This is a genomic window from Variovorax sp. RCC_210 (assembly GCF_041355175.1).
Lineage (GTDB): Bacteria > Pseudomonadota > Gammaproteobacteria > Burkholderiales > Burkholderiaceae_C > Variovorax.
Genome location: NZ_JBFUPJ010000027.1, coordinates 1 through 54224, shown reverse-complemented (window position 1 = coordinate 54224; position 54224 = coordinate 1). Strand labels below are relative to the sequence as shown.

Sequence of the window (54224 nt, the reverse complement as noted above, 5' to 3'; positions counted from 1 at the left end):
TCGCGGGCGCCGTGCTGGTGTGGCTCTTCAACTCGCTGTCGGCCATCATCCGCGGCACCGGCAACATGTCGGTGCCGGCCAACGTGACGGTGGTGGGCGTGGTGTTCCTCATCCCCGCGTCGCCGCTGCTGATCTTCGGCATCGGCCCGCTGCCGGGCATGGGCATCGCGGGCGGCGCGATGGCGCTGCTGCTGTACTACCTGCTGGGCTCAATGGCGCTGATCGTCTACCTGCGCTCGCCGCGCAGCCTGCTGCGGCCCACGCTGGCCGCGCTGAAGCTGCGCTGGCCGATGTTCCGCGACATCCTGCGCATCGGGCTCATCGGCGCGGTGTCGACGGTGGCCACCAACCTGTCGATCGGCATCGCCACCGCGCTCACGGGCCACTTCGGTTCCGGCGCGCTGGCGGGCTACGGCACGGCGTCGCGGCTCGAGTACCTGCTGGTGCCGCTGGTGTTCGGCCTGGGCGCGCCGCTGGTGGCCATGGTCGGCACCTGCATGGGCGCGGGCCAGCGCGAGCGCGCGCTGCGCGCCACCTGGGCCGGCGCGGCGCTGGCCTTTGCGCTCACCGAGACCATCGGCCTGGCCGCGGCGCTGTTCCCGCGGCCCTGGCTGATGCTGTTCGGCCATGACGCTGCCATGCTCGAAACGGGCGCGCACTACCTGCGCGTGGTCGGGCCGCTGTATGGCTTCTTCGGCGTCGGGCTGGTGCTGTACTTCGCGTCGCAGGGCGCGGGCCGGCTGATGTGGCCGGTGCTGGGCAACATCGCGCGCCTGGTGGTGGCGGGCACCGGCGGCTGGCTGGCGCTGCGCTGGGGCGGCGGGCTGGGCGGCGTGTTTGCCGCGCAGGGCGTGGCGCTGGTGGTGTACGGTGTGGTGAGCGCGTCGGCCATCGCGGGCGGCGCCTGGTTCGGTCGCGTGGGCTGGCCGCGCACCACCAGCGGTCTGCTGCGCCGGGTGGCGCAGGCCTGAAGCAATTTTCAACAACCTCGTTCAACGAAAAGGCTCGTCATGAAAATCAAGGACTCCGTGGTCTTCATCACCGGTGCGAACCGGGGGCTCGGCCTGGCGTTCGCCAAGGCCGCGCTCGCCGCCGGCGCGCGCAAGGTCTATGGCGCGGCGCGCGACCCGAACAGCATCACGCTGGCCGGCGTGACGCCGGTGGCGCTCGACGTGACGCAGCCCGCGCAGATCGAGGCGGCCGCGCGCGCCTGCGGCGACGTCACGCTGCTGGTCAACAACGCGGGCATCTCGCGCGGCTCCAGCTTCCTGGGTTCGCCCGATGCCGTGGCCGCCGCGCGGGCCGAGCTGGAAACCAACTTCTTCGGCCCCTGGGCGGTCACGCAGGCCTTCGCGCCGGTGCTCGCTGCCAACGGCGGCGGCGCGGTGCTCAATGCGCTGTCGGTGCTGAGCTGGGCGACCTTCCCGAGCGTGGCGACCTACTGCGCGAGCAAGTCGGCGGCCTGGTCGCTGAGCAACGGCCTGCGCAACGAGCTCGCGGGGCAGGGCACGCAGGTCACGAGCCTGCACATGGCGCTGATGGACACCGACATGGCGCGCAACGTGCCCGGCGACAAGGTCTCGCCCGACGATGTGGCGCGCCAGGCACTCGAAGGCGTGGAGGCCGGCCAGATCGAGGTGCTGGCGGACGACACCTCGCGCCACGTGAAGCAGGGCCTGTCGAGCGCCACGCCGCCTTACGCGTCGGCGCCGGGCTGAGCGCGGCAAGTGCAGCACACGCGGGCTGCACCCCAAACGACAACCCGGGCCTGGCCCGGGTTTTTTTGTATCAGTAGCGGTACGGATTGTTCGGCCGGCGGTCGTAGCGGTTGGGCACGCCGTCGCGGTCGTTGTCGCGGCGGCCGTAGTGACGGCGGTCGTCCCAGCGGCGGTCGCGGTAATGGCGATCGGGTCCGTAGTGGCGCGGGCCGTAGTACCGCGGCGGAGGCGGCGGTGCGTAGTAACGGCGCGGCGGCGGCGGTGGCACGACGTACACCTGCGCCTGGATGATGGGGCCGCCTCGCTGGGCCTGTGCCGGTGCGCTGAGCGCGGCCAGCGACAGCAGGACTGCGGCGCCGAATGCGAAAGTAAGCTTTTTCATGTGATCCCCCGGTTTGTGGTTGGAAGCCTCATCCTCGCGGCCTTGTGTGAAGCGCTTGTAAGGCTGGAGCGAAATCGGATGAAGAGCTGTAAGCCCGTGCGCGCCGCTTTTCTTGTGCGTTGCGGCATCACGACCGAGGCTCGATGCTAAAGGCGCACGGCGGCCGGCGCGCCTCATGAGGCGCGCCATTGGTTGTAGGCCGTTGGCTCAGGCGCGCAGGGCTGCCGCAGCCGTCCTGGCCGTCGGATCGGGCAGCATGCGCCGCAGCGCCTCGAAGAACAGGTCCGACTGTTCGCGCTCGCCCTGGATCTGCGCGGCCACGTGCGCGGCCAGCTTCGCATCCACCGGCACCAGCGGGCGCCCGGTCGACTGCGCGATCACCTGGTGCAGGCAGGCGCGCTCCAGGTAGTACAGGTCGTCGTAGGCGTGCGCGATGGTGCCGCCCGCCACGATCACGCCGTGGTTCGCCAGGAAGGCCACGTCCTTGCCGGCCATGGCGCGCGCGATGCGCTCGCCTTCGGCATCGTCGAGCGCCAGTCCGTTGTACTGGGCGTCGATGGCGATGCGGTTCATGTAGCGCATCGCGTTCTGGCTCGCGGTCGGGTCCAGCGCGCGGTCGACCGTGAGCGTGAGCGCGGTGGCGTAGGGCATGTGGCAGTGCAGCACCACCGCGTGGCCGGTGAGCCGGTGCACCGCGCCGTGGATGAACAGCGCCGTGGGCTCCACGCGGTGGCGGCCCGCGAGTACCTCGCCATGCACGTCGATCAGCACGATGTCGTCCGCGCCGATCTCGCTCCAGTGCAGCCCGCGCGGGTTGATGAGGTAGCGGTCTTGCGCGCCCGGCAGCATCACGCTGAAGTGGTTGCACACGCCTTCGGACAGCCCGTGGTGGGCGGCCGCGCGCAGGGCGAGGGCGAGGTCTTCGCGCAGCTTGCGCACGGTGGGGCTGGCGTAGTCGGAATCGGCGGACATGGTGGGGTTCTCCGTTGTTCTTGTGAGGAAAAAAGCGAAAGGCCGGGGCCTTGTCAGGCAAGCTTCGTGCCGGTCCACGCGGCAATGAACTGCTTCGCGTCCTCGCGCACGGCCGAGGCCTGCTTGCCGGGCTTGTAGAGCGCGGAGCCGATGCCGAAGCCGGTCGCGCCCGCGGCGCGCCATTCGTCCATGTTCGACGGCGTGATGCCGCCCACGGGCATCACCGGCGTGCCCTTGGGCAGCACGGCCAGCAGCGCCTTCACCACGGCGGGCGAGGCCAGTTCGGCCGGGAACAGCTTGAGTCCGGTGGCGCCCGATGCGAGCGCGCCGAAGGCCTCGGTCGGCGTCATCACGCCGGGCAGGCAGACCAGGCCCAGGCGCGCGGCTTCGCTCACCACCTCGGCGTTGTAGTTGGGCGAGACGATCAGCTCGCCGCCGGCCGCGTGCACGTCGCGCACCTGCTGCGCCGACAGCACTGTGCCCGCGCCCACCAGCGCCTGCGGAAAGCGCTGGCGCATCAGCGCGATGCTCTCCAGCGGCTGCGGCGAATTGAGCGGCACCTCGAGCAGCCGGAAGCCGGGCTCGACGATGGCGTCGCCCACGTCGGCGGCTTCCGCCGGCGTGAGCCCGCGCAGGATGGCCACCAGCGGCAGCGTGCGCACGGCGGCGTTGAATTTGTCGAGGGGCGTGGTCATGCGGGAATTCGTTCGGTGCGGTCGGTGTCGAGAAAGCCGGACAGCGCGTGCAATCCGGCCCAGGTGGCTTCGGCGCCCAGGGTGCGCGTGGCGACGCCGGTGGCGCGCAGGGCCAGTGTGTAGCGCTGGGTGAGGGCGGAGGAGCCGATGAGCACCACCTCGCCCACGGCCTGCAGCGACTGCGTGCGCAGTTCTTCGCCAATCAGCAGGCCCGAGAGGTAGCTGGCCAGCTCCTGCTTCGGCATGCGCTCGAACAGCGCGAGCGTGCGCGTGCCGAAGGCGTTGTGCAGCAGGCCGTGGCCGTTCTCGGAGCGCGTGACGCCCTCGAGAAACGATGCCTCGTCGAGCGGCGCCGACGCATCGAGCGTGCGCGCGAGGATCGAGTGCTGGCTCAGCAGGGCGTAGAACTCGCCCGTCATGTAGGTGCGAAAGCCCGCCACGCGGCCCTTCTTCACCGTGACCCATTTGTTGTGCGTGCCGGGCAGCACGAACACGCCGTCGTCCAGCCCGATGATCGACATGGCGCCGAAGATCTGCACTTCTTCGCCGCGCATCACGTCGGGCACGCCGGCATGCTCGTCGCTCAGCCCCGGCACGATCGCGATGCGCGAGCCCGGAACGGCGTCGATGTCGATGATCTTGCGGCCCACTTCCACGCGGCCCGCGGGGCAGGCGCAGTAGGGCGCCTCGACCCAGCCCTGCTTGCTGCCGGCCATGCCGGAGATGAGGCACCGCGCGCCGTCGAGGCGCATCCAGTCGCCGAACAGCGCCTCGAAGACGGCGGGGAAACCACCTTCAGGCACGGTGAGGATGCCGCGCGCGTCGCTGCGTTCTTCGAGCACCTTGCCGGCTTCGTCCAGCAGGGCGCCTCGCAGGGAGCTTGTGCCCCAGTCGATTGCTACCAGTCTTGTCATTTCAATGGTCGGATTTGTTCGAGGCTTGGTTGTTCGTTGCGCCCTTGTTCAGGGCGTGATCGCACCCCGAACACGACACCCCTCGCCACAAACCCTGAACCCTAGTGATTGTCGCGCGGCACGAAAGACCCGCGACGACCACGCAGGAAGTTCAGGTCGGCCCCCTGGTCGGCCTGCAGCACCGTGTCGACATACAGCTTCCAGTACCCCGAGTCGAGCGGCGCAACCGGCGCGACCCACTTCGAACGGCGTTCGGCAAGCTCCTCGTCGCTCACATGCAGGTGCAGCCTGCGGTTGGGCACGTCGAGTTCCACGATGTCGCCGTTCTGCACCAATGCCAGCGGTCCGCCGGCAGCAGCCTCGGGCGACGTGTGCAGCACCACCGTGCCGTAGGCCGTGCCGCTCATGCGGGCGTCGCTGATGCGGACCATGTCGGTGATGCCCTTGCGCAGCACCTTCGGCGGCAGCGGCATGTTGCCTGCCTCGGCCATGCCGGGGTAGCCCTTGGGGCCGCAGTTCTTCAGCACCATGATGCAGTGCTCGTCGATGTCCAGGCTCTCGTCGTCGATGCGCTTGTGCAGGTCTTCGGCGCTCTCGAACACCACCGCGCGGCCCTTGTGCACCAGCAGTTCCGGCGTGGCCGCGCTGGGCTTGATGATGGCGCCGTTGGGCGCGAGGTTGCCGCGCAGCACGCAGATGCCGGCCTTTTCCTTGAAGGGCTCGGCCACCGTGCGGATGACCTGCGGGCCGTAGTTTTCGGCGTCCTTCACGTTGTTCCACAGGCTGTCGCCGGTGACCGTGAGCACATCCTTGTGCAGGTGCTCGGCGATTTCCTTGATGACCACCGGCAGGCCGCCCGCGTAGCAGAAGTCTTCCATCAGGTACTGGCCCGAGGGCTGCAGGTTGACCAGGCAGGGCAGCTCGGAGGCCAGGCGGTCGAAGTCGTCGAGCGTCAGGTCGACGCCGATGCGCCCGGCAATCGCCAGCAGGTGGATCACCAGGTTGGTCGAGCCGCCGATGGCCGCATTGACCTTGATGGCGTTCTCGATGGCCTCGCGCGTGAGGATCTTCGACATGTTCATGTCTTCATGCACCATGCCGACGATGCGCCGGCCCGCCTGGCGCGCCAGCACGTTGCGCCGGCCGTCGACCGCGGGGTAGGCCGCGTTGCCCGGCAGGCCGATGCCCAGCGACTCGACCATGCAGGCCATGGTGCTGGCGGTGCCCATCGTCATGCAGTGCCCGTGGCTGCGGTGCATGCAGCTCTCGGCCTCGAAAAATTCCTGCAGCTTCAGCGTGCCGGCGCGCACCTGCTCGCTCATCTGCCACACGCCGGTGCCCGAGCCCAGCTCCTGGCCGCGCCACTTGCCCGAGAGCATCGGGCCACCGGACACGCCGATGGTGGGGAGGTCGACGCTGGCCGCGCCCATCATCAATGCGGGGGTCGTCTTGTCGCAGCCCATGAGCAGCACCACGCCGTCGAGCGGGTTGCCGCGAATGCTTTCCTCCACGTCCATGCTCGCGAGGTTGCGGTACAGCATGGCGGTGGGGCGCAGCAGCGTTTCGCCGAGCGACATCACCGGGAACTCGAGCGGAAAACCGCCGGCCTCGTACACGCCGATCTTCACCTGCTCGGCCAGCGTGCGGAAATGCGAGTTGCAGGGCGTGAGCTCGCTGAAGGTGTTGCAGATGCCGATGACCGGACGACCGTCGAACTGGTCGTGCGGCACGCCCTTGCCCTTCATCCAGCTGCGGTAGATGAAACCGTCGCGGTCGTTGCGGCCGAACCATTGCTGGCTGCGCAGCTCTCCGGGTTTTTTCTTCGGGGGAATGCTCATGGGGTGTCTCCGTTTTATTGGCTCCAGCAGCCCCAAGGCTCAGGGTTTGTCCTGCCGAAGGTCGATTTCAATCATCATATGATAAGCGCGAACGACTCGCCGAGCACCCCCATTTTCAGAGCGCAGAGATAGCAAATTTCGCATCGCACATGATCAAGAACATCCACGGTCGAACGCTCGAACTGCTCGGTGAAGCAGTGGTGGCGGGACGCTATGCGATCGGTGCGTCGATACCCGCGGAGCCCATCCTCGGCGAAGAGCTGGGCGTGAGCCGCACCGTGGTGCGCGAGGCCATCAAGTCGCTCGCGGCCAAGGGCCTGATCGTGACCGGCCCGAAGGTCGGCACGCGCGTGCTGCCCAAGGACAAATGGAACTGGTTCGACCCCGACGTCATCACCTGGCAGGCCCGCGCCGGGCTCACGCCCGAGTTCTTGCGCGACCTGCAGGACCTGCGCCGCGTGGTGGAGCCCGCGGCCGTGCGCCTCGCGGCCGAACGCGCCACCGAAACAGACATCGCCGAGATCGAAAGCGCCTTCGCCGGCATGAAGGAAGCCGTGGAAAACGGCGGCGACTACGTCACCTTCGACCTGCGCTTTCACAACGGCCTGCTGAGCGCCGCGGGCAACCGCATGCTGTCGCAGATGAGCAAGGTGCTCAACGCGCTGCTGCGCACCAGCTTCGAGATTTCGACCACCAAGCCCGACGGCCCCGCGCTCTCGCTGCCGCTGCACCGCGCGGTGCTCGACGCGGTGATTGCGCACGACCCGGCCAAGGCCGAGCTCGCGATCATCCGGCTCATCGACGGCGCGCGCCAGGACATCGAGGACGTGCTGGGTTCCCGCCGGCGCCTGCCGCGCCTGAGCAGGCCGCCGCCACGGCTGAAGGCGAGCTAGCCGCACAGGCCGCCCGCGCCCGCCTTCGCGTTTGTCCGCAGTTCGCATCCGGTTCTTTCACCCTACGCTCGCCCCCCGAGCCAATTCCACCAGAGAAGAGAAGGAGACAAACCCATGAAACTCGTCAAATCGCTCATTGCGCCGACGCTCGTCGCGCTGGGCCTGATCGCGTCAGGCAACGCCGCCGCACAAGAAAAGCTCACCGTCTGGTGGGTCAAGGGCTTCTACAAGGCGGAGGACGACGCGCTGTTCGCCGCCATCAAGAAGTTCGAGGAAAAGCACAAGGACGTGAAGGTCGAGCTGTCGCAGTACCCGGTGCAGGACATGATCCCCAAGACCGTGTCCGCGCTCGACTCCGGCAGCCCGCCCGACGTGGCCTATGCCGACGTGTACGACTTCCAGGTCACGGGCAAGTGGGCGTTCGACGGCAAGCTCGAAGACATCGGCAGCGTGCTCACGCCCATGAAGGACCGCTTCGCGACCAACACCATCGAGACCACGTTCCTCTACAACGACCAGACCAAGAAGAAGGCGTACTACGCCTTCCCCATCAAGCAGCAGACGATGCACATCGAGTACTGGCTCGACATGCTCGCGGAAGCCGGCTTCAAGGAGTCCGACATTCCGACGACGTGGAAGGAATACTGGCCCTTCTGGTGCGAGAAGGTGCAGCCCGCCAGCCGGCAGAAGAGCGGCAAGCGCACCTTCGGCATCGGCATGCCGATGGGCGTGGATTCGAGCGACGCGTTCTATTCGTTCCTGACCTTCATGGACGCCTACAACGTGAAGCTGGTGGACGACAACGGCAAGCTGCTGGTGGACGACCCCAAGGTGCGCACCGGCCTCATCGCCGCCATGACCGACTACACCAAGCCCTACCTCACGGGCTGCACGCCGCCTTCGTCCACCAGCTGGAAAGACCCGGACAACAACGTCGCGTTCCACAACAAGACCACCGTGATGACGCACAACGCGACCATCTCGCTGCCGGCGAAGTGGCTCGACGATTCGAACAACGCCACGCTCACGCCCGAGCAGCGTGAAGAGGCCAAGAAGAACTACACCGAGCGCATTCGCACGGCCGGTTTCCCGACCAAGCCCGACGGCACCAAGATGGTCTACCGCACGGCGGTGAAGACCGGCGTGGTGTTCAAGGACGGCAAGAACAAGGCGCGCGCCAAGGAGTTCGTGACCTTCCTGCTGCAGGAAGAAAACCTCACGCCGTACGTCGAGGGTTCGCTGGGCCGCTGGTTCCCGGTGACCAAGGCCGGGCAGGCCAGCCCGTTCTGGCAGGCCGACTCGCATCGCAAGTCGGTGTTCAACCAGTACGCGGCCGGCACCGTGACCTTCGAGTTCACGAAGAACTACCGCTTCACCGTGATCAACAACGAGAACGTCTGGGCCAAGGCCATGAGCCGCATCGTGACCGACAAGCTGCCGGTGGACAAGGCAGTGGACGAGATGATCGCGCGCATCAAGACGGTGGCGGCGCAGTAAGCGCGCAGCGCCCGCGAACGCACAGCAGTTGACGCCATGAGCTCGACCGTTACCGTCTCCGACACCGCTGTCGATGCCGCGGCCCCCGCCGCGGCACCGGTGGCGAACCTGGGTGCGCGCCACGCGCGCTGGCAGTTCTGGGGCGCGGTGATGGTCGTGCCCTACCTGCTGGTGTTCGTGGTGTTCGTGCTCTACCCGGTGGGCTACGGGCTGTGGCTTGCCCGCCATCCGCAGAGCTACGTGAAGCTGGTGGAAGACCCGATCTTCTTCCGCTCCGTGATCAACACGGCCGTGTTCCTGGTCGTGGCCATCAACATCAAGATGCTCGTGGCGCTGGTGCTGTCGGGCTTCTTCGTGACCTCGCGGTGGTGGATCAAGATCGTCTCGGCGATTTTCATCCTGCCGTGGGCGATGCCTTCGATTCCGACCATCCTGTCGTTCCGCTTCATGCTGAACCCGGAGTGGGGCGTGATCAACACCACCATCTTCCGCCTCACCGGCGCCGACGGTCCCAACTGGCTCAACGACCCGTCGCTGGCGCTGGGCTTCGCGATGCTGGTGCACGTGTGGAAGTCGCTGCCGTTCTGGACACTTATTTTGGTGGCCGGCCGGCTGGCCATTCCGGGCGAGCAGTACGAGGCGGCGTCGGTCGACGGCGCGTCGTCGTGGCAGAAGTTCCGCTTCGTGAGCTGGCCGGCGCTGAAGACGCTGTACGTCACCTCGCTCATCCTGTCGATGATCTGGACGCTGGGCGACTTCAACAGCGTGTACCTGCTGACCGGTGGCGGCCCCGCCGACCTGACGCACGTGCTCGCCACGCTGGGCATTCGCTACCTGCGGCTGGACCAGGTCGACTTGTCGATGGCGTCCATCGTCGTGGCCATGCCGCTGGTGTTGCCCCTTGTGTACTTCATGATGAAGAGGCTCTCGAAATGAAGCGCTGGACCCCCAAGGCCGTGCTGACCGAGGCCAAGCTGCTGCTCATCGGCATTCCGGTGCTGCTGTGGACGCTGGTGCCGGTCTATCACATGGCGCTGTTCGCGTTCTCGAGCAAGGACTCGGCCACCAGCGGCCACCTGTGGCCCACGCACCCGACGCTGAACAACTTTGCCACGGTGTTCCAGCAGAAGCACTTCTACCTGAGCCACTTCTGGGTGCAGCTGGGCAACTCGCTGGTCATCGCGCTGTCGGTGGGCGCGATCACGCTGTTCGTGGCGACCACCGCCGCGTTCGCCATCAGCCGGCTGCGCGTGCGCGGCGGGCGCACGGTGATGAACCTGGCGCTGTTCACGTACTTCATTCCGGCGGCGTTCCTCGCGGTGCCCATGTACAAGACCATGGGCAACTACGGGCTGCTGAACAGCCAGTGGGCGCTCATTCTCGCGATGGTGACCATCGCCTCGCCCTACTGCATCTGGGTGCTGAAGCAGGCGTCGGACAAGCTGCCCTACGAGCTCGACGAGGCCGCGCGCATGGACGGCGCCTCGCCGCTGCAGCTGTTCCGCCTGGTGTACCTGCCGCTGATGGTGCCCTCGCTGGTGGCCGTGGGCACGTACTCGCTGCTGCTCGCGTGGAACGAGTACCTCTATGCCTTCCTGCTGCTGTCGAACGACAAGAGCGTGACGCTGGCGGTGGCGCTGGGCAACTTCCTGTCGGCCGACGATTCGCCATGGGAGCTGCTGATGGCCACGGGCCTGATCTACGCGTTGCCTCCGGCGGCGATCTACTACGCATTCAAGCGCTACATGGTCGGCGGGCTGACCGCCGGCGCCGTCAAGAGCTGAACGATTTCAGGGACTACACATGGCATCCGTTTCCTTTCGCAATATCGAGAAATCCTTCGGCAAGGTCCAGATCATCAAGGGCCTGGGCTTCGACATCACCGACGGCGAGTTCGTGGTGCTGGTCGGTCCGTCGGGCTGCGGCAAGTCGACGCTGCTGCGCATGCTCGCGGGTCTGGAAGACATCAGCGGCGGCGAGATCGTGATCGACGGCCGGGTGGTCAACGACCTGGAGTCGAAGGACCGCGACATCGCCATGGTGTTCCAGAGCTACGCGCTCTACCCGCACATGACGGTGGGCGAGAACATGGGCTTCAGCCTGCGCCTGCGCAACGCCGAGAAGTCGGTGACCGACGAGCGCGTGTCGCGCGCCGCGAAGATCCTCAACCTCGACGCGCTGCTGGGCCGCTACCCGCGCGAACTCTCGGGCGGGCAGCGCCAGCGCGTGGCGATGGGGCGCGCCATCGTGCGCGATCCGAAGGTGTTTTTGTTCGACGAGCCGCTGTCCAACCTGGACGCCAAGCTGCGCGTGGCGATGCGCGCGGAGATCAAGGCGCTGCACCAGCGCCTGAAGACCACCACCGTGTACGTCACCCACGACCAGATCGAGGCCATGACCATGGCCGACCGCATCGTGGTGATGCACGACGGCATCGTGGAGCAGATCGGCACGCCGCTGGACCTGTACGACCGGCCCGACAACCTGTTCGTGGCGCAGTTCATCGGCTCGCCGTCGATGAACGTCATCGAGGGCACGGTGCGGCGTTCGGGCGGCGAGTGCTGGGTCGAGGCGCAGGGCGCGCGGTGGCCGGTGCCGGTGGGCACCTCGGCGCCCGACGGGCAGCCGGTGCACTACGGCGTGCGCCCGGGCGACATGACGCTCGGCGGCGGCTCGCACGGCGTGGAAGCCAAGGTGATCGTGGTGGAGCCCACGGGCGCGGAAACCGAGCTGCTGGTGCAGGTCGGCGAAGCCAGGCTGGTGCTCGCGGTGCACGGCCGGGTCGATGCCCGGCCCGACGAGCTCGTGCGGCTGGCCATCGAGGCCGAGAGCGTGCACCTGTTCGACCGGCAGAGCGGCAAACGCATGGGCTGACAAAGCCCCCGTGACGAGCGCTCAGTCGGTGCGCAGCCGCAGCAGCGCCCGCACGAAGCCGTGGTCGGAGCGCGAGCGGTCGCGCCCCTCGTGCAGGTGGTCGTTGAAGTAGTCGACGCGCCGCACGTCGCCCAGGCTGTGGCGGCTGGAGGCCACGAACTCCTCGCTCACCAGGATCTGGTCGAGCACATCGGGAAAGCCCTGGTGGATGTGCGAATAGGCCACGTCCTTCTTCAGCGCCGACTCGCCCTGCATCTCGTAGGCGTTGAACAGCGCCACGTCGCGCGCGGCCTTGTCGTACGCGACCTCCGATGTGGCCGCCACCAGTTGCGTGGTGACGCTGTGCGGGTTGTCGTTGAAGTCCCCCATCGCCACCAGCGGCACGTTGGTGCCCTGCAGCAGGTCGATGACGATGCAGCGCAGGGCCGCGGCCTCGGCGCCGCGCATCAGCAGCGAACGCAGCGAGGCCATCACGCCGACCTTGCGGTCGTCGCGGTCTTCCAGGTGGTTGCCCTGGGCGTCCTGCAGGAACTTGGGGCGCTTGGACTTCAGGTGCACCGTGAGCACGTGCACCTGCTGGCCGTGCTTCATGCGCACCGTGACCAGCAGGGGCGGGCGCTCGAAGCGCGTGTGCGGGCCCAGGCCGGGCACGTCGACGCCGAAGCCCGGAGGAAAGTCGACGAAGGAGCGGACGTCGTCCACCTTGAGCCGCGTGGCGATACCCACGCGCGGCGTGCCCTGCGCGCCCGGCCGTGCGGGCGAGCCCGGCGGGCTCCCGGGCAGCGGCGTGTTTTCCGCGCCGGGCGCCGACACGAAGTCGTAGCGCAGCCCGCTGCGCGCGATGCAGGCCTTGAGCGCTGCCTCGTCCCACACCTCCTGCACCGCCAGCACGTCGGCGTTGAGCGCATGGAAGCGCTCGCCGGTCCAGTCGATCTTTCGCTCGTACTCGCGCTTGGTGTAGCCGTCCTGGTTCTCGTAGTACACCCGGTTCGGGTTCGCGAGGTTCAGCAGGTTGCAGGTGGCTACGAAGAGGGTGGCGTAGTTGGGTGGGATGTACTGCATGAGGACACGATTGTGACGATTGTGTCCTGAGTCGGAATGGGCGGTCGGAGCACTGTGCGCGCCAGCGCATGCCGCGGCGCGAAAGAAAAAGGGCACCGAAGTGCCCTTGATTCATGTGCGAGGCAGCCGTGCTGCCTGCGCTATTCAGCGACCGAACGAACGGCCACCGCCGCCGCCACCACCGGAGCGGCCACCGCCGCCACCGCCGTAGCCGCCGCCACCACCCGAACGGCCACCGCCGCCCGAACGGTTGCCGCCGTAGCCGCCACCACCGCCGCCACCCGGGCGACCGCGACCGCGGCCGGCACCCATGTGGTCCACGCTCGTGCGCAACGGATCCGGCTGGCCTGCAGCGCCGCCCGCGACCGCTTCGGCGCGCAGGTGCGCGACCTGGTTGGCCTGCGTCGGGCTGTGGCTGTTGCCGTGATGGCGCGGTTGGCGCTCGTCGTGCGGCTGGTGGTTTTGCGCCTGGTGCGCCGGTGCATGGTGCGGTGCGCGTGCCGGGCCTTGTGGGCCGCGGCCTTGCGGCGCGCGTGCGCCCGGACCACGCGGGCCCTGGCCCTGGCCCTGGCCTTGACCGCCGCCCTGGCCACCGCCGTTGGCGCTGCGGCCTTGGCCGCCGCCCTGGCCGCCACCGCGACGTTGACCGCCGCCGTTGCCGCCACCACCACCGCCGTTGCCGCCGCCCTGGCCGGCCTTGTTCTCGCGGATGCGCGACAGCATCTCGGTGCGCGCGGCCTTGGCGGCCGCCTGCATCACGTCGCGGCTCGGCGGACGGCCGGCGCCGCCCCAGATCGTCTGGCGACCCATGGCGATCGGCTCGGCGCGTTCGCCGTCTTCAGGGCCGTAGCCCTCGACGATCTGCACCGGAATCGTCTGCTTGGTGAAGCGTTCGATTTCCTGCATGAAGCCTTCTTCGTCCAGGCACACGAAGCTCACGGCCTCGCCGCTCGAACCGGCGCGGCCGGTGCGGCCGATGCGGTGCACGTAGTCTTCGCTGACGTTCGGAATCTCGTAGTTCACGACGTGCGGCAGCTCGTCGATGTCGATGCCGCGCGCCGCGATGTCGGTGGCCACCAGGGCGCGGATGTCGCCGCTCTTGAAGCCGGCCAGCGCCTGCGTGCGCGCGCTCTGGCTCTTGTTGCCGTGCAGCGCCATCGCCTCGATGCCGTTCTTGGTCAGGAACTCGGCCACGCTGTTGGCGCCGAACTTGGTGCGCGTGAACACGAGCACCTGGCTCCACTTGTTCTCGTTGATGATGTGCGCGAGCAGCGCCTTCTTCTTGCCGCGGCCCACGGGGTGGATCACCTGGGTGATGCGCTGCACGGTGGTGTTGCGCGGCGTGACCTGGATGCTTTGCGGGTTCTTCAGCAGCGTGGCGGCGAGGTCGCGGATGTCGTCGCTGAAGGTGGCCGAGAACAGCAGGCTCTGCTTTTCCTTGGGCACCAGCGCCAGGATCTTCTTCACGTCGTGGATGAAGCCCATGTCCAGCATGCGGTCGGCTTCGTCCAGGATCAGCATCTGCACCTGGCTCAGGTCGAGCATGCCCTGCTGTTGCAGGTCGAGCAGGCGGCCGGGCGTGGCCACGAGGATGTCGACGCCCTTCTTGAGCTTGCTGATCTGCGGGTTCATGCCGACGCCGCCGAAGATCACGGTCGAGTCGAGCTGCAGGTACTTGCCGTAGGTGCGAACCGACTCTTCGACCTGCGCGGCGAGTTCGCGCGTGGGGGTGAGCACCAGGGCACGGATGCCGATGCCACCGAACTTGTTGGTGGCGCTGCGGCTCATGGTGAGCTTGTGCAGCATCGGCAGCGTGAAGGCGGCCGTCTTGCCGGTGCCGGTTTGTGCGCCGCCCAGCAGGTCATGACCTTCGAGCACCGCGGGGATGGCTTGCGCCTGGATGGGGGTGGGGGTGTCGTAGCCGTGCTCGTGCACAGCCTTCAAGATGGCGGGAGCCAGCTTCAGTTCATCAAAATTCATTGGAAACAATAAGCGCCATACACGGCGCAGTGGCATCGGCCCGCCAGGCGTCTTTGGCGACGCAAGGCCAGTCAAGGCAGATGAAGGTCAGGGGTGGGAGCCGAAAAACCCACTGTGATAAAGGGTTTTCTTCGTCCCCGGCAGAGAGCCGGTGTTGCGGGCAACTGGACCCGGCAACGTTGACATTGTCGCATGAGTCGATAATCGGTGGTTTGCCGCGCCCGGATGCGTTGTTCTGGCGCCCGCGCTTTTCCCCCAATTTCCGCTACCCAAGGTAACTATCCACAGATGGCTCAATACGTCTATTCGATGAACCGTGTCAGCAAGACCGTGCCGCCCAAGCGGCAGCTCTTGAAGGACATTTCGCTTTCTTTCTTCCCCGGCGCCAAGATCGGCGTGCTCGGCCTCAATGGCTCGGGCAAGTCCACGCTGCTCAAGATCATGGCGGGTGTGGACAAGGAGTTCGAGGGCGAGGCGCTGCCCATGCCGGGCATGACGATCGGCTATCTGGAGCAGGAACCCAAGCTCAACCCCGAGCACACGGTGCGTGAATCGGTCGAGGAGTCCATGGGCGCGGTGTTCGCGGCCAAGGCGCGCCTCGAAGAGGTTTACATCGCCTACGGTGCCGAAGACGCCGACTTCGACGCGCTGGCCGCCGAGCAGGCCCAGCTCGAAGCCATCATCGCCACCGCCGGCACCGATTCCGAGCATCAGCTCGAAATTGCCGCCGACGCGCTGCGCCTCCCACCATGGGACGCCAAGATCGGCCTGCTGTCGGGCGGTGAAAAGCGGCGCGTGGCGCTGTGCCGCCTTCTGCTGTCCAAGCCCGACATGCTGCTGCTCGACGAACCGACCAACCACTTGGACGCCGAATCGGTGGAGTGGCTCGAAGTGTTCCTGCAGCGCTTCACGGGCACCGTGGTGGCCATCACCCACGATCGCTACTTCCTCGACAACGCGGCCGAGTGGATCCTGGAAATGGACCGCGGTCGCGGCATTCCCTGGAAGGGCAACTACAGCACCTGGCTCGAGCAGAAGGGCGAACGCCTGGCGCAGGAGCAGAAGAGCGAAGAAGCCCACGCCAAGGCCCTGAAGAAGGAACTGGAGTGGTCGCGCCAGAACCCGAAGGCACGCCAGGCCAAGAGCAAGTCCCGCCTCGCCCGCTTCGAAGAGCTGAGCGACATGGAATACCAGAAGCGCAACGAAACGCAGGAAATCTTCATTCCTGTGGCCGAGCGGCTGGGCCAGCAGGTGTTCGAGTTCCACGGCGTGAGCAAGTCCTTCGGCGACCGCATGCTGATCGACAACCTGAGCTTCACCGTGCCCCCGGGCGCCATCGTCGGCATCATCGGGCCGAACGGCGCCGGCAAGTCGACGCTGTTCAAGCTGCTTGCAGGCAAGGAACAGCCGGACGCCGGCAGTGTGGTCATCGGCTCGACCGTCAAGGCGGCTTTCGTCGACCAGCACCGCGACGAACTCGCCAATCAGAAGACCGTGTGGGAAGACATCTCGAACGGCCTGGACATCATCAACGTCGGCAAGTTCCAGATGGCCAGCCGCGCGTACGCGGGCCGCTTCAACTTCAACGGCGCGGACCAGCAGAAGAAGGTCGGCACGCTGTCGGGCGGTGAACGCGGCCGCCTGCACCTGGCCAAGACGCTGATCGCCGGCGGTAACGTGCTGATGCTCGATGAACCGTCGAACGACCTGGACGTGGAAACCCTGCGAGCGCTCGAAGACGCGCTGCTCGAATTCGCCGGCACGGTCATGGTGATCAGCCATGACCGCTGGTTCCTCGACCGCATCGCCACGCACATCCTGGCCGCCGAAGGCGACAGCCAGTGGACCTTCTTCGACGGCAACTACCAGGAGTACGAAGCCGACAAGAAGAAGCGCCTGGGCGAAGAAGGCGCCAAGCCCAAGCGCATGCGCTACAAGGCCCTGAAGTAAGCCTTAGCCTGTTTCAGGCTCTCTCAGGCTGCTTCCAGCGAAGCGCGCGGTTCCGCAAGGGGCCGCGCGCTTTTTTCATCGTCGGCCGCGAACACCTCGCGTGCCGCGGCAAGGCCGTTCAGCGCCGCCGGAAAGCCCGCGTACACGGCCATCTGCATGATGACCTCGACGACTTCGGTGCGCGTCACGCCCACGTTCAGCGCGCCCTGGATGTGCACCTTCAGTTGCGGCGCTGCATTGCCCATGGCCGTGAGCGCGGCCACCACCGCGATCTCGCGTGCGCGCAGGTCCAGGCCGGGGCGCGAGTAGACGTCGCCGAACGGAAACTCGATCAGCAGCCGGGCGAAGTCCGGCGCGATGTCGGCCAGGCTCTCGACCACCTTGACGCCGCCTTCGCCGTCGATTTCCTGCAGCTTGGCCAGGCCGCGCACATAGCGCGTGTCGTCATGGCCATCGGGTGCTTGTGTGTTCGTCATCGCTCGTTTTTCCTTCCGGGGCTTTGCCCGACAAAGGAGGACGCCGGCCCGGCTGCTTCGGCTGCTCCAGCTTCTTCGACCCGTTCTCGACCGCACGGTAGTGGTCGATCTTCAGCGACAGCGCCTGCATGGATTGCTGCAGCGCCGCCACCTTGGCCTGGACTTCGGCGAGGTGCTGCTCGAGCATCTCGCGCCGTTCGCCGACGCTGGCGTCCCCCTGGCTTCGAAGCCTGGCGAAGGCCTGCATGCCCTGGATGGGCATGCCGGTCTCGCGCAGGCGCAACAGGAAAGCCAGCCAGTCCATGTCCGCGCGCGCATAGCGGCGCTGGCCGCCCGGTGCGCGCGGCACCGCGGCGATCAGGCCGATGCGCTCGTAGTACCGCAGCGTGTAGGCCGTGAGGCCCGTGCGCTCGGCGACTTCCGCAATGGTCAGACTGGTTTCCATGGCGTCGATTCTCGAAATTAGAGCGCGCTCCAAGTCAAGCGCCCGGCCGAACTATTTTTGCGCGGTGGCCGCTTCGGCCTCCGGCGTGCCGCGCGCCAGCACCCGCTTGCGCACCGCGTAGATGTTGTTGCGCAGCGCGTAGAGCTCGTCCGCGTACGACAGCGGCACCGCCACCTTGTTCACCGTGCGGTCGAGCTGGTCGAGGTCGTCCAGCAACGCCTTCTGGCCGCCTTCCTTCACGTCGGCCTTGGCATCGACCTTCGCCTCGATGTCGCGCAGCCGCGCATACCAGCGGAACACGCGACGGCGAACGCGGAACTGGTACAGCGGCGGCACCACGCGGCTCAGGGGCAGCATCAGCACCAGCAGGCCGCCCAGCACCAGCCACATGCGCTCGATGAGGTTGCTGGCCCAGAAGGGCAGGTAGCGCTGCCACACCGGCGGCGTGCCGTTGATGGCGCGGTCGCCCTCGGGGCTCACCGGCAGTTCGCTGGTGCGCGTGTTCGGAAAGTCGCGCGCGCGGTTGAACCAGCCCGCGCCGCTGTGCACCGTTTGCGCGGCCTGCGCGAACAGCTGGCGCAGGGCCGGGTGGGTCTCGTCGCGCGACAGCAGCGAGGTGGTGGCCGCGAGCAGCGCCACGTCGTGCGGCGGCAGGTCTTTCGACAGGTCGACCACGCCGCGCGGCAGCGTCACGGCCGACAGGAACGGAAAACGCCGCGAGTAGGCGTCGGCCTGGCCAAAGTCCATGAGCTTGATGTCGTCCGAGCGCAGCAGCCGCTGCACCTGCGGCGACTGCGGCGCCGAAGACAGCACGATGGCGTCGAGCAGGCCCGCTTCCAGCGCCGCGGCGGCCGCGCCTTGCTCCAGGTTCGACAGCAGCAGGTCGTCGGGCCCGAGCTTGTTGGCCTTGAACAGCCGCTCCATGATCTCCGGCAGCCCGCTGCCCTGCAGGTCGACGTTCACGCGCAGGCCGCGCAACTGCGTGAGCGAGCTCAGCGTGGCGGTCTTGCGGTCGATTTTCTGCGCGGTGTCGGCGCGGTAGAACAGCCACACTGGCTCGAAGAACAGGCTGCCCAGCGAGTTGAGGCCGGCCTCTTCGTCGGCCTTGGGGTCGGCGCTGCCGCCGCGCACGAAGCCCACGTCGGCGCCGCCGTTGCGCAGCAGCTCCAGGTTCTCGGTCGACCCCGAGGTGGGCTTGAGCTCGACCTCGATGCCGGTGTGCTTGAGCGCCTCCGCGTATCGCTTGCCGAACTGCGCGTAGGCGCTGCCCGTGGGGCCGGTGGCCAGCGTCACGTGCTTGGGCGGCTGCGGCTGCAGGTACCAGTAGGCCGCGACCAGCAGGCCGATGACGAGGAACACGATGGGCCCCGCCGAGGCAATCAGGTCCCGGATCGACAGCAGGATCAGCTTGAGTGTCTTGGGCATGGCCATGGTGTGTGCCGTTGTCGGTTCGTGTGCTCAGCCGCGCGGCGCGCCGAGGTCCGCCACGCAGGGAATGTGCAGCTCGCCCACCGTGACGGTGCGCGCCGCGTGCACCGCGCGCAGCGTGGCAATGGCCACGGCCTCGGCCGCCATGGTGCTCAGCACGGTCATGCCGGGGGCGTTGCCTTCGAGCGGCACGCGGCCGGTGGCCAGCGCGAACAGCGTGTCGCCGTCGCTCATGGTGTGCACCGGGTTGATGGCGCGCGCCAGGCCGTCGTGCGCCACGGTGGCCAGCCGGTTGGCCTGCACCTTGGTCAGCACCGCGTCGGTGGCGATCACGCCGATGGTGGTGTTGGTGCCCGCCAGCAGCGGCTTGGGCAGGTCGCCGCGCAGCAGGGCGCGGCGCGTGTCGAGCAAGGCGGTGCCGTCTTCGGTGCGCGCGCCTGCCACGGGCTGGCCGGTGTTGTGGTCGATCACGTCGCCCAGCGAATTGACGGCGATCAGCGCGCCCACGGTCACGCCGCCGACCGTGACCGACGCGGTGCCGATGCCGCCCTTCATCGCGCGGTGCACGCCGAAGAGCTTGCCCACCAGCGCGCCGGCGCCCGCGCCCACGTTGCCTTCGGCGGGCGCCGCAGTGCTCGCGGCCTCGCAGGCGGCGTAGCCGGCAGCGGCGTCGGGGCGGATGCGCGCGTCGCCCATCGGCAGGTCGAACAGCACGGCGGCCGGCACGATGGGCAGGGTGCCGAAGCGCACGTCCATGCCGATGTCGCGTTCTTCCATCCAGCGCATCGCGCCTTCGGCCGCCGCCAGGCCCCAGGCGCTGCCGCCCGCGAGCATCACCGCGTGCACCTGCTGCACGAGGTTGCCGGGCGCGAGCAGGTCGGTCTCGCGCGTGCCGGGCGCTGCGCCGCGCACGTCCACGCCGCCCACGGCGCCGTCGCGGGCCATGATGACGGTGCAGCCGGTGGGGCGGCGCGCGTCCGAGAAATGGCCGACTTCGATGCCGGCGACGTCGGTGATGGCACCGGCGGACGAAAGAGAGGGAGCAGGAGTGTGGGAGAGGGCGGACATGGCGGCCGATTATGGGACCGCACCCTCTACGATCCGGCGCATGACAGTTGCAAGAAGTTTCTCCGCGGGCGGCATTGGCGGCTCTAGTGGCAATGACGGTGCGCGCCGCCATGTGGTCGTGATCGGCGCGGGCGCGGTGGGCAGCGCCACCGCCCTCGAGGCCCTGCGCGCCGGCCTGCGCGTGACGGTGCTGGAACCCGGCGAACCGGGCGGCCCGCAGGCCACGAGCTACGGCAATGCCGGCTGGTTGTCGTCGCACTCCGTGGTGCCGCCCGCATTGCCCGGCGCCTGGCGCAAGGTGCCCGGCTGGCTGGCCGACCCGCTCGGCCCGCTGGCGTTGCGCTGGCGCTACCTGCCGCGCGCCGCGCCCTGGCTGCTGCGCTACCTGGCCTCGGGCTGGACCGAGGCGCGCGTGCAGCGCACCGCCGACGCGCTGCGCACCCTGCTGGCCGATGCGCCCGCATTGCATGCGCGGCTGGCCGCCGAAGCCGGCGTGCCGCAGCTTATCGAGCAGCGTGGGCTGCTGCACGCCTACCGCTCGCGCGAGGAGTTCGAGGGCGACGCGCTCGGCTGGCGCGTGCGCGGGCGCACGGGCGTCCAATGGGAGGAATGGTCGGCCAGCGAACTGCGCCGCCGCGAGCCCGACCTGGACGCGCGCTACACGCTGGGCATCTACGTGCCGGAGGCCGGGCACTGCCGCAACCCGGGCACCTACGTCGCCGCGCTGGCGCAGCATGCGCGCGACGGCGGCGCCGAGCGCGTGGCCGCGCGGGCCACGGGTTTTCGCATCGAGGGCGGGCGGCTGCGCGCCGTGCGCACCGAGTCGGGCGAGATCGCCTGCGACGCGGCCGCCGTCTGCGCCGGTGCGCGCTCAGGCCCGCTCGCCGCGGCCGCGGGCTCGCCCGTGCCGCTGGAGTCGGAGCGCGGCTACCACGTGGTCGTCGAAGACGCGAACGTGGGGCCGCGCACCCCGGTGATGGTGGCCGACGGCAAGCTCATCGCGCACTGGATGGACGGCGGCCTGCGCGCCGCAGGCCAAGTCGAGATCGGTGGCCTGGAAGCCGCGCCCGACTGGCGCCGCGCCGAGATCCTGCACAAGCATTTGCAGTCGATGTTTCCGGGTTTGGCGAGCGCGACCGGCATCCCGTCCGTCAAGCAGTGGCTCGGCCACCGGCCCAGCCTGCCCGACGGGCTGCCGTGCATCGGGCCGGCACGCGCCAGCGCCGACGTGGTGCTGGCGTTCGGGCACGGCCACGTGGGGCTGTGCGGCTCGGCGCGCACGGGGCGCGTGGTGGCGCAGTTGCTGTCGGGAGCGGGTGCGGGGCCCGAGATTGCGCTGGCGCCGTTCGACCCGCGACGTTTCAGTTAGCCGGCGCGATCGACATCACGGTCAACGCCCCGTCGACCTTGTCCGCCGTGAACTGCACCTTGTCGCCGGCCTTCACCTTGCCCAGCAGCGCCGGGTCGCTCACGCGAAACACCATCGTCATGCCGGTCATGTCGAGGTTGGGAATGTCGCCGTGCTTCAGCGTGATCTTCTTCGCGTCGGTGTCGACCTTGCGGACTTCGCCTTCGACGGAAGGCAGCGTGGCCTGCGCGAACGCGGCGGCTGCGAGCAGGGCGGTGGAAAGTGCGATGGCGAGCTTCTTCATGAGTTGGTTTCCTTGGTCGGTGAGTGAAAGATCCGGTGGGCCGGTTCAGCGGTAGGTCTGGTACACGCGCGTGCTGCCGTCGGCCAGCACGAGCAGCACTTCATAGGGATCGCGCTGGTCGCCGTAGGCGGGGCCGTCCATGCCGGGCGAGCCGACCGGCATGCCAGGCACGGCGAGGCCGACGGCCTGGGGCTTTTCCTTCAGCAGGCGTTGCACCTCGCGTGCCGGCACGTGGCCTTCGATGGCGTAGCCGCCCACCTGCCCGGTGTGGCAGGAGCCCAGCTTGGCGGGCATGCCCAGCCGGGCGCGCGCGGCGGTGTTGCCTTCGTCGTGCACGCGGGTGGCGAAGCCGTTCTTGTTCAGGTGCTTCACCCAGTCCTGGCAGCAGCCGCAGTTCGGGTCTTTCCAGATATCGATCATCGGCGCGGCGGCCAGGGCGAGGGGCGTGAAGGGCAGGCTCGCGGCCAGCGCCAGCAGGGTTCGTCTTTGCATGGGTGGGTTCCTTTCAGAAAAATCAGTGGTCGTGGGCGCCATGGCCCGAGGGCTTGCGCACGGTGGCGTCGGGCTTGCCGCCCGAGCTGCTGTCTTGGGCTTCGGGCGCATTGCGCGTGGCCGTCGGCACGTCGGCGTTCGGCACTTCGCGCGCCACGGTGCCCGGCGGGTGCTTGAACCAGCCGGGGTCGCGGTAGTCGCCGGGCTTCTGGTCGCGCCGCACCTTCAGCAGCGTGAACATGCCGCCCATCTCGGCCGCGCCGAAGGGGCCGGTGCCGGTCATCATGGGCAGGGTGTTGTCGGGAATGGGCATCTCCATGCCGCCCATGTCGGCCATGCCCTTCTCGCCCATGACCATGTAGTCGGGCACCAGCTTCCTGATCTTCTCGGCCACGCCCCTGTGGTCGACGCCGATCATGGTCGGCACCTCATGGCCCATGGGCCCCATGGTGTGGTGTGCCTTGTGGCAGTGCAGCGACCAGTCGCCTTCCTCGTCGGCGATGAACTCCATCTGCCGCATCTGGCCCACCGCCACGTCCACCGACACCTCGGGCCAGCGCGCGGTGCGCGGCACGGGGCCGCCGTCGGTGCCGGTCACCTCGAACTCGTGGCCGTGGATGTGGATCGGGTGGTTGGTCATCGTGAGGTTGCCCACGCGGATGCGCACGCGGTCGCCCTTGCGCACGTTGAGCGTGTCGATGGCCGGGAACACGCGGCTGTTGAAGCTCCAGATGTTGAAGTCGGTCATGGTGTTGACCTTGGGCGTGGCGCTGCCGGGTTCCACGTCGAAGCTGCCGAGCAAGAAGCAGAAGTCGCGCTGCACGGGGTCGATGAGCGGATGCTTCTCTTTCGGGTGCGTGACCCAGAAGCCCATCATTCCCATGGCCATCTGCACCATCTCGTCGGCGTGCGGGTGGTACATGAAGGTGCCGGGGCGGCGTGCGGTGAACTCGTAGACGAAGGTCTTGCCCGGCGGAATGTGCGGCTGCGTGATGCCGCCCACGCCGTCCATGCCGTTGGGCAGGCGCTGGCCGTGCCAGTGCACGGTGGTGTGCTCGGGCAGCCGGTTGGTCACGAAGATGCGCACGCGGTCGCCCTCGACCACCTCGATGGTCGGGCCCGGCGACTGGCCGTTGTAGCCCCACATGTTGACCTTGAAGCCGGGTGCCATCTCGCGCACGACGGGCTCGGCGACGAGGTGGAATTCCTTCACGCCTGCATTCATGCGCCAGGGAAGCGTCCAGCCGTTGAGGGTGACGACGGGGTTGTAAGGGCGGCCGTTCGGCGGCACCAGGGGCGCCGCGGTGGCGGTGGAGCTTTGCGAGACCGGCTCGGGCAGCGCGGCCATGGCCACGCGGCTGACGGTGGTGGCGGCGACCGCGGTGGCGGCACCTGCGAAGAAGTTGCGGCGGTTCATGGTGTTGGCTCCTTCCCCTTCCGGGGGAAGGTGGGGATGGGGGCTCGGCGGCGTTGGATGAGGTGGCATGGCGGGCGGCGTGGAGGCCGCTTGCCCCCACCCCGGCCCTCCCCCAGGGGGGGAGGGAGCGAATGCGGGTGCGGGCGCTGATAAGGGGTCGGGTATGAGCGGCTCATTCGGTGGCCCCTCCTGCCGCAGCGGCCTGCAGCGCCGTCATGCCGCCGGGTGAACTGCCTGTGAGCACCAGTTGCAGGTCGACGTCGGCCAGCCAGAAATCGCGCTGCGCCTCGATGCCCGCGTTCACGACCAGCATGCTGGCGCGCGTTTCGCCCAGCAGCTCCCACACGCTCGCGAGCATGCCGTTGTAGCGCAGCACCATCTCCTCGTTGACCTTCTTGCGCAGCGGCAGCACTTCGTCGCGGTAACGCCGGGCGATGGCGTAGGCGGTGTTCCAGCCCTGCCAGGCTTCGCGTGCCTCGCTCGCGGCCAGCACGCCCACGTCGCGCACGCGCGCGGCCGATTGCAGGTACAACGCCTCGGCGCGGCCGTTGCGGGCCTGGCCCCAGTCGAAGAGCGGAATGGGCAGCGCGAGCTCGAAGCCGCGCTGCGTGCGGCGCGAGCGCTCGGGGCCGTCGTCGAATTTGCTGTTGCGCGCCACGCCCAGCTCCATCGCGTCGACGACGCTGGTGGCGCGCGTGAGGCCGAGCGAGCCGGCCACGGCGGTGTTCCGCACCTGCGCGGAGCGCACGTCGAGCCGGTCGCGCAGCGCCAGCGCCTGCACGTCGCCGAGCTCGGGCGCGGCCTTGGGCAGCGGCGGCAGGCGGTCGGGCAGGGTGTAGGCGGTGCGCTCGCCGCCCAGGCCCAGCAGGCGGTTGAGCTGTTCGCGCGAGGCGAGCGCGGCCTGCTCGGCGCGCGCCAGCTGCGCCGCCGCATCGGCCAGCAGCAGCTGCTCGCGCGTGCGCTGCAGCGCGCTCCAGTTGCCGGCCTGCGCCATGCGGTGCGCGAGCTCGGCGCCGGCTTCGGCGGCGTCCTTCGCGTCGCGCAGATACACCACGCTCTGCTGCGTCGCCACCGCGCGCACCCAGGCGCGGCGCGTGTCGGCGGCCAGCGCCAGCACGCTCTGCGCGGCCTGCAGCTTGGCCGACTCGTGCCGCTGCCCTGCCCAGCGCGCCTGCCATGGCAGCGTGAGCAGGCCCACCACGTTGAAGCTGACGAGCCGGTCGATCTCGCGCTCGCTGCCCTCGGTCAGGCGGCTGAAGGCGAACACCGGGTTCGGCAGGCTCGCGGCCTGCACGCGGTCGGCGTCGCTCAGCTGCAGCGTCGCGAAGGCGTCCTGCACGCGCGGACTTTCGAGCAGCGCGATGCGCACGGCGGCCTCGGCGTCGAGCGGCTTGGCGAGCAGCGCGTCCACGCGCTGGCGCGAGGCTTCGTCGGGCGTGCGCTGGGCCGTGGCGCCCGCCATGAGCGGGTTGGCGCCGACCAGCGCCTGCAGGTCGGCGCTGCCGCCGTCCGGCGACAGGCTGGCGCAGCCGGCCAGCACCGCCGCGGCGGCCAGCGCGGCGGCCGGCCTGATGAATGAAATGCCGCCGGTGCGCGCGCCTGGCGTGCGCGGGTCGCTACCCGGTGCGGGGCGACGGATGCCGGCCAACGGCCAGCCAACAAAGGGGTTCACGCTCGATCTCCATGAGCAATACGACCAACGCCGCGAGCCTCGAAGGGCTCACCGCGGACGGACTACGGGCAGGGAGATCAGGAAATGGGTGGCTTCAGGCCCTGGGCGGGCTCTGCGCTGGCGAAGCGGCTGGCGTGTGCGGCGGGCGCCGCCTGGGGGGCACCGTGCACGGTGTCGATCAGGGGCATGCCGCCGAGCGCCACCGTGTGGCAGACCTGGCAGGCGGTGCAGGTGCCGCAGCCCTGGTGGTCGGCGCCACCGGTGGTGTCGTGGCTGGCGTGGCCGGCATGGCTGTCGGACATGTCCATGGCCATCTGCATGCCGGCGTCCGCGTCGGTGGCGTCCATGGCTTCCATCGCCTCATGGCAATGGGCTTGCGTGGCCATCGTGGCACCCGGGGCCGCTGAAACCATCGAGACGGAAGCCACCGGCAGCGAATGCCGCGCCATCTCCAGCGCCATCGCGTCGCCCAGCCAGCCGCGGATGGGCAGCAGGGCGATCATGAGGGCGAGCAGCAGGGTGCGCATGGGGCCGGATGATAAACGCGGGTGCTAAGCCACCAGCTGCCCGCGGGCCTTGTCCACCCACACCTGCAGGTTGTCGAGCAGGTCCTTCTGGCTGAACGAGCAGCTCTCCTCGCTGAACAGCGCGCTCGACTCCAGCCGGTCGAGCAGGTTCAGCAGCACCTCCGCGTAACGCGGCGGCAGGGCGGCCAGCAACTCGGTGCTGGCGCGGGCCTCGCTCGACAGCGCGGTGATGGGTCCGCCGCTCCCGCCCCGTAGGGCCGTCACGCGCGCGGCGATGGCGTCGAGTTGCAGCGCCGCGCTCATGGCGCGCTCCTGCCGGGCGGCGGCAGCGACAGCTCGCGCTCGCGCATCAGGTCGCGCAGCACGTCGGGGTAGTCCGTGATGATCCCGTCGGCGCCCGCGTCCATCAGGCGCAGCATGTCGGCGCGCTCGTTCACCGTCCAGGGCAGCACCTTCATGCCGAGCTTCTGCGCTTCCTTGATGACGGCGGGGGTCAGGTCGGCGTAGGCCGGCGACCAGACGACGGGGCCAGGCCCATTGGCCGCGGCGGCCTTCACCAGCTGCGGCGTCGACGCGTAGCCGGCCGCGTCGAGGCCCGCCGTCCAGCGGCTGTCCTTCAGCGTGCGCGGCGTGGTGAGGTAGGCGCGCGGCAGCTGCGGCGCCAGCTGGCCGACCAGCGCCAGCGTGCGCCAGTCGAAGCTCTGGATGGTCACGCGTGCGGCCATGCCGGCCTTGTCGATCTCGGCCAGCAGCGCGCGCACCATCGGCTCGGGCGCGGCGGTTTCGCCCGGCCTGGTCGGGTCGATCTTGGTCTCGATGTTGAAGCGCACCGTGGCCGCGTTCGCGCCGCGCGCCTGCACCTGCGCGAACAGCGCGGCCAACGTGGGAATGCGCTCGCCGTCGCGCGGCTGCTGCAGCGCGAACTGCTTGCCGTAGTTGCTGCCCGGGTTCAGGCGGCCCACGTCGTAGGTCTGCAGCTGCGCCAGCGTGAGCGTGCGAATGGCCGCGCCGCTCTTGGGCGCCAGCCAGTTGCCGCCGGCGTCGCGCGTGTGGTCGGGGTTGAGCGAGGTGTCGTGCGAGATCACCACCACGCCGTCGGCCGTGAGCCCGATGTCCAGTTCCAGCGTGGTCACGCCCAGGTCGATGGCGTTGTTGAACGCCGCCAGCGTGTTCTCGGGCGCCAGGCCGCGACCGCCGCGGTGGGCTTCGAGGTCGAAGTGCTGCTTGGCGGCGGGCACGACCGCCGCGCAGCCGGTGATGCCGGCAAGCCCGGCGATCCCGGCGAGGGCGCCAGCAAGCACGACAGTGGAAAGGCGTGTGAATTTCATTTGAGCTGGACCTTGATTCCGTTGTCTAGCACCGTGATGTCGCCGATCTCGTAGGTCTTGCGCCCGACCGTGAGTTCGTCGGCCGTGAAGCTGCGCAGCACCTGGCCCTGCAGCAGCTCCTGCGCCACCACCGCGCCCACGCGCTGCAGGCGTTCGGCGTCGCGGCCTTCCACGCCCTGCAGCTCCAGCCGCTCGGCCTTGGGCTGGTCCAGCCGCAGCGCGCGGGTGGCGGCGTCGTACTTCAGCGCGCTGCTCACCGCCACCACGCCCTGCACCGGCGAGGCCGCCAGCAGGGGGCTCGCGATGGTCAGGGCGGCGGTGATGGTGGCGCGGTTGGTGCCGGCGTCCAGGCCCAGCTGCGGGTCGCGCAGCCCGACCATGAACAGCTCGGCATAGCGCTCGGCCACCGGAAAACGCTTGGCGATCTGCGCCTGCAGCTCGTCGCGGGTGGCGGTGTATTCGCTGGTGAAGAAGTTGAAGCCGGCCAGCGCCGCGAACGGGGCCTGGAGCGCGGCGGCGCCCAGCAGCACGCGCAACAGGTGGCGGCGGGCGGGCACGGGCGGGGGGAGGGAGGGGGAGAACGAAGGGCGGATGTTCATACGGTTGGCGAGCTTGCCACAGCCCGGTGAAGCTGGTGAAGCCCGGTGAAGCCTGACGTCCGGTGAGGCCTGATGCACCCAGGTGCAGCACCCGAGCGAGGGGCGGCTGCATTCCCCGCCGCGGCCGCGCCCCCCGGGCCCGTTCAGAGCGCCCGGCGCCGGGCGTACCGCACCACCGTCACGCCCGGCTTGGCCTGGCGGGTCGAGGGCATCACCAGCACGCAGTCGTCGTACGGCGTGGCCACGGGCTCGCCGTCGTTCCAGCCGATGACGGTGCCGGCCTTTGCAATCACCTCGAGCCCGGTGAAGGGCTTGGCGAAGCGAAAGTCTTCGCTGCGCGCGACCACGGGGCCGGTCACGTCCAGCGCCCACTGGCGGGGCGCGTCGGGCTGCAGCCAGCCGGGCAGCGCCTGGGCGATGGCCGCGTCGTCGAGCGTGCCGGCGGCGCGCAGGAAGCGCGCGCACTGGTCCTGCGCCACGGTGCGGCTGGCCGGGTCGCCGTGGAAGCCGCATTCGACCAGCAGCGCCAGCGCGTCGCTGGCCGGGTCCGCGTCGGCCGCGCCGAAGCGCCCGAAGTCGCGCATGCGCACGCCGTCCTTGTGGCCCGCGTCGATCACGATGTGCTCCGGGCTGCGCAGCTGCCGCGCCAGCGCCAGGTTGCGCGGCAGCACGCCGGTGAGCGTGAGCGGGGCGGAGGGCTCGTGCATCGAGTGCAGGTCGAGCAGCCAGTCGGCTTGCGCCACGTGCGGCTGCAGCGCGGCGGCGCGGCGGCGTTCGCGCGTGCCGCCGGCCTCGAGCCGGTCGGCGGACCACTGGCGGTTGAGGTCTTCGTCGGTGAAGCGCGAGGCGTCGGCGTCGGCCGGGTCGAAGCGCTCGAAGGCCTCCAGGTTGCAGAAGGCCAGCGTCAGGCTGCCGCGCTGCGGGCGCACGCCGGCTTCCAGCAGGCCCTTGAGCGCCCAGGCACCGCATACCTCGTTGCCGTGCACCAGCGCGCTGATCATCACGCGGTGGCCGGCCTGGCCCGAGTCGAAATGCCAGACGCCTTCGGTGCCGGTGTTGCCGGCGCGCCAGGCGGAAATGTCGGGTGCGGGGAGTTCGAAAGTGGACGCGGACAAGCTCATTCCTTGATGTTGGCGAATTGCACGATGTTGCGGTATTTGTCGGTTTCGGTGGCAAGGAAGCGGTCGATGTCCAACGGCGCCAGTGGGACGACCGAGCTGGTCGCCTCCATCTTCTTGCGGAAGTCGGGCGACTGCAGCGTGTCGTCCAGCGCCTTCTTCAGCCGCGCCACCACCGGCTCGGGCAGCTTGGCCGGCCCCATCAGCGCGAACCACACGCCGATGTCCATGCGCTTGAGCGCCGGGGTCTCGCCCAGGGCGGGCAGGTCCGGCGTGATGGCCGAGCGCTTCGCCTCGGTGGTGCCCAGCGCCACCAGCTTGCCGCTGCGGATGTAGGGCAGCGCGCTGGACAGCACGAACATGCCGAAGTCGATGTTGCCGCCCATCAGGTCGTTGGTGAGCGGCGCCACGCCGCGGTAGGGCACGTGCGTCATGAACACGCCGCCCTGCTGCTTGAGCATTTCGCCCGCCAGGTGCAGCGAGGTGCCCACGCCCGAGCTGCCGTAGCTGTACCTGGCCGGGTTCTTCTTCAGCAGCGCGAGCAGCTCACCCGCCGTTTTCACGCCCACCGCCGGCGTCGCCACCAGCACCAGCGGCTGCGAGGCGACCAGGCCGATGGCGGTGAAGTTCTTCGGCTCGTAGCGCACGCTGGCGTTCACCAGCCTGCTGATGGCGATCTCGTTGTTGGCGCCCAGCAGCAGCGTGTAGCCGTCGGGCGCGGCGTTGGCCACCTTCTGCGCGCCGATGGCGCCGCCGGCACCGCCGATGTTGTCGACGATCACCGGCACGCCCAGGCGATGCGACAGCTCCACGCCGAGCGCGCGGCCGGTCAGGTCGGTCGAGCCGCCGGGCGGGTAGCCGACCACCAGGGTGATGGGCTTGGTGGGGTAGGCGTCGGCGGCGGAGGCCAGCGAGGGCACGGCGGCAAGGCCGCAGCACGCGGCCAGGGCCAGACAGGAAAGGAAAGCACGCGGAAAAGCATGGGGAAGACGCATCGTGGGCCTCGGGTTGGGAGTGGGTGCGCGAATTCTGCGAACCCGCACCCTGCCTCGTGGTGCCGTGCTGGCACCAACCGGTGCCGATTGGGTTGCGCTCAGCGCGCGGCCATGGCGCGCCAGACGTCTTCGGCCAGCGGCCCGAGCCGGCGCTTGGGCCGGTACAGCCGCACCTCGAAGCGCACTTCCATGCGCCGCCCGCCGGTGGGCACCAGCCGGCCGGCCTTGCAGTCGGCCTGCACCATCGACCACGGCAGCCAGGCCACGCCCAGGCCGCGCAGCACGTACTCGTACAGCGCATCGGCCGAGTCGCACTCGATGCGGCGCTTCAGCCGCGGCGCCTGCGGGTTGTTGGCCAGCAGGTCTTCCACCAGCCGGCCCATGGCCAGCGTACGCACGTAGGACAGAAAGGGCACGTCGCCGGGCGCGTCGAAGCTGTGGGCCGGCTGCCCGCGCGCGTCGGCGCGCGACACCGGCACCAGCTTGTCGGAGGCCACCGTCACATGCGAGAACTGCCGCCCGTCGAGCCGGAAGGTGAGGGCGGAGTGATGAAAGATGAGCGAAAAGTCGACCTCGTCGTGCTCCAGCATGCGCACCGTTTCGGCCAGCGCACCGGTCAGCACGCGCACCTCGCCGCCGCGCAGCACCGGCTGCAGCCGCACCAGCCAGTCGGCCATCACGGTGCGCGCGAGCGTGCGGCCGGTCACCACCGTCACCGTGCGCGCCTGCCGCCCGGCCACGCTCTGCATTTCTTCGCGCGAGCTTTCCACGCCGCGCACCATCTGGCCGGCGTTTTCAAGAAAGCTCTCGCCCGCGGGCGTCAGCGCCACCGGCGAACTGCCGCGCTCGACCAGCGGCGTGCCCGCCCACGATTCCAGCGCGCGAATGCGCCGGCCGAAGGCCGGATGCGTCACATGGCGCAGCTCGGCCGCGCGGGTGAAGCTGCGCGTTTGCGCCAGCACGATGAAGTCTTCCATCCACTTGAATTGCATGGCGCGGCGGGTGCGGTGATCGTCAGTTGCCGAGCGGCTTCACCGCCAGTTCGTAGCGCGCGAAGGCCCGCTCGCCCTTGTGGATCACGCTGTGCAGCGAGAAGCCGAAGCGTTCGTACAGCGCGCGCAGCGGGGCGCGGTCGGCCACGCAGTCCAGCCGCAGAAAGGGGCGGCCCAGCTCGCGTGCGCGCGCCAAGGCAAAGTCCAGCAACTGCACCGGCACGCCCTGGCCCGACCACGCGCGGCGCACCGCGAGCTTGTGCACATACAGCGAGCTGCCGCTTTCAATTTCGGGCCAGAAGTACGGGTCTTCGAGGTCGAGGCGCACGACGCCGGCGACATCACTGTTCCTGCGTGCGATGAAGTAGCCGCCGGCATCGGTGTCGCGCTGGATGCGCTCCAGCGCGACGTCGGCCGCCGACCACAGCGGGCGCCCTTCGGCGGCGATCCACTGCGCGGCTTCGTTCAACACGGCTGCGACGGTGGCAGCTTCTTCGGGGAGGGCTTGTTGGATCTGCATCGGGGGCGAGCATACCGGCGCCCCGTGCCCGTTGCCATCACTGCCAGCGGTAGCGTGCCGTGAGCGTCGCCGTGCGGCGGGTGCCCTGGTAGCACTCGCCGTGGTAGCAGATCGAGTTGTACTTCTTGTCCGCCAGGTTGGAGACGTTGAGCGCGAAGCGCCACGGGCCGCGCTCGTAGTGCGCCACCGCGTCCAGCAGCGTCACGCCGCGTTCGAAGGTGGAGTTCTGCTCGTCGTTCTGGCGTTTGCCCACGTAGCGCACCCCGCCCCCGAAGCCCAGGCCGTTGCCCAGCGTGTAGTCGAGCCACACCGAGGCGGACTGCCTGGGCACCAGCGGCGGAATCTTTCCGACCTCGCTCGCATCGGCGCTTTCGAGCACCTTCATGTCCAGCCAGGTGTAGGCGGCCGCAATGTTCAGGCCCGGGGCGACTTCGCCCTTGGCTTCCAGCTCGATGCCGCGCGAGCGCTGCCTGCCGACCTGGCGTCCCTCGCCGGTCTCCGGGTCGTAGGTGACCACGTTGGTCTTGCGCAGGTCGAATGCCGCGGCGGTGAACAGCGTGCGCGTGCCCACGGGCTGGAACTTGACGCCCACCTCGACCTGCGTGCCGCGGCTGGGCTTGAAGGGTTCGCTGTTGGCGTCGACGCCGCTGTTGGGCAGGAAGGAGGTGACATGGCTGATGTACGGCGCCCAGCCGTTGCCCAGCAGGTAGGTGAGGCCGGCGCGGCCACTGAACGCGCTGTCCGATTGGCGGGTATGGCCCACGTTCAGGTAGTCGTCGGTGAGCTGGCGCACATGGTCCTGCCGCCCGCCGAGGGTGACGACCCAGTTCTCGCCGAACTTGATCTGGTCCTGCGCGTAGAAGCCGGTCTGGCGCGTCGACTGGGCCAGATTGTTCATCGGGTCGGTGGGCGTCGCCACGGCCTGGCCGTAGACGGGGGCGAACAGGTCGAGGTCGGGGGCCGCGCCGATGAAGCGCTGTTGCCTGCCCTTCTGGTCGCTGTAGTCGACGCCCAGCAGCACCGTGTGCTGGACGGCGCCGTACTGCAGCTTGCCCTGCACGCTGGTGTCCAGCGCCGCCAGGTTCACGGGGTTGTTCCAGGTCCTGGCGATGCGCGAGAGCGTGTGCTGGTCTTCGCCGAGCGAGTCGGCCCACACCACGCGCCGGCTCATCTCGATCTGGCTGTAGCGGAAGTTCTGGCGCAGGGTCCAGCTGTCGTTCAGGGCCGTTTCGAAGCGGTAGCCAACGGCGCCGGAAGTCTGCTTGAGCTGGCCGAAGCTGTAGTCGCCCACCTTGATGGGGTAGAGCACGTAGTTCTGGGTCAGGTAATAGGGGTCTTCGCCGGTGCTGTTCCTGAGGTACTCGCCGAACACCGTCAACGAGGTCGTCGCGTTGGGCTGCCAGCGCACCGAAGGCGCGATGTAGCTGCGCGTGTGATTGAGCTTGCGGCCGTCGGGGTAGCGGTCCTGGTCGTTGCTGTCCAGTCCCAGGCCGACCACGCGGTAGCTCAGGTCGGTGTTGTTGCCGACCTGGTCGCCAAGGTCGAACGCCAGTTGCTTGCGCTGGAAGTTGCCGTACTGCAGCTCGATTTCGCGGACGCGCTCGCCGGGCTGCTTGCTCACGCGGTTGACGATGCCTCCTGCATCGCCCTTGCCGAAGACCATGGACGACGGCCCGCGCAGCACCTCCACGCGCTCCAGGCCGTAGGGCTCGGTGAGGTAGTAGGTGGGCAGGAACGCCGGCTGGCCGAGCCCGTCGCGGTAGATGCCGTTGACGCCGGCTTCGAAGCCGCGCAGCAGGATGTATTCCCAGCCCCGGTTGTCGGGGCCGTAGGTGCTGGTCGTCACGCCGGGCGTGTAGCGCACGACGTCCATCACGTCCTGCGCGCCGCGCGCGTCCATCTCTTCGCGCCCGATGATGGAGATCGACTGCGGCACCTCGATCACCGGCGTGTCGGTCTTGGTGGCCGTGGCGCTGACGCGCGCGACATAGCCGGGCACGGGGCCGGTGGCGGTGTCGCGCTCGGCGGTGGCCGTCACGCGCACGGCGGGGAGGGTGGCCGCGTCAGATGGTGATGCTGGCGGTGGGGGCGTTGTGGGCATCGGCTGGCCGCGCAGCACGTAGCCGCCGTTGTCCAGCCGCACGGCCAGCAGGCCGGAGCCGGCGAGCAGGGTGGCCAGCGCCTCTTGCGGCGTGAACTGCCCCTGCACGCCCGAAGTGAGCTTGCCCGCGGTCTGCTCGGCGACGAAAGTCAGCGGCAGGTTGGCCGCGCTGGCAAAGCTGCGCAGCGCCGGTGCGAGCGGGCCCGCGGGAACGTTGTAGCTCTGGCGGACCGGCTGGCCTTGCTGGGTTTGCTGACCTTGAAAGGGTGCATTGGCGGGTGCCTGGGCCCGGGCGGGCCCCACCATGCCGGCCTGCGCGCCCAGCAGTGCGAGGCCGCAAAGGGCCGATGCCGAAATTCCCCGAGCTGGATGCTTGTTCTTGTGTGTGTGCTGGCGCCTGTTGGTCGGCATGGTGGTCTCTCGAAGTGATTGCTGAAAAAAGCCCTCACTTGGTAGGTGCCGCGAGAAATGAAATCGGGCAGGCGAAACCCGAAAAATTCTCAAGAAAGGTCGGCCGGGCTCAGGTCGCGGGTTCCACCGTGGTCCAGTAGCGGGTGCGCAGGCGCACCTGAACCGGCAGCACGCTGGGCAGCATCGCGAGGATGCGATCGGTGTCGCCCAGCGGGAACACGCCCGAGAAGCGCAGGCCGGCCACCGCCGGGTCGCAGCGCAGGATGCCCGGGCGGTAGCGGCCGAGCTCGTCGATGAAGTCGTCCAGCCGCATGTCGTCAGCAATGATCTGGCCAAGCGACCATGCAGAGATCTGCTCGTTCACCGGAGCGGGTGCGTCGATGTCGCTCGTGCTGAAGGAGGTGCGCTCGCCGGCGCGCAGGAGGCGCGACGGGGCCGAGGCGGCGAGCGGCGTGATCTCGACCGCGCTTTCGAGCACGGCCACGCGGGTGCGGCCTTGGTCTTGCCGCACGAAAAACCGGGTGCCCAGCGCGCGGATGCGGCCTTCGGCGGTGTCGACCACGAAGGGCGGACTGCCGGGCTGCGCGTGGCCGGTGACGATCATCACCTCGCCGGCCACCAGTCGCACCAGCCGGCGCCGGGCGTCGAAGCGCACGTCGATGGCGCTGGCCGTGTCGAGCGTGATGCGCGTGCCGTCGTCCAGCAGCACGCTGCGTTGCTCTCCGGTGCCGGTACGAAAGTCGGCCACCGACTGTTGCCAGGCCTGTGTGCGCGATGCGAGCACGCCCGTGACGCCGGTGGCCCCGAGCCAGAAAAGAGCGCGCATCGCCTTGCGGCGGGCCGGCGCCCGTGCGTGGCCCGCAGGCGTGAGCACCGCGTAGGCCGCCGTGGGGTTCAGGCCTTTCAGGCGTGCGGTGAAGCTTTCGATGTGCTGCCACGCGCGCTCGTTGTCGGGGTGGCCGCGCCGCCATTGCTGCCAGCGCTGGCGGTCTTCGTCGGTGGCTTCGCCGGACATCAGCACGGTAAGCCACTCGGAGGCTTCGTCGGCGGCGCGCTCGCCGAAAGGCAGTGCCGCGGCGCTGCTCGTTGTCCCCGGCATCTCAGTCGGCCATGCCGAAGAAGCACTGTCGGTTGGCACGCGAGAGGTACTGCTTCACCGAGCTGGCCGACACGGCCAGCCGTTCGGCAATCTCCGCATAGCTGAGCCCTTCGAGATGGGCCAGCAGAAAAGCTTCCTTCACCGCGGGCGGCAGGCTGTCGAGCACGCGGTCGACTTGGTGCAGCGCCTCGATGGCCAGCAGCTGTACCTCGGGGGAAGGCGCCATGTCTTGCGGCAGGGCGGCCAGCGCCTCGAGATAGCTCTGTTCAAGCACCTGCCGGCGATGCCGGTGCGCCATCAGGCGCCGCGCGATGGTGGCCAGGAAGGGGCGCGGCTCGCGAATGTCGGCCGTTGCGCCGGTGGTGATGACGCTGACGAACGTGTCCTGGGCCAGGTCCGCCGCGGCAAAGGAATCGCCCAGCTTGCGGCGTAGCCAGGTCTGCAGCCACCCGTGGTGTTCGCAATAGAGCGCCTGCACTTCCTGGTGCATGACCGACTCGGCGGCAGACATGGCATTCCTCTCGGCCAGCGGCCTGGTGTGGATCGATCAATGAGAACGTTTCTCATTAATTTTAGATGAGTCGAAATGCCTCGCGCAACATTTGTGTCTTGCCCCTGTGTCTCGTCCCTATGCCTCGCTCCTGTGCCACCCATGTCTCACCGGTGCCGCACCACCTCGAACCCCTCCGCCTCGGCAGGCGCCACGAAATGGCTGCTGATCAGGTCGAACTGCGCATCCGTCGTCTCGAACGGGTGCTCTCCGCTCGCATTGCGCGCACGCAGGCGCTCCTTGCAGACCGCGTCGGGCACGTCCAGGAAGTGCAGGGCGTGCGCCACGCCGGCGGCTTCGAAAATGCCGCGCATCCAGCTTCGGCCGCTCACGGTGTTGGCGGGAAAGTCGAGCACCACCGACACGCCGGCACGCAGCAAGTCCGTCACGTGGCCGGCCATGGCCTGCTTCAACCGGCCTGCGCAGCGCACGTAGTCGGGCAGTTCGTGGATCTCGCCCGGGTACAGCGCCGCGAGCCAGGTGTCTTCGCTGATGAGCACCGTGGCGGGCGCCTGGGCCAGCTGCCGGGTGAGCGTCGATTTGCCGGCGCCGATCTTTCCGCAGACCATGTGAAGCGTCGGGGTGAGGGGTGCTGTCATTCGTTTCTCCTGCTGAGTCGGTTTTGAAAAAGAACCCCAGGAAACGAAAAACCCGCCTCGTGGGGCGGGTTGCATGGCGTGTGTCCGTGGAACCGCGCGCTAACCCACCATCTTTCGGATGGTGCGAATAATCGACGCGGTGTGCAGGCAAGCCATGGGCCGAGGATAGCCCAGCGCGGCCCGTTCAGTCGTGCAGCGACGACAGGAACTGCTTCAGCTCCGCCGTCTGCGGGTTGCCGAACAGCTCCGCCGGCGGCCCCATCTCGTGCACGCGGCCCTGGTGCATGAAGATGACGCGGTCGCTCACCTTGCGCGCAAAGCTCATCTCGTGCGTGACCATCAGCAGCGTCATGCCCTCGTCGGCCAGCGACTCCACCACGCGCAGCACCTCGCCCACCAGCTCGGGGTCGAGCGCGGAGGTGATCTCGTCGCACAGCAGCACGGCCGGCTCCATGGCCAGCGCGCGCGCGATGGCCACGCGCTGCTGCTGGCCGCCCGAAAGCTGGTCGGGCATGGCGTCGAATTTTTCCTGCAGCCCCACGCGGTTGAGCAGCTTGCGCGCCTGCGAGGCGGCTTCCATGCTGCCGCGCTTCTTCACCAGCGTGGGCGCGAGCATCACGTTCTTTCCGACCGTGAGGTGCGGGAACAGGTTGAAGCTCTGGAAGATCATGCCCACGCGCTGGCGCAGCTCGCGCATGGCCATGGTGCTTTCGTGCAGCAGCGGCTTGCCGTCGACCGTGAGCGAGCCTTCCTGGAACACTTCGAGCCCGTTGATGCAGCGCAGCAGCGTGCTCTTGCCCGAGCCGCTCTTGCCGATGATGGCGATCACCTCGCCGCGCTTCACGTCCAGGTCGATGCCCTTGAGCACCTCGTTGGTGCCGTAAGACTTGCGCAGCGCGGTGATGCGCACGATGGGGGCGCCCACCGAGGTGGCGGGTTGTTGCGGTTCAAGCACGGCGGCCATGGGTTTTCCTCTCGAGGGTCTTGGCGTACAGGCTCACGGGAAAGCACAGCACGAAATAAAGCAGGGCCACGCAGCTGAACACCACGAAGGGCTTGAAGGTGGCGTTCGAAATCATGCTGCCGGCCTTGGTGAGCTCGACGAAGCCGATCACCGAGGCCAGCGCCGTGCCCTTGATGACCTGCACCAGGAAGCCGACCGTCGGCGCAATCGCGATCTTCACGGCCTGCGGCAGGATCACGTGGCGCATCTGCTCGCCGAAGCTCAGCGCCAGGCTGCCCGAGGCCTCCCATTGCCCCTTCGGAATGGAGGCCACGCAGCCGCGCCAGATTTCGGTGAGAAAAGCGCTGGTGTACAGCGTGAGCGCCACGCTGGCGGCCGTCCACGCCGACACGTCGATGCCGAACAGCGCGATGCCGAAGTAGGCGAGAAACAGCTGCATCAGCAGCGGCGTGCCCTGGAAGAGTTGCACGTACAGGCTCACGGCCTTGCCCGCCACCTTGCCGCCGCGCAGCCGCACGAACAGCAGCGCCGCCCCCACGATGCCGCCGCCGACGAAGGCGATGAGCGAGAGCACGACGGTCCAGCGCAGCGCCATCAGCAGGTTGCGCAGGATGTCCCAGAGAGAAAAATCGGTCATGGCAACGGAGTTCCTGCGTTCAGCGGCCGAAGAAGAACTTCGGCCCCGCCCAGTCGAGCAGCCGGCGCAACGCGACCGACAGCGCCAGGTAGATGAGCGTGGCGACGATGAAGGCCTCGAAGGCGCGGAAGTTGCGGCTTTGGATGAGGTTGGCCGCGTAGCTGAGCTCTTCGGTCGAAATCTGCCCGCACACCGCCGAGCCCAGCATCACGATGACGATCTGGCTCACCATCGAAGGCCACACCTTCTTCAGCGCCGGCGGCAGCACCACGCGCAGGAACACCTGCGCCTTGCTCAGCGCCAGGCTCACGGCGGCCTCGATCTGCCCCTTGGGCGTGGCCTCGATGCCGGCGCGGATGATCTCGGTGGAGTAAGCCCCCAGGTTCATCACCATGGCGATCACCGAGGCCACCTCCGGCGAGAGCTTGACGCCTGCGGCCGGCAGCCCGAAGAAGATGAAGAACAGCTGCACGATGAAGGGCGTGTTGCGGATCAGCTCCACGTAGGTGCCCACCAGCAGCCGCAGCCAGCGCGGCCCGCCTGAGCGTGCCCAGGCGCAGAAGGTGCCCACGGTCATGCCCAGCACGGTGCCCACGGCGGTGAGGCCTATGGTCCACGCCACGCCGCGCAGCAGCAGCGGCCATTCCGACAGAACCGCCAAAAAGTCGAATTCGATGTTCATGGCCGCGCGGCTCGATCAGACCGGCAGGTCGCCGGCCGGGCGGCCGAGCCACTTCTTGGACATGGCGTCGATGGTGCCATCCTTGCGCGCGTTGGCGATGATCTCGTTGACCTTGGCCTTCAGCTTGTCCTCGCCCTTGGCGATGCCGACGAAGCAGGGGCTGTCTTTCAGCAGCAGCTTGTATTCGGCGTTGAGCTGCGGGTTCTTCTGCATCATGTCGCCGGCCACCGCGGCGCTGGCGGCCAGGGTCTGCGTCTGGCCCGAGACGAAGGCAGCGATGGTGGCGTTGTTGTCCTCGAAGCGCTTGTAGTCCAGCGTGGTGGGCGCCACCTTGGCGAGCTCCTGGTCTTCCATGGCGCCGCGCGTGACGGCGACGGTCTTGCCGCCCATGTCGGCGAAGGTCTTGATGTTCAGGCTCTTGGCCGCGAACACGGCCTGGAAGAAGGGCGCGTAGGCCGAGGAGAAATCGATGACCTTCTCGCGCTCCGGGTTCTTGCCGAGCGTGGAAATCACCAGGTCGGCCTTGCGCGTCTGCAGGTACGGAATGCGGTTGGCGCTGGTGACGGGCACCAGCTCGATCTTCACGCCGAGCTTGGCGGCGATGAGCTCGGCCATTTCCACGTCGAGGCCCTGCGGCTTCATGTTCTTGTCGACCGAGCCGTAGGGCGGGTAGTCGGTGGGCACGGCGATCTTGATGGTCTTGGCCTTGAGCACGTTGTCGAGCGCGTTCTGGGCCTGGGCGGCGCCGGTGGCGGCCAGCATGGCAATGGAAGCCAGTGCGAGCGCGAGGTGGCGTTTGGACGAAGAGAAGTTCATAGCAGGGCTCCTAGGTAAGTCGAAGAATCTGGATCGGAATCGGGAATGGAATCTGAAGCGGGCAATGCGGCGGGCTTGCGGCGCTTCGCCTTCGGGGCCGCTGCAGCGGCGCTTGTGTTGTTCAGCGGCGCCAGCGCGTCGCGCAGCTGCGCGAGCGGATCGGTCGGTGCCTGCACGCGCAGGGCCGACTGCACCGTGCCGATGTGCTCGGCCATCAGCGACTCGGCCGAGGCGTGGTCGCCGCGCTCCAGCGCCGCGACGATCTGCACGTGGTCTTCGCACGACTGCACCGCGTCATGCGTGGACTGGTAGAGCATGGCGATCAGCGTGGTGCGCGCCGTGTAGTCGCGCAGCGTGTCGGCCAGCAGCGTGTTGCCCAGGCATTCGGCCAGGCACACATGGAAGTCGCCCAGCAGGAAGCTGCGGTTGCCGACGTCGCTTTCTTTCAGTGCGGCCTTTTCACGCTGGAGGTGCGCCTTCAGCTGGCGCAGGGCGGTTTTCTCGATCTTTCCGGTGCTGCCGGCGCTGCGGATCAGGCCCAGCTCGATGACGCGCCGCGCCTCGAACGCCTCGCGCGCCTCGTCCTGCGAAGGCTCGATGACGAACCAGCCGCGCCGCGCGCTCACGGTGACGATGCCGCGCGCCGCCAGCCGCGTGAGCGCCTCGCGCACGATGGTGCGGCTGCAGTCGAACAGCATGGCCAGCTGCTGCTCGCCCAGGCGCGAACCGGGCGCGAGCTTTTGCGCCATCACCGCTTCGACGATGCGTGCACTGATTTCGGATGCGGAGATGGCCATGGTTCTGCATATCAGCAGCTTCTGTGCCAACTGGTATGCAAGATCTGTGCACCTGAATGGCGCACGGGCCCTGGATCAGGGCAGTAAATGGGGCGGCGGGCGGCCGCGCTCAGCGCAGCGAGCGGCCCGGCTTGCGCCCCAGCGCGCTCGCCGGCAGTGCCACCAGCATGAGCAGCGCCGACAGCACCAGCGCGCCGCTCAGCACGTACAGGCTGGCGGTGAAGCCGCCCGTCAGCGTCTTCAGCGCGCCAACCATCATCGGCGCCACCAGCCCCGCGCTGCCGCCGATGGTGCTGATGAGCGCAATGCCCGCCGCCGCCGCGCTCTTCGACATGAAGGTGCCCGGCACCGACCACAGCACGGTGAAGGCGGCGGAAATGCCCATGGACGCCAGCGCCAGGCACAGCACCGCGGCGAAGGCGTTGTGCATGAACAGCGTGGTCAGCGCCAGCCCGGTGGCGCCCACCACCGCGCTGAGCGCGAAGTGCCAGCGGCGCTCCTTGTGTTTGTCGGAATGCCGCCCGACGGCGATGTTGGCCGCGATGCCCGCCAGCGCCGGAATGACCGCATAGAAGCCGATCTGCAGCACGCTCAGCCCCATCGACTTCAGGATGGTCGGCTGCCAGAAAGAGAGCGCGTAGATGCCCAGGATGATGAGGAACGACATGAAGCCGATCAGCCACACGCGGGCGTCGCGCATCGCCGCGCCGAAGGTGTGCCGCTCGGTGGCGCCGTGGGCTGCCTGGTCTTCGGCCAGCAACCGCGCCACGCGCTGCTTCTCGGCGGGCGAGAGCCACGCCGCCTGCGCCGGGCTGTTCGACAGCCAGCGAAAGGCCGCCACGCCCAGCAGCACGCTGGGCACGCCTTCGAGCAGGAAGAGCCATTGCCAGCCGCGCAGCGACAGCACGCCGTCGAGGTAGGTCATGGTCAGCCCCGCGATCGGCCCGGCCACGATGGGCGCCGCCCCGAAGGCCATGAAGAACAGCGCCGTGGCCTGCGCGCGCCGGTGCGAGGGGAACCACAGCGTCAGGTAGAACAGCACGCCCGGCGCGAAGCCCGCCTCGAACACGCCGATGAGAAAGCGCAGCACATAGAACTGCGTGGGCGTGGTGGCGAACATCATGGCCGCCGACGCCAGGCCCCACAGACCCATGATGCGCAGCAGCGTCGCGCGCACGCCGATCTTCGCGAGCATCAGGTTGCTCGGAATCTCGAACACCGCATAGCCGATGAAGAAAATGCCCGCGCCCAGCCCGAACACGGCGTCGCTGAAGCCCAGCTGCTCCTTCATCTGCAGCTGCGCATAGCCGACGTTGGTGCGGTCGAGGTAGTTCAGCACGTAGCAGGCGCACAGCAGCGGCATCAGCCGCCAGGTGATCTTGCGGAAGAGGGCGGCGTCATCGCTGGTGGTGCTTGCGCTGCCGGTGGCGGAGGTCTGCGCTGGCGGATGCGCGCCGGTGGTGTCGAGCGTGGCGGTGTTCATCGTTGTCTCCTTCTGTTGTCTTGTTGTTCGTGGCGATGCGGGGGCCGGCGCGTCAGGCGACGGTGACCGTGCCGAAGCGCGTCTCGCCCCACAGGTGGCTGCTCGGCGCACCCGGAAACAGCCAGTGCGGCGAACATTCGCTGGACGGCACCACGTTGCTGAAGCCGTGCAGCGCCGACGTGCCCGCCAGCGTCTTCTCCAGCACCATCGACAGGTACTGGTCGTTGCTGCTTTCCTGCGTGTTGCCGTTGAGGATCACCTCCGCGCCCGTGGCCTGCGCGTAGCGTCGGATGCCGTTGTGCCGCGACTGCAGCGGTGCCCAGCTGTCGGCCGACACGCCGTTCTCGCTGCTCACGCGCAGCCCGTCGCCGGCGCGATACACCAGCGAGTGGTTGCCTTCGGTGTGCCCCGGCGTGTGCACCAGCGCCACACCGCGCCCCAGCTGGATGCTGCCGTCGAAGGCGACCAGGCGGTCGGCCGGCACGCCTTGCAGCCCCTGCGGGCAGTACCACTCGGCCTGCACCGGCAGCAGGCCTTGCACGTTCGCGAGTTCCTGCCGGTGCACCAGCAGCCGGGCGTTGGGCAGCAGCCCCGGCGTGCCCGCGCTGCCGAGCCAGCGCCGCACGTCTTGCGTGTGCAGGTGGTCGTAGGTGATGTAGTCGACCTGCTCCGGCTTCACCCCGCAGAGCGCCAGCGCCTGCAGCACGGTCTGGTAGACCGGCGCGATGGTGGTGTGCAGGAACTTGGGCGTCTGCGCGCTCAGCCGTTTGAAGTACGGCGTCTCGCCGCCCGCTTCGAAGTCGGCGGGCGTGAACAGCAGCGTGCGCAGCCGCCCTTCGAAGTCGTCGTACTGAACCAGCGTGGTCCGCGCCAGCAGGTGAACCATGTGCGGCTTGAGCAACTGCTGCGAGTACACGCCGGTGAAGGCGAACCACGCGGGGTAGGGAATGCGCAGCAGGTTGAAGCTGCGCGCGAAGCGAATCGGCGGTGCGTCCAGCAGCTGTTCGCGCAGCGCTTCGGCGCCGTGGCGAATGGCGCGCAGGCGGTCCTGCGGCATGCCCACGTTGCGCGTGCCATCGAATGCCGTCAGTTGCGCAAAGCCGGTGGGTTCGGGGTCTCGGGTCATGTCGTCTCCTGGAATTGCTTGTCGTTGGGTTGCTGTTGTTCAGGGCGCGATCACGACGGCGCGGTGGTCGATCGCAGTTCACCAACCCTGAACAACCCCTTGCGCGAAGCAGCTCAATACAAGGAGCGCCCGCCAGAAATATCGAACACCGCTCCCGTACTGAAAGAACAGTCGTCCGAAGCGAGCCACGCCGCCATGGCGGCCACCTCGTCCACTTCCACGAAGCGCCCCATCGGCACCCGCGAGAGCAGCGCGGTGCGCAACTGTTCGCGATGCTCCGCGGGCACGGCGGCGAACACTTCCGTGTCGGCGGCGGACGGTGTGATGCAGTTCACCAGCACCCCCGAAGAGGCCAACTCCTTGCCCAGCGACTTCGTCAACGCGATGAGCCCCGCCTTCGACGCCGAATACGCGGCGTTGAGTCCGTTGCCCTCCTTGCCCGCGACCGAGGCGATGTTGACGATGCGCCCGCGCCGCTGCGCGAGCATCACCGGCGCCACCGCGCGGCAACACAGCCACGCGCCCGTGAGGTTGACGTCGAGCACGTCGCGCCACTGCGCGGGCGTGTGCGCCCAGCCCGGCACCGTCGGGCCCAGTATTCCGGCGTTGTTGACGAGGATGTCGAGGCTGCCGAAGCGCTCCTGCGACTGCGCGGCGGCGCGGGCGATCTGCGCTTCGTCGCGCACATCGACCACTGCCGAAGTCGCGGCGCCCAGGGGTTCGAGCGCCTGCACGGCCGCCGACAGCACGGCCGCATCGAGGTCCCACAGCGCCACGCTGGCACCGGCCTGCAGGCAGCGCCGCGCAATGGCCAGGCCGATGCCGCGGGCGCCGCCCGTCACGATGACGTGCCGGCCCTTTAGCGCGTCGGAGCGCAGCGCTGTCATGCGGTGGCTGCTTCGGGTGCGCTGGCTGCACGGGCTGCATGGGCTTCAGCGGGCTGGCCCAGCAGGCTGCCCACCAGCGCCGCGACATGCTCCGCCGGCACGCCGACCAGCAGCTGCCGCAGCATCGTCAGGGTGTCGAAGTACACGCGCTCGCACACCAGCGTGTCGCCCTCGAAGATGAAGAAGGCGTTCATGCGGCAGCGAAAGCTGTTGCCCGTCGGCGGAATGCCCTTCAGCGGGCCGCGGTGCGTGCCCAGCAGCCAGAACTCCACGATGACCGAATCGTGCGCATGGCGCAGCTGGATGATCTCGTGGCGCTGGTCGGGAAAGGCGCGGCGCGTGTCGATGTAGTACTGGCGCACGTCCGCCGTGCCGTCATGCACCTCGCCGCTGGGAATGAGCTCGTAGTGCGGGTGCGGGAAGGTGCCGAGCACGGCGTCGAAGTCTTGCCGGGTCTCGTCGGCGAAGTGGTCGAGCACGAGGCGCTCGCGGCGGGCTTGGAGGGCGGCGAGTTCGGTGAGTTCGTTGAGTTCGTTGCGTTCGTTGGTCGAGGCGTTCATCGGGGTGTGCTCCATGTGACAGGAAATGGCAAGTAATGACAGGTGGCCTCGGGTTGCTGCGAATGCGCCGCCCCGGGCTCGCTGCGTACTATCGGCAACCCCTCGAACCAAGACTGTCCGGTGTTGGCAATCGCCGCTACGGACAAACCCGCGATGCCACGCACGCCCCCTTCATCCCCCGCCACCGCGCCGAGCGCGCAACCCTCGCCGGTGCACAACAGCGACATGCGCCTGGCCGAAGACGTGCAGCAGCGCCTGCTCGCGGTGGCGCACCGGCGCACGCTGGCGCGCGGCGAGTCGCTGTTTCACAAGGGCTCTTCGCCCGATGCGCTGTTCGGCGTGGTCGGAGGCTCGCTGCGCGTGAGCGTGGTGGCGCCGGGCGGGCGCGAGGCGGTGATTGCCATGCTCGAGCCCGGCCATTGGTTCGGCGAGGTGTCGCTGCTGGTGGGGCGCGAGCGGGTCTACGACACCTGCGCGGTCGACACGACCGAAATGGCCGTGGTGGCGGCGGCCGACTTCCACCGGCTGGTGGCCGAGTTCCCCGACGTGCACATGGCCTTCACGCGGCTGGTGTGCCTGCGGTTGCGACAGGCGCTGGCGTGGATCGACGATGTCATCCTCATGCCGCTGCCCGTGCGGCTCGCGCACCGGCTGCTCACGCTGGACCCGCACGGCCAGGTGCGTGCCGAGGGTGGTGAGCCCGGCGGCACCCTGCTGGCGGTGTCGCAGGAAGACCTGTCGTTCATGCTCGGCGTGTCGCGCCAGAGCGTGAACCGGCAGCTGAAGCTGTGGGAAGAAGACGGCACGCTGCGGGTGCGCTACCGCAGCATCGAGTTGCTGAGCCGCGCGCAGCTGGAGCGGCACGCGGCCACGCCGAACTGAATGGAGCCGGGCAGGGCCGAGCCGAACCGAGCGCCGGCGTGAAGAAAGCGCCGGCTCAGTCCATCCGCGCGCCGGACGCCTTCACCGCCTGCTGCCAGCGCGGCGTTTCCGTCGCCAGGAAGCGCGCGAAATCCTCGCTGCCCAAAAAGGCCGGGTCCGCGCCCTGGCTCACCATGCGGTCGCGCACCTCGGGGTTGTTCAGCACCTGCTTGAACGCGTCGCTCAGCCTGGCGACCACGTCCTTGGGCGTGTCCTTCGGCGCGAGAAAGCCGTAGAAGCCGACCACCTCGAAGCCCTTGACGCCGGACTCGATCACGGTCGGCACGTCGGGCAGCGCGGGGTTGCGCTCGCGGCTGGTCACGGCCAGCGCGCGCACCTTGCCTTGCTTGTGGTAGTTGGCGGCCTGCGGAATCGACTCGGCCATGAACTGCACCTGGCCGCCCATCAGGTCGGTGAAGGCCGGCGCGCTGCCGCGGTAGGGAATGTGCACCATGAAGATGCCGGTCGCGGTCTTGAACATCTCGGGCACCAGGTGGCTGATGCCGCCGTTGCCGGCCGAGCCGTAGTTGACCTGCCCGGGCCGCGCCTTGGCGTAGTCGACGAACTGCTTCAGGTTCTGCACCGGCAGCTTGGGCGTGACCAGCAGGGCCAGCGGCTGCATGGCGGTGCGCGCGATGGGCACGAAGTCGCGCTGCGTGTCGTAGGGCAGCTTGCTGTACAGCGCGCCGTTGATCACGGCCACGCCGGTGTTGGCCAGCATGAGCGTGTAGCCATCGGCGGGGCTCTTGGCGACCGCGTCGGCGCCCACCGAGCCGCCCGCGCCGGGCTTGTAGTCGACGATCAGCGGCTGGCCGAGCACGGCCTGCAGCTTGTCGGTGAGCAGGCGTGCGTGCTGGTCGAGCGGGCCGCCCGCCGGAAAGCCGATGACGACCTTGATCGGCTTGTCGGGGTAGGCGGCCAGCGCGCTCGTGCTCATCGTGCAGGTGGCGCCTGCGGCGAAAGAAAGGACCGCCAGGGCGGTCCGGATGGGGGTGTTCATGATCCGTCTCCTTTTTTGTGGAGACGATCATAAGCAGCCGGGTTCGGCCCGATCAGCTGGCCAGCGTCGCCTTCAGCGTGATCTCGGGCACGCTCGCCAGCGCCTTCGACAGCGGGCAGCCGGCCTTGGCGCCGGCCGCGATTTCCTGGAACTTGGCTTCGTCCAGGCCGGGCACGGCCGCGTCCAGTTCGAGCTGGATGCGGTCGATCTTGAAACCGGCGCCGTCCTTGGCCAGCCGCACGGCCGCCTTGGTGTCGATGCGCGTGGCGGTCAGGCCCGCCGCTTCCAGCGCGAAGGCGAAGGCCATGGTCAGGCAGGCGGCATGGGCCGCGCCGACGATTTCCTCGGGGTTGGTGCCGCGCTTGTCGTCCTCGAAGCGGCTGGCGAAGCCGTAGGGGTAGTCCTTGAGTGCGCCGGTCTCGGTGCTGACCTGGCCCTTGCCGGTCTTGCCGGCGCCTTCCCAGTGAACGCTTGCGTGCTTGTCTGCTGCCATGTCGGTTCCTTCGGTGCGGTGGGTGGTTGGGGAACCAGCAGGTATCGCCGATGCGGGGGGCGCTGTCTGTAGTCGCACATCGCGTGCGGCATCCCCCGAACGGGGTGGGGGTGGGGGGCTGGGAGCAGCTAGGAGGAGCGGGGAGTCAGTCGAAAGGGCGTCACCTTGGCGACGTTACGGGGGCTTCCCCGATGGGAGCGGCGGCCCGCTCGGCTTAGGCTGGCGAACGACCGTCCTTTTTGGCGCACTTTTCAGTTTGCCCCTCTGTCTTCCCCCTCTGTTTCCCTTTCTCCGCCTGTTCTCCACCATGCAACAACGCCCGCATCACAAGTTCTGGCCCAAACGCCTGCCGCACGCCATCACCGTTCCCGCCACCTCGCTCTGGCACAACCTGGCCACCTCGGCCGCGCGCTACCCCGACAAGCCCGCACTGGTGTTCTTCGGCCGCGTGCTCAGCTACCGAGAGTTCGCGGCGCAGGCCGAGCGGCTGGCCGGCGCGCTGCATGCGCTGGGCGTGAAGCGCGGCGACCGCGTGATCCTGGACATGCAGAACTGCCCGCAACTGGTCATCGCGCATTTCGCGATCCTGCGGGCCAATGCCGTGGTGGTGCCGGTCAACCCGATGAACCGGGCCGAGGAGCTCAAGCACTACATCACCGACCCCGACGCCAAGGTGGCCATCATCACCGGCGACCTGGCCGGCGAACTGGCCAAGGCCAGCAACGCGCTGCCGCGCGAGCAACAGCTCGACCACATGATCGTGACCCAGTTCACCGACGCCTTCGACGCCGACGTGTCGGGCGACGACGCGCCGGCCCCGGCCTGGAAAGACTGGCTCACCACCCGCCACCCGCTGCCCGAGCTGGCCCACGGCAAGGTCGTGGCCTGGACCGACGCGCTGGCCGCGAACCACGCGCCGCCCGAGCACGTGGTGGGCGCCAACGACATGGCGCTGCTGCCCTACACCAGCGGCACCACCGGCCTGCCCAAGGGCTGCGTGCACCACCACTCGAGCCTGATGCACAACGCGGTGGCCGGGCAGATGTGGGGCGGCTCCACGTCCGAAGCGGTAGTGCTGGCCGTGGTGCCCATGTTCCACATCACCGGCGTGGTGAGCATGATGCACACCGCCGTGCTGGCGGCGGCCACGCTGATCATCATGCCGCGCTGGGACCGCGACGTGGCGGGCCGGCTCATCTCGCGCTGGAAGGTGACGGCCTGGACCAACATACCGACCATGGTCATCGACCTGATGGCCAGCCCCAACTTCGCGAGCTACGACCTGTCGAGCATGAACTACATCGGCGGCGGCGGCGCGGCCATGCCGCAGGCGGTGGCGCAGCGCCTGTTCGAGCAGTACGGGCTGAAGTACCAGGAGGGCTACGGCCTGACCGAGACCGCCGCGCCTTCGCACACCAACCCGTCGGACCACCCCAAGCAGCAGTGCCTGGGCATTCCGTTCATGAGCACCGACGCGCGCGTGGTCGACCCCGACACCCTGCAGGAGATGCCCATCGGCGAGTCGGGCGAAATCATCATCCACGGGCCCGAGGTGTTCCAGGGCTACTGGAAGCGGCCCGACGCCACGGCGGCGGCCTTCGTCGAGTTCGAGGGCAGGCGCTTCTTCCGCTCGGGCGACATGGGCCGCATGGACGAGGAGGGCTACTTCTTCATCACCGACCGGCTGAAGCGGATGATCAACGCGAGCGGCTTCAAGGTGTGGCCGGCCGAGGTCGAGCTGCTGATGTTCCGCCACCCCGCCATCCAGGAGGCCTGCGTCATCTCGACCAAGGACGCCTACCGCGGCGAATCGGTCAAGGCGGTGGTGGTGCTGCGGCCCACGCACAAGGACACGAGCGAGCAGGACATCATCGACTGGTGCCGCGAGAACATGGCGGTCTACAAGATTCCGCGCAAGGTGCAGTTCGTCGACGCGCTGCCCAAGAGCGGCAGCGGCAAGGTGATGTGGCGGCTGCTGCAGGAGGACGAGGCCGCGGCCGGGAAGTGACGCGCCGGAAGTGAAACGCGCTGAGCGCGAGCGACCGGACGGCGCTTGCTGCTCGGCCGGCTGGCGCTACTTGCGCGCCATCGACTTCAGCAGGCTGCCGGCCTCCTTCTTGCCCTCCGCGCTGATGCACGGCGAGGCCGCGGCCTTGCTCAGGTAGTCGACGACCTTGCGGTGGTTCTGGTTGGGGCCTTCCCACAGAAAGAGCCGGCCCAGCTCCAGTGCCGCATCGGCGTCGCCCTGCGCGTAGGCCTTCTCGAACCAGAAGCGGGCCCAGCGGAAATTGCCCTCGTCGCGGTAGCAGATCGCCAGGTTGGCGCAGCCCGCGATGTCGCCGGCCCTGGCGGCCTTGCGGTACCACTCTCGCGCGGCCGCGGCGTCTTGCTTCACGCCGATGCCGTGGTCCAGAAAGTAGCCCACGCTGTTCAGCGCATGGGTCTCGCCCGCGGCCGCCGCCTTCAGGAACAGCGAAAGCGCCTTCTTGTGCGCGCCGGCTTCCCATGCGTCGTTGGCCGCGAGAAACCAGTCGTCGTTGGTCGGTTCTTGCATGGTGCGCAGTCTCCTTCGAAGCACCGGCTGAAAGAAAGAGGGACAAAGGAAAAAGTCTGTGTACCGCCGCGTGGCGGTGCACGAATGACTTAGCCTCGCTCCGACGGCCATTCTGCCCATCTTCGGGCGAAAGGGCTGCTTCTGTTTTGTTCGCCGGGTCTCCACCTTTCCCCCCGTTTTTTTGCCCGTCCGGTTCCCTTCGGCTATTTCATGCATCTTCGCGCGCTGTCTTCCGCCTTCCTTCTTTTCGGCCTGCTGGCCCTCCCTGTTTTCTCCCAAGCCGCTCCCCGCACCTGCCTTGTCGTCGGCATCAGCGACGGCGACACGCTCACCGCGCGCTGCGGCCGTGCCGGCGCGTACGAGCGTGTGAAGGTGCGCATCGCCGCCATCGACGCGCCCGAGAAATCGCAGCCCTACGGCCAGCGCAGCAAGCAGGCGCTGAGCAGCATTTGCTTCCAGGAAAAGGCGCGCATCACCGAGATCGACACCGACCGCTACGGCCGCACCGTGGCCGACGTCGACTGCAACGGCGAAGACGTCGGCACCCGCATGGTGAGCGACGGTTGGGCCTGGGTGTACGACTACAACCGCATCGCCACCAAGCGCGGCGGCGGCCTGTTCAAGCTGCAGGACAGCGCGCGTGCGCGGCACCTCGGGCTGTGGGCCGATTCGAAACCCACGCCGCCCTGGGACTGGCGCAAGCACCAGCGCAACGAGTCGTCGCACTGGGGCGGGTTCTTCTGAATTTGCCTTGAGTTTCGTTGGGGAGAGCGTGGCGGGCCCGGCAGTCAGCAGGCGCCGCCCACCCAGCAGCGCAGCGACGGCACGAACAGCCCGACCACGAAGCTGACCGCGCAGAACACCAGCAATATCAGCGCCGCCATGCGCAGCCCCTCGGCGCTCCAGCGCGGCGCGAAGGTGCTGACGAGAAAGCCCGAAAGCAACGTGCCCTCGAGGTAGGCCGCGCCACCCCAGCGCAGTATCCAGAGCCACAGCAGCGCCTGCGCCGCGTGCACCACGGTCCACAGCGTCAGCGACATGGCAGGCCTCTGTTCAGCATTCGGTTCAGGATTCGCGTCAGGACTCGCTTCAGGATTCGCTCTTGCCCTGCACGTCGGCCACCACGCGCGCGTTGCGCCGGAAGCTCCAGTAGGCGCCGGCCCAGTCCATCATCACAACGATGCGGTTGCGAAACCCGATCAGGAAGTACGCGTGCGCGAACAGCCAGAACAGCCACGCCAGCCGCCCGCTGAAACGCAGCGGCCCGAAGGGCGTGCCCAGGTCGACCACGGCCGAGTTGCGCCCGATGGTGGCCAGGTTGCCGTAGTCCGCATAGCGGAACGGCACCGTCGGCTGGCCCGCGATGCGCCGCAGGATGTTGGCCGCCGCGGCGCGCCCCATCTGCTTGGCGCCGGGCGACACGCCAGGCACCGGCTTGGGGGGCTTGCCCGGCGCATGGCTCATGGCGGCGGCCAGGTCGCCGACCACGCTGATCTCGGGGTAGCCGGCCAGGCTCAGGTCGGGCTCGACCTTGATGCGGCCCGCGCGGTCGCACTCCACGCCGGTGGCCGTGCCCAGCATGCGGCCCAGCGGCGAGGCCGCGACGCCGGCCGCCCAGACCACGCAGCTGCTATCGATTCGGTAGCTGGTGGCCGGCGCGCCGTCCGCGCCGCCGCCGGTCTGCACTTCGAGCCCGCTCGCGTCGATGGCCGTCACGCGCGCGTTCAGCCGCACCTCCACGCCCAGCCGTTCCAGCTGTTCGAGTGCCTTCTGGCTCAGCGACTCGGGCATGGCCTGCAGCACGCGCGCGCCACCCTCGACCAGCAGCACCTGCGAGCTGCTCGGGTCGATGTGGCGGAATTCGCCCGAGAGCGTGTGCTTGGCAATTTCGGCCAGCGTGCCCGCCATTTCCACGCCCGTCGGGCCGGCGCCGATCACCACGAAGGTGAGCAGGGCGCGGCGGCGTTCGGGGTCGGTGGTGATCTCGGCGGCCTCGAACGACAGCAGCACGCGGCGGCGAATCTCGAAGGCATCGGCCAGCGTCTTCAGCCCCGGCGCCACGCTGGCCCATTCGTCGTGGCCGAAGTAGCTGTGCGTGGCGCCTGCCGCGACGATCAGGTGGTCGTAGGGCACGCGGTCGCCGTGGGCCAGGTGCACGCTGTTGGTGGAGGGGTCGATGCCGCTCACTTCGCCCAGCAGGGTGGTGATGTTCGGCTGCTTGCGGAACAGCGAACGCACCGGCGCCGCGATGGAGGGCGCTGCCAGCCCCGCGGTCGCCACCTGGTAGAGCAGGGGCTGGAACAGGTGGTGGTTGGTCTTGTCGATCACCGTCACGTCGACGTCGGCGCCTTGCAGCTTTCGCGCGGCTTCGAGGCCGCCGAATCCGCAGCCGACGATGACGACTTGGGGCCTGCCCGAGGGGTTGGTCGTTTGCATCCGACGGATGATACGCAGCCCCCCTGCACGCCCCGGCGTCTTGTGCCACAGTGGCGGCCCGCCGATTTTTTGGCTGCGGGGCTGCGGGGTCTTGTCCTACGCGGCGCCGTAACCGGGATGGGCTACAACTTGCGGCTGACCCGACTGGAGACCCCATGACGCTTTCCCGGCCGATCACACCGGCGGCAAGCGCACTGCGCGACAAGTTTCGCGAGGTGCGTGCCACGAGCCTGGCGCTGGCCGCACCGCTTTCCGCCGAAGACCAATGCATCCAGTCCATGCCCGACGCGAGCCCGACCAAGTGGCACCTGGCGCACACGACCTGGTTCTTCGAGACGGTGCTGCTGCAGCCGCACGCCGCGGGCTACCAGCCCTTCGACGTGCGTTTTCATTACCTCTTCAACTCGTACTACGAGGCGCTGGGCCCGCGTCATCCGCGCCCGCACCGCGGCCTGCTCACGCGCCCTTCGGTGGACGAGGTGCATGCGTACCGCCGCCATGTGGACGAGGCCGTGGTCGCACTGCTCGAGGCGGGCGCCTTCGACTGGGCGGCCATCGAGCCCATCGTCACGCTCGGGCTCAACCACGAGCAGCAGCACCAGGAGCTGCTGCTCACCGACATCCTGCATGCGCTGTCGTGCAACCCGATGCTGCCGGCCTACAAGCCCGCGAGCGGGCCGGCCTTGCGGCTGGCCGCGGTGCCGCCGGCCGTGCGCTGGATTGCGCAGCCTGGCGGTGTGGTCGAGGTGGGCTTCGCGGGCCAGCCCGAGTTTTCTTTCGACAACGAGACCCCGCGCCACCAGGCGCTGGTGCAGCCGCATGCCATTGCCGACCGGCTGGTGAACTGCGGCGACTACGCGCAGTTCATTGCCGACGGTGGCTACCAGCGGCCGGAACTGTGGCTGTCCGACGGCTGGGCCGCGGTGCAGGCGAATGGATGGCGGCATCCCGCGTACTGGCTCGCCCCCGACGATCCGCGCCTGGGCTTCGGTGCGCAGACGCAGGGCGCTGCCAGCTGGCATGTGTTCGGCCTGCACGGCGTGCGGCCGATGGAGGCCGACGCGCCGGTGTCGCAGCTCAGCTTCTACGAAGCCGCCGCGTACGCCGAGTGGGCCGGTGCGCGGCTGCCGACCGAGTTCGAGTGGGAGGCCGCGTATGACGCGCCGGGCATCTCGCAGATGACCGGCCACGTGTGGCAGTGGACGCGCTCGTCGTACGACCCGTACCCCGGCTTTCGTCCCATGCCCGGCATCGCGGCCGAATACAACGGCAAGTTCATGGTGGGGCAACTGGTGTTGCGCGGTGGCAGCGTGGCCACGCCGGCCGGGCACACGCGGCCCAGCTACCGCAACTTCTTTCCGCCGGCCGCGCGCTGGCAGTTCTCGGGGCTGCGGCTCGCGAAAGACCTTTGATCATGCGCAATCCAATTCCCTCTTCGTCGCTGTCCTTCGTGCCTTCCAGCGGGCAGGCACAGAAGAAGCCGCGTGGCGCTTCTTCGTCCGCCGACGCGGCCCCTGCGCCGACGATGTCCGAGTTCGCCCGCGAGATGCAGGCAGGGCTCGCGCGGTCGCCGCGCAGCATTTCGCCGAAGTTCTTCTACGACGTGGCGGGCTCGCAGCTGTTCGACCGCATCTGCGACTTGCCCGAGTACTACCCCACGCGCACCGAGCTGCGCATATTGGGCGAGTGCGCGGGAGAAATCGCCGAGCAGGTCGGGCCGAATGCGGAAATCGTGGAGTTCGGCGCGGGGTCGCTGACCAAGGTGCGGCTGCTGCTGGACGCGCTCGATTTGCCCAAGCGCTACCTGCCGATCGATATCTCGGGGGAGCATCTGGAGGCAGCCGCGGCGCGGTTGAAGGCGGACTATCCGGCGCTCGTGGTGCAGCCGATTGCGGCGGACTACACGATGCCCTTGGTGCTGCCCGCGCCGTTGCCTGGCGCGGGGCGCCGGGTCGGGTTTTTTCCGGGGTCGACGATCGGGAATTTCGAGCCTGAGGAAGCGTTGGCGTTTCTTCAGCTGGCGGCTCGGATGTTGCGGGGCGGCGGGCTGTTGATCGGGGTCGACCTGGTGAAAGATCCGGCGCGTTTGCACGCGGCTTACAACGACGCGCAAGGGGTGACGGGGGAGTTCAACCTGAACCTGCTTCGGCGGGCCAATTCGGAGCTCGATGCGGACTTCGACGTCGACGGGTTCGCGCATGCGGCGTTCTACAACGCGCCTCGTCAACGCATCGAAATGCACCTTGTCAGTCGCCGGGCACAGAGCGTTTCTTTGAATGGGGAAAGCTTCGGGTTCGAAGAAGGGGAGACCATTCATACGGAGTACTCGCACAAGTTCACTGTGGAGGGGCTTCGGGCGTTGGCTGTGCGGGCCGGGTTTCGGCCGGGGGCTGTCTGGACGGATCCTGAGAGGTTGTTCAGCGTGCATTGGCTGGCTGCTTAGCTCTTTTGGCTCTGCGAGGGCTGCTGGCCGGGTCTCGCCCCGGCGGGCGACTTACTTTCTTTTGCTTCGCCAAAAGAAAGTAAGGGCGGTTTCAAACCTGAAGTGCAACACACTCGATCCTGAAAGGAAGAGCTTGCATGACCAGGAGTTACGAGCAACTG

Annotated in this window: 55 protein-coding genes (1 of these 55 running past the window's edge); 14 read left to right on the top strand and 41 right to left on the bottom strand. The window is 68.6% G+C overall.

The annotated features are described in order from the left end of the window. Both AB6807_RS38835 and AB6807_RS38830 read left to right on the top strand, forming a co-directional pair. Positions 1-971 carry the 3' portion of an MATE family efflux transporter gene (locus tag AB6807_RS38835; protein ID WP_371088740.1) on the top strand. It extends 496 nt beyond the left edge of the window, so only the last 971 of its 1467 coding nucleotides appear in the window; its start codon lies beyond the left edge, outside the window; its stop codon occupies positions 969-971. A gap of 39 nt (positions 972-1010) precedes the next feature. Beyond that, positions 1011-1718, top strand: a complete 708-nt coding sequence (locus AB6807_RS38830) for an SDR family oxidoreductase (protein ID WP_116912795.1) — start codon at positions 1011-1013, stop codon at positions 1716-1718. Positions 1719-1788: 70 nt separating this feature from the next. Here AB6807_RS38830 and AB6807_RS38825 read toward each other — a convergent pair whose 3' ends face one another. The 5 genes from AB6807_RS38825 to AB6807_RS38805 form a co-directional block, all read right to left on the bottom strand. After that, positions 1789-2100 carry a hypothetical protein gene (locus AB6807_RS38825; protein WP_116912796.1) on the bottom strand — a complete coding sequence of 104 codons (312 nt, stop codon included), beginning with the start codon at positions 2098-2100 and terminating at the stop codon, positions 1789-1791. Positions 2101-2307: 207 nt separating this feature from the next. Then, entirely contained in the window at positions 2308-3129 is an 822-nt protein-coding gene (locus AB6807_RS38820; RefSeq protein WP_371088743.1) for an aldolase, read from the bottom strand. Beyond that, positions 3126-3767: a 2-dehydro-3-deoxy-6-phosphogalactonate aldolase gene (locus tag AB6807_RS38815; protein ID WP_371088739.1), complete on the bottom strand. Its 642-nt coding sequence runs from the start codon at positions 3765-3767 to the stop codon at positions 3126-3128. The genes AB6807_RS38820 and AB6807_RS38815 overlap by 4 nt, the downstream gene beginning before the upstream one ends. Next, positions 3764-4681 carry a 2-dehydro-3-deoxygalactonokinase gene (locus AB6807_RS38810; protein WP_371088738.1) on the bottom strand — a complete coding sequence of 306 codons (918 nt, stop codon included), beginning with the start codon at positions 4679-4681 and terminating at the stop codon, positions 3764-3766. Before AB6807_RS38810 ends, AB6807_RS38815 begins: the two co-directional genes overlap by 4 nt. Before the next feature lie 101 nt (positions 4682-4782). Further along, positions 4783-6519, bottom strand: a complete 1737-nt coding sequence (locus AB6807_RS38805) for an IlvD/Edd family dehydratase (RefSeq protein ID WP_116912800.1) — start codon at positions 6517-6519, stop codon at positions 4783-4785. Positions 6520-6668: 149 nt separating this feature from the next. Between AB6807_RS38805 and AB6807_RS38800 the strand changes: the two genes are divergently transcribed. The 5 genes from AB6807_RS38800 to AB6807_RS38780 all read left to right on the top strand — a co-directional run bounded on the left by AB6807_RS38800 (position 6669) and on the right by AB6807_RS38780 (position 11783). After that, positions 6669-7412 carry a FadR/GntR family transcriptional regulator gene (locus tag AB6807_RS38800; protein ID WP_371088737.1) on the top strand — a complete coding sequence of 248 codons (744 nt, stop codon included), beginning with the start codon at positions 6669-6671 and terminating at the stop codon, positions 7410-7412. 114 nt (positions 7413-7526) lie between these two features. Beyond that, a complete protein-coding gene (locus tag AB6807_RS38795; RefSeq protein ID WP_108136454.1) occupies positions 7527-8909 on the top strand; it encodes an ABC transporter substrate-binding protein in 1383 nt (460 codons plus the stop codon). Positions 8910-8945: 36 nt separating this feature from the next. Further along, complete coding sequence (locus AB6807_RS38790; protein WP_116912802.1) at positions 8946-9845, top strand: carbohydrate ABC transporter permease; 900 nt, start codon at positions 8946-8948, stop codon at positions 9843-9845. Beyond that, positions 9842-10693, top strand: coding sequence for a carbohydrate ABC transporter permease (locus AB6807_RS38785; RefSeq protein WP_116912803.1), 852 nt, complete (start codon positions 9842-9844; stop codon positions 10691-10693). Before AB6807_RS38790 ends, AB6807_RS38785 begins: the two co-directional genes overlap by 4 nt. Positions 10694-10712: 19 nt before the next feature. Further along, positions 10713-11783, top strand: a complete 1071-nt coding sequence (locus AB6807_RS38780) for an ABC transporter ATP-binding protein (protein ID WP_116912804.1) — start codon at positions 10713-10715, stop codon at positions 11781-11783. Between the two features lie 21 nt (positions 11784-11804). Here AB6807_RS38780 and AB6807_RS38775 read toward each other — a convergent pair whose 3' ends face one another. After that, positions 11805-12845 carry an endonuclease/exonuclease/phosphatase family protein gene (locus AB6807_RS38775; RefSeq protein WP_371088736.1) on the bottom strand — a complete coding sequence of 347 codons (1041 nt, stop codon included), beginning with the start codon at positions 12843-12845 and terminating at the stop codon, positions 11805-11807. Positions 12846-12989: 144 nt separating this feature from the next. Beyond that, the gene (locus AB6807_RS38770) at positions 12990-14825 is read right to left on the bottom strand and encodes a DEAD/DEAH box helicase (protein ID WP_371088735.1); all 1836 of its coding nucleotides are present in this window, start codon (positions 14823-14825) and stop codon (positions 12990-12992) included. 288 nt (positions 14826-15113) lie between these two features. Between AB6807_RS38770 and ettA the strand changes: the two genes are divergently transcribed. Then, on the top strand, positions 15114-16775 hold the full coding sequence (gene ettA, locus AB6807_RS38765) for an energy-dependent translational throttle protein EttA (RefSeq protein WP_116912807.1): 1662 nt from the start codon (positions 15114-15116) through the stop codon (positions 16773-16775). Between the two features lie 23 nt (positions 16776-16798). On the opposite strand, the gene AB6807_RS38760 is transcribed toward ettA, so the two are convergent. From AB6807_RS38760 to AB6807_RS38745, 4 genes are read right to left on the bottom strand one after another with little or no spacing between them, the layout of a single operon-like run. Further along, positions 16799-17251, bottom strand: coding sequence for a carboxymuconolactone decarboxylase family protein (locus AB6807_RS38760; protein ID WP_116912808.1), 453 nt, complete (start codon positions 17249-17251; stop codon positions 16799-16801). Continuing rightward, positions 17220-17696 (bottom strand): MerR family transcriptional regulator, encoded by a 477-nt coding sequence (locus AB6807_RS38755; protein ID WP_371088734.1) that lies wholly within the window; start codon positions 17694-17696, stop codon positions 17220-17222. Before AB6807_RS38755 ends, AB6807_RS38760 begins: the two co-directional genes overlap by 32 nt. Positions 17697-17747: 51 nt before the next feature. After that, the gene (locus AB6807_RS38750; protein WP_371088733.1) at positions 17748-19127 is read right to left on the bottom strand and encodes a TAXI family TRAP transporter solute-binding subunit; all 1380 of its coding nucleotides are present in this window, start codon (positions 19125-19127) and stop codon (positions 17748-17750) included. 27 nt (positions 19128-19154) lie between these two features. Then, entirely contained in the window at positions 19155-20192 is a 1038-nt protein-coding gene (locus tag AB6807_RS38745; protein WP_371088732.1) for a P1 family peptidase, read from the bottom strand. A 40-nt stretch (positions 20193-20232) separates the two neighbouring features. On the opposite strand from AB6807_RS38745, the gene AB6807_RS38740 reads away from it, so the two are divergent. Continuing rightward, positions 20233-21561, top strand: coding sequence for an NAD(P)/FAD-dependent oxidoreductase (locus AB6807_RS38740; protein WP_371088731.1), 1329 nt, complete (start codon positions 20233-20235; stop codon positions 21559-21561). On the opposite strand, the gene AB6807_RS38735 is transcribed toward AB6807_RS38740, so the two are convergent. The 25 genes from AB6807_RS38735 to AB6807_RS38615 all read right to left on the bottom strand — a co-directional run bounded on the left by AB6807_RS38735 (position 21554) and on the right by AB6807_RS38615 (position 44216). Further along, entirely contained in the window at positions 21554-21844 is a 291-nt protein-coding gene (locus AB6807_RS38735; RefSeq protein WP_371088730.1) for a copper-binding protein, read from the bottom strand. The genes AB6807_RS38740 and AB6807_RS38735 overlap by 8 nt on opposite strands. Before the next feature lie 45 nt (positions 21845-21889). Further along, the gene (locus tag AB6807_RS38730) at positions 21890-22336 is read right to left on the bottom strand and encodes a DUF411 domain-containing protein (protein WP_371088729.1); all 447 of its coding nucleotides are present in this window, start codon (positions 22334-22336) and stop codon (positions 21890-21892) included. A 22-nt stretch (positions 22337-22358) separates the two neighbouring features. Next, positions 22359-23753 (bottom strand): multicopper oxidase family protein, encoded by a 1395-nt coding sequence (locus AB6807_RS38725; protein ID WP_371088728.1) that lies wholly within the window; start codon positions 23751-23753, stop codon positions 22359-22361. 172 nt (positions 23754-23925) lie between these two features. Continuing rightward, the gene (locus AB6807_RS38720; protein ID WP_371088727.1) at positions 23926-25425 is read right to left on the bottom strand and encodes a TolC family protein; all 1500 of its coding nucleotides are present in this window, start codon (positions 25423-25425) and stop codon (positions 23926-23928) included. 77 nt (positions 25426-25502) lie between these two features. Then, complete coding sequence (locus AB6807_RS38715; RefSeq protein WP_371088726.1) at positions 25503-25952, bottom strand: hypothetical protein; 450 nt, start codon at positions 25950-25952, stop codon at positions 25503-25505. 24 nt (positions 25953-25976) lie between these two features. Continuing rightward, positions 25977-26255 carry a hypothetical protein gene (locus AB6807_RS38710; protein WP_371088725.1) on the bottom strand — a complete coding sequence of 93 codons (279 nt, stop codon included), beginning with the start codon at positions 26253-26255 and terminating at the stop codon, positions 25977-25979. Beyond that, complete coding sequence (locus tag AB6807_RS38705; protein ID WP_371088724.1) at positions 26252-27280, bottom strand: glycerophosphodiester phosphodiesterase; 1029 nt, start codon at positions 27278-27280, stop codon at positions 26252-26254. The genes AB6807_RS38710 and AB6807_RS38705 overlap by 4 nt, the downstream gene beginning before the upstream one ends. Next, a complete protein-coding gene (locus tag AB6807_RS38700) occupies positions 27277-27837 on the bottom strand; it encodes a DUF1439 domain-containing protein (RefSeq protein WP_371088723.1) in 561 nt (186 codons plus the stop codon). Before AB6807_RS38700 ends, AB6807_RS38705 begins: the two co-directional genes overlap by 4 nt. Before the next feature lie 185 nt (positions 27838-28022). Beyond that, complete coding sequence (locus AB6807_RS38695; protein WP_371088722.1) at positions 28023-29000, bottom strand: succinylglutamate desuccinylase/aspartoacylase family protein; 978 nt, start codon at positions 28998-29000, stop codon at positions 28023-28025. Continuing rightward, positions 28997-29992, bottom strand: coding sequence for a Bug family tripartite tricarboxylate transporter substrate binding protein (locus AB6807_RS38690; protein ID WP_371088721.1), 996 nt, complete (start codon positions 29990-29992; stop codon positions 28997-28999). Before AB6807_RS38690 ends, AB6807_RS38695 begins: the two co-directional genes overlap by 4 nt. Positions 29993-30090: 98 nt before the next feature. Then, positions 30091-30984: a LysR family transcriptional regulator gene (locus tag AB6807_RS38685; protein WP_371088720.1), complete on the bottom strand. Its 894-nt coding sequence runs from the start codon at positions 30982-30984 to the stop codon at positions 30091-30093. 22 nt (positions 30985-31006) lie between these two features. Continuing rightward, entirely contained in the window at positions 31007-31504 is a 498-nt protein-coding gene (locus tag AB6807_RS38680) for a GNAT family N-acetyltransferase (RefSeq protein WP_371088719.1), read from the bottom strand. 37 nt (positions 31505-31541) lie between these two features. Then, a complete protein-coding gene (locus AB6807_RS38675; protein ID WP_371088718.1) occupies positions 31542-34016 on the bottom strand; it encodes a TonB-dependent siderophore receptor in 2475 nt (824 codons plus the stop codon). Positions 34017-34125: 109 nt separating this feature from the next. Continuing rightward, positions 34126-35115 carry a FecR domain-containing protein gene (locus AB6807_RS38670; protein WP_371088717.1) on the bottom strand — a complete coding sequence of 330 codons (990 nt, stop codon included), beginning with the start codon at positions 35113-35115 and terminating at the stop codon, positions 34126-34128. 1 nt (position 35116) lies between these two features. Continuing rightward, the gene (locus AB6807_RS38665) at positions 35117-35626 is read right to left on the bottom strand and encodes a sigma-70 family RNA polymerase sigma factor (protein ID WP_371088716.1); all 510 of its coding nucleotides are present in this window, start codon (positions 35624-35626) and stop codon (positions 35117-35119) included. Positions 35627-35772: 146 nt separating this feature from the next. Beyond that, complete coding sequence (locus AB6807_RS38660) at positions 35773-36264, bottom strand: AAA family ATPase (RefSeq protein WP_371088715.1); 492 nt, start codon at positions 36262-36264, stop codon at positions 35773-35775. A gap of 184 nt (positions 36265-36448) precedes the next feature. After that, complete coding sequence (locus AB6807_RS38655) at positions 36449-37228, bottom strand: amino acid ABC transporter ATP-binding protein (RefSeq protein WP_116912829.1); 780 nt, start codon at positions 37226-37228, stop codon at positions 36449-36451. Further along, complete coding sequence (locus AB6807_RS38650; RefSeq protein WP_371088714.1) at positions 37212-37865, bottom strand: amino acid ABC transporter permease; 654 nt, start codon at positions 37863-37865, stop codon at positions 37212-37214. The genes AB6807_RS38655 and AB6807_RS38650 overlap by 17 nt, the downstream gene beginning before the upstream one ends. Positions 37866-37884: 19 nt before the next feature. After that, positions 37885-38547 carry an amino acid ABC transporter permease gene (locus AB6807_RS38645; RefSeq protein ID WP_116912831.1) on the bottom strand — a complete coding sequence of 221 codons (663 nt, stop codon included), beginning with the start codon at positions 38545-38547 and terminating at the stop codon, positions 37885-37887. Between the two features lie 15 nt (positions 38548-38562). Next, the gene (locus AB6807_RS38640) at positions 38563-39363 is read right to left on the bottom strand and encodes a transporter substrate-binding domain-containing protein (protein WP_116912832.1); all 801 of its coding nucleotides are present in this window, start codon (positions 39361-39363) and stop codon (positions 38563-38565) included. After that, entirely contained in the window at positions 39360-40160 is an 801-nt protein-coding gene (locus tag AB6807_RS38635; RefSeq protein WP_371088713.1) for a GntR family transcriptional regulator, read from the bottom strand. Before AB6807_RS38635 ends, AB6807_RS38640 begins: the two co-directional genes overlap by 4 nt. A 109-nt stretch (positions 40161-40269) precedes the next feature. Then, positions 40270-41643, bottom strand: coding sequence for an MFS transporter (locus AB6807_RS38630; RefSeq protein WP_371088712.1), 1374 nt, complete (start codon positions 41641-41643; stop codon positions 40270-40272). A 52-nt stretch (positions 41644-41695) separates the two neighbouring features. Next, entirely contained in the window at positions 41696-42769 is a 1074-nt protein-coding gene (locus AB6807_RS38625; RefSeq protein WP_371088711.1) for a hypothetical protein, read from the bottom strand. Between the two features lie 113 nt (positions 42770-42882). Then, positions 42883-43656, bottom strand: coding sequence for an SDR family NAD(P)-dependent oxidoreductase (locus AB6807_RS38620; protein WP_371088710.1), 774 nt, complete (start codon positions 43654-43656; stop codon positions 42883-42885). Continuing rightward, positions 43653-44216, bottom strand: a complete 564-nt coding sequence (locus AB6807_RS38615; protein ID WP_371088709.1) for an ester cyclase — start codon at positions 44214-44216, stop codon at positions 43653-43655. Before AB6807_RS38615 ends, AB6807_RS38620 begins: the two co-directional genes overlap by 4 nt. Positions 44217-44369: 153 nt before the next feature. Between AB6807_RS38615 and AB6807_RS38610 the strand changes: the two genes are divergently transcribed. Continuing rightward, positions 44370-45098 (top strand): Crp/Fnr family transcriptional regulator, encoded by a 729-nt coding sequence (locus AB6807_RS38610; protein ID WP_371088708.1) that lies wholly within the window; start codon positions 44370-44372, stop codon positions 45096-45098. Between the two features lie 55 nt (positions 45099-45153). Here the strand turns inward: AB6807_RS38610 and AB6807_RS38605 are convergent, their stop codons facing one another. Further along, a complete protein-coding gene (locus AB6807_RS38605; protein WP_371088707.1) occupies positions 45154-46137 on the bottom strand; it encodes a Bug family tripartite tricarboxylate transporter substrate binding protein in 984 nt (327 codons plus the stop codon). Positions 46138-46189: 52 nt separating this feature from the next. Next, positions 46190-46630 (bottom strand): OsmC family protein, encoded by a 441-nt coding sequence (locus AB6807_RS38600; RefSeq protein ID WP_116912838.1) that lies wholly within the window; start codon positions 46628-46630, stop codon positions 46190-46192. Positions 46631-46937: 307 nt separating this feature from the next. On the opposite strand from AB6807_RS38600, the gene AB6807_RS38595 reads away from it, so the two are divergent. Further along, positions 46938-48638 (top strand): long-chain fatty acid--CoA ligase, encoded by a 1701-nt coding sequence (locus AB6807_RS38595; protein ID WP_371088706.1) that lies wholly within the window; start codon positions 46938-46940, stop codon positions 48636-48638. Between the two features lie 66 nt (positions 48639-48704). On the opposite strand, the gene AB6807_RS38590 is transcribed toward AB6807_RS38595, so the two are convergent. Further along, a complete protein-coding gene (locus tag AB6807_RS38590) occupies positions 48705-49184 on the bottom strand; it encodes a tetratricopeptide repeat protein (protein WP_286517464.1) in 480 nt (159 codons plus the stop codon). A 210-nt stretch (positions 49185-49394) separates the two neighbouring features. Between AB6807_RS38590 and AB6807_RS38585 the strand changes: the two genes are divergently transcribed. Continuing rightward, a complete protein-coding gene (locus tag AB6807_RS38585) occupies positions 49395-49928 on the top strand; it encodes a thermonuclease family protein (protein WP_116912841.1) in 534 nt (177 codons plus the stop codon). Between the two features lie 44 nt (positions 49929-49972). Here the strand turns inward: AB6807_RS38585 and AB6807_RS38580 are convergent, their stop codons facing one another. Further along, positions 49973-50224 carry a hypothetical protein gene (locus AB6807_RS38580; RefSeq protein WP_116912842.1) on the bottom strand — a complete coding sequence of 84 codons (252 nt, stop codon included), beginning with the start codon at positions 50222-50224 and terminating at the stop codon, positions 49973-49975. A gap of 49 nt (positions 50225-50273) precedes the next feature. Continuing rightward, positions 50274-51620: an NAD(P)/FAD-dependent oxidoreductase gene (locus AB6807_RS38575; protein ID WP_371088705.1), complete on the bottom strand. Its 1347-nt coding sequence runs from the start codon at positions 51618-51620 to the stop codon at positions 50274-50276. A gap of 155 nt (positions 51621-51775) precedes the next feature. Here AB6807_RS38575 and egtB point away from each other — a divergent pair, with 155 nt between their 5' ends. Beyond that, positions 51776-53032, top strand: coding sequence for an ergothioneine biosynthesis protein EgtB (gene egtB / locus AB6807_RS38570; protein WP_116912844.1), 1257 nt, complete (start codon positions 51776-51778; stop codon positions 53030-53032). Positions 53033-53145: 113 nt separating this feature from the next. After that, entirely contained in the window at positions 53146-54063 is a 918-nt protein-coding gene (gene egtD, locus AB6807_RS38565) for an L-histidine N(alpha)-methyltransferase (RefSeq protein WP_371088742.1), read from the top strand. The last annotated feature ends 161 nt before the right edge of the window (positions 54064-54224 follow it).

Bases quoted from the DNA above. Each gene is read 5' to 3' on its own strand.
- AB6807_RS38600 (WP_116912838.1), bottom strand. From the start codon at position 46,630: ATGGCAGCAGACAAGCACGCAAGCGTTCACTGGGAAGGCGCCGGCAAG.
- AB6807_RS38625 (WP_371088711.1), bottom strand. From the start codon at position 42,769: ATGACCCGAGACCCCGAACCCACCGGCTTTGCGCAACTGACGGCATTC.
- AB6807_RS38650 (WP_371088714.1), bottom strand. From the start codon at position 37,865: ATGACCGATTTTTCTCTCTGGGACATCCTGCGCAACCTGCTGATGGCG.
- AB6807_RS38665 (WP_371088716.1), bottom strand. From the start codon at position 35,626: ATGTCTGCCGCCGAGTCGGTCATGCACCAGGAAGTGCAGGCGCTCTAT.
- AB6807_RS38790 (WP_116912802.1), top strand. From the start codon at position 8,946: ATGAGCTCGACCGTTACCGTCTCCGACACCGCTGTCGATGCCGCGGCC.
- AB6807_RS38595 (WP_371088706.1), top strand. From the start codon at position 46,938: ATGCAACAACGCCCGCATCACAAGTTCTGGCCCAAACGCCTGCCGCAC.
- AB6807_RS38590 (WP_286517464.1), bottom strand. From the start codon at position 49,184: ATGCAAGAACCGACCAACGACGACTGGTTTCTCGCGGCCAACGACGCA.
- AB6807_RS38660 (WP_371088715.1), bottom strand. From the start codon at position 36,264: ATGACAGCACCCCTCACCCCGACGCTTCACATGGTCTGCGGAAAGATC.
- AB6807_RS38785 (WP_116912803.1), top strand. From the start codon at position 9,842: ATGAAGCGCTGGACCCCCAAGGCCGTGCTGACCGAGGCCAAGCTGCTG.
- AB6807_RS38805 (WP_116912800.1), bottom strand. From the start codon at position 6,519: ATGAGCATTCCCCCGAAGAAAAAACCCGGAGAGCTGCGCAGCCAGCAA.
- AB6807_RS38795 (WP_108136454.1), top strand. From the start codon at position 7,527: ATGAAACTCGTCAAATCGCTCATTGCGCCGACGCTCGTCGCGCTGGGC.
- egtB (WP_116912844.1), top strand. From the start codon at position 51,776: ATGACGCTTTCCCGGCCGATCACACCGGCGGCAAGCGCACTGCGCGAC.
- AB6807_RS38580 (WP_116912842.1), bottom strand. From the start codon at position 50,224: ATGTCGCTGACGCTGTGGACCGTGGTGCACGCGGCGCAGGCGCTGCTG.
- AB6807_RS38670 (WP_371088717.1), bottom strand. From the start codon at position 35,115: ATGCCGGGGACAACGAGCAGCGCCGCGGCACTGCCTTTCGGCGAGCGC.
- AB6807_RS38740 (WP_371088731.1), top strand. From the start codon at position 20,233: ATGACAGTTGCAAGAAGTTTCTCCGCGGGCGGCATTGGCGGCTCTAGT.
- AB6807_RS38725 (WP_371088728.1), bottom strand. From the start codon at position 23,753: ATGAACCGCCGCAACTTCTTCGCAGGTGCCGCCACCGCGGTCGCCGCC.
- AB6807_RS38615 (WP_371088709.1), bottom strand. From the start codon at position 44,216: ATGAACGCCTCGACCAACGAACGCAACGAACTCAACGAACTCACCGAA.
- AB6807_RS38695 (WP_371088722.1), bottom strand. From the start codon at position 29,000: ATGAGCTTGTCCGCGTCCACTTTCGAACTCCCCGCACCCGACATTTCC.
- AB6807_RS38815 (WP_371088739.1), bottom strand. From the start codon at position 3,767: ATGACCACGCCCCTCGACAAATTCAACGCCGCCGTGCGCACGCTGCCG.
- AB6807_RS38620 (WP_371088710.1), bottom strand. From the start codon at position 43,656: ATGACAGCGCTGCGCTCCGACGCGCTAAAGGGCCGGCACGTCATCGTG.
- AB6807_RS38770 (WP_371088735.1), bottom strand. From the start codon at position 14,825: ATGAATTTTGATGAACTGAAGCTGGCTCCCGCCATCTTGAAGGCTGTG.
- AB6807_RS38760 (WP_116912808.1), bottom strand. From the start codon at position 17,251: ATGACGAACACACAAGCACCCGATGGCCATGACGACACGCGCTATGTG.
- AB6807_RS38585 (WP_116912841.1), top strand. From the start codon at position 49,395: ATGCATCTTCGCGCGCTGTCTTCCGCCTTCCTTCTTTTCGGCCTGCTG.
- AB6807_RS38780 (WP_116912804.1), top strand. From the start codon at position 10,713: ATGGCATCCGTTTCCTTTCGCAATATCGAGAAATCCTTCGGCAAGGTC.
- AB6807_RS38655 (WP_116912829.1), bottom strand. From the start codon at position 37,228: ATGGCCGCCGTGCTTGAACCGCAACAACCCGCCACCTCGGTGGGCGCC.
- AB6807_RS38640 (WP_116912832.1), bottom strand. From the start codon at position 39,363: ATGAACTTCTCTTCGTCCAAACGCCACCTCGCGCTCGCACTGGCTTCC.
- AB6807_RS38680 (WP_371088719.1), bottom strand. From the start codon at position 31,504: ATGCAGATCCAACAAGCCCTCCCCGAAGAAGCTGCCACCGTCGCAGCC.
- AB6807_RS38630 (WP_371088712.1), bottom strand. From the start codon at position 41,643: ATGAACACCGCCACGCTCGACACCACCGGCGCGCATCCGCCAGCGCAG.
- AB6807_RS38605 (WP_371088707.1), bottom strand. From the start codon at position 46,137: ATGAACACCCCCATCCGGACCGCCCTGGCGGTCCTTTCTTTCGCCGCA.
- AB6807_RS38635 (WP_371088713.1), bottom strand. From the start codon at position 40,160: ATGGCCATCTCCGCATCCGAAATCAGTGCACGCATCGTCGAAGCGGTG.
- AB6807_RS38610 (WP_371088708.1), top strand. From the start codon at position 44,370: ATGCCACGCACGCCCCCTTCATCCCCCGCCACCGCGCCGAGCGCGCAA.
- egtD (WP_371088742.1), top strand. From the start codon at position 53,146: ATGTCCGAGTTCGCCCGCGAGATGCAGGCAGGGCTCGCGCGGTCGCCG.
- AB6807_RS38735 (WP_371088730.1), bottom strand. From the start codon at position 21,844: ATGAAGAAGCTCGCCATCGCACTTTCCACCGCCCTGCTCGCAGCCGCC.
- AB6807_RS38750 (WP_371088733.1), bottom strand. From the start codon at position 19,127: ATGGCCATGCCCAAGACACTCAAGCTGATCCTGCTGTCGATCCGGGAC.
- AB6807_RS38575 (WP_371088705.1), bottom strand. From the start codon at position 51,620: ATGCAAACGACCAACCCCTCGGGCAGGCCCCAAGTCGTCATCGTCGGC.
- AB6807_RS38745 (WP_371088732.1), bottom strand. From the start codon at position 20,192: ATGTCCGCCCTCTCCCACACTCCTGCTCCCTCTCTTTCGTCCGCCGGT.
- AB6807_RS38675 (WP_371088718.1), bottom strand. From the start codon at position 34,016: ATGCCGACCAACAGGCGCCAGCACACACACAAGAACAAGCATCCAGCT.
- AB6807_RS38730 (WP_371088729.1), bottom strand. From the start codon at position 22,336: ATGCAAAGACGAACCCTGCTGGCGCTGGCCGCGAGCCTGCCCTTCACG.
- AB6807_RS38705 (WP_371088724.1), bottom strand. From the start codon at position 27,280: ATGAAATTCACACGCCTTTCCACTGTCGTGCTTGCTGGCGCCCTCGCC.
- AB6807_RS38685 (WP_371088720.1), bottom strand. From the start codon at position 30,984: ATGCAATTCAAGTGGATGGAAGACTTCATCGTGCTGGCGCAAACGCGC.
- AB6807_RS38645 (WP_116912831.1), bottom strand. From the start codon at position 38,547: ATGAACATCGAATTCGACTTTTTGGCGGTTCTGTCGGAATGGCCGCTG.
- AB6807_RS38775 (WP_371088736.1), bottom strand. From the start codon at position 12,845: ATGCAGTACATCCCACCCAACTACGCCACCCTCTTCGTAGCCACCTGC.
- AB6807_RS38715 (WP_371088726.1), bottom strand. From the start codon at position 25,952: ATGCGCACCCTGCTGCTCGCCCTCATGATCGCCCTGCTGCCCATCCGC.
- ettA (WP_116912807.1), top strand. From the start codon at position 15,114: ATGGCTCAATACGTCTATTCGATGAACCGTGTCAGCAAGACCGTGCCG.
- AB6807_RS38810 (WP_371088738.1), bottom strand. From the start codon at position 4,681: ATGACAAGACTGGTAGCAATCGACTGGGGCACAAGCTCCCTGCGAGGC.
- AB6807_RS38825 (WP_116912796.1), bottom strand. From the start codon at position 2,100: ATGAAAAAGCTTACTTTCGCATTCGGCGCCGCAGTCCTGCTGTCGCTG.
- AB6807_RS38755 (WP_371088734.1), bottom strand. From the start codon at position 17,696: ATGGAAACCAGTCTGACCATTGCGGAAGTCGCCGAGCGCACGGGCCTC.
- AB6807_RS38830 (WP_116912795.1), top strand. From the start codon at position 1,011: ATGAAAATCAAGGACTCCGTGGTCTTCATCACCGGTGCGAACCGGGGG.
- AB6807_RS38690 (WP_371088721.1), bottom strand. From the start codon at position 29,992: ATGCGTCTTCCCCATGCTTTTCCGCGTGCTTTCCTTTCCTGTCTGGCC.
- AB6807_RS38800 (WP_371088737.1), top strand. From the start codon at position 6,669: ATGATCAAGAACATCCACGGTCGAACGCTCGAACTGCTCGGTGAAGCA.
- AB6807_RS38710 (WP_371088725.1), bottom strand. From the start codon at position 26,255: ATGAGCGCGGCGCTGCAACTCGACGCCATCGCCGCGCGCGTGACGGCC.